Source organism: Xanthomonas sp. WHRI 1810A, from assembly GCF_040202885.1.
Taxonomy (GTDB): domain Bacteria; phylum Pseudomonadota; class Gammaproteobacteria; order Pseudomonadales; family Pseudomonadaceae; genus Aquipseudomonas.
This window is the reverse complement of the sequence record NZ_JBEGED010000021.1, coordinates 1-43,239: the sequence shown is the minus strand read 5'-3', so window position 1 is coordinate 43,239 and position 43,239 is coordinate 1. Positions and strand designations below refer to the sequence as shown.

The 43,239-nt window shown below is 62.9% G+C and carries 37 protein-coding genes; 14 read left to right on the top strand and 23 right to left on the bottom strand.

Features of this window, described 5'->3' with window-relative positions:
- Positions 1 to 338: 338 nt before the first annotated feature.
- The 4 genes from ABQX22_RS23575 to ABQX22_RS23560 form a co-directional block, all read right to left on the bottom strand.
- Positions 339 to 1,796, bottom strand: a complete 1,458-nt coding sequence (locus tag ABQX22_RS23575) for an N-acyl-D-amino-acid deacylase family protein (protein ID WP_349802290.1) — start codon at positions 1,794 to 1,796, stop codon at positions 339 to 341.
- A gap of 3 nt (positions 1,797 to 1,799) precedes the next feature.
- Positions 1,800 to 2,660, bottom strand: coding sequence for a MurR/RpiR family transcriptional regulator (locus tag ABQX22_RS23570; RefSeq protein WP_349802289.1), 861 nt, complete (start codon positions 2,658 to 2,660; stop codon positions 1,800 to 1,802).
- A complete protein-coding gene (locus tag ABQX22_RS23565; protein ID WP_349802288.1) occupies positions 2,661 to 4,010 on the bottom strand; it encodes a GntP family permease in 1,350 nt (449 codons plus the stop codon).
- Between the two features lie 339 nt (positions 4,011 to 4,349).
- Positions 4,350 to 5,330, bottom strand: coding sequence for a GlxA family transcriptional regulator (locus tag ABQX22_RS23560; protein ID WP_349802287.1), 981 nt, complete (start codon positions 5,328 to 5,330; stop codon positions 4,350 to 4,352).
- A 225-nt stretch (positions 5,331 to 5,555) separates the two neighbouring features.
- On the opposite strand from ABQX22_RS23560, the gene ABQX22_RS23555 reads away from it, so the two are divergent.
- Complete coding sequence (locus tag ABQX22_RS23555) at positions 5,556 to 6,254, top strand: DJ-1/PfpI family protein (RefSeq protein ID WP_349802286.1); 699 nt, start codon at positions 5,556 to 5,558, stop codon at positions 6,252 to 6,254.
- Between the two features lie 213 nt (positions 6,255 to 6,467).
- On the opposite strand, the gene ABQX22_RS23550 is transcribed toward ABQX22_RS23555, so the two are convergent.
- Positions 6,468 to 7,091, bottom strand: a complete 624-nt coding sequence (locus tag ABQX22_RS23550) for a TetR/AcrR family transcriptional regulator (RefSeq protein WP_349802285.1) — start codon at positions 7,089 to 7,091, stop codon at positions 6,468 to 6,470.
- A gap of 187 nt (positions 7,092 to 7,278) precedes the next feature.
- Between ABQX22_RS23550 and ABQX22_RS23545 the strand changes: the two genes are divergently transcribed.
- Complete coding sequence (locus ABQX22_RS23545) at positions 7,279 to 8,409, top strand: MBL fold metallo-hydrolase (protein ID WP_349802284.1); 1,131 nt, start codon at positions 7,279 to 7,281, stop codon at positions 8,407 to 8,409.
- A 117-nt stretch (positions 8,410 to 8,526) separates the two neighbouring features.
- On the opposite strand, the gene ABQX22_RS23540 is transcribed toward ABQX22_RS23545, so the two are convergent.
- Positions 8,527 to 10,068, bottom strand: coding sequence for an FAD-dependent oxidoreductase (locus ABQX22_RS23540; protein ID WP_349802283.1), 1,542 nt, complete (start codon positions 10,066 to 10,068; stop codon positions 8,527 to 8,529).
- Positions 10,069 to 10,339: 271 nt separating this feature from the next.
- Positions 10,340 to 10,825, bottom strand: coding sequence for a GFA family protein (locus tag ABQX22_RS23535; RefSeq protein WP_349802282.1), 486 nt, complete (start codon positions 10,823 to 10,825; stop codon positions 10,340 to 10,342).
- A gap of 212 nt (positions 10,826 to 11,037) precedes the next feature.
- Here ABQX22_RS23535 and ABQX22_RS23530 point away from each other — a divergent pair, with 212 nt between their 5' ends.
- Positions 11,038 to 12,663, top strand: coding sequence for a methyl-accepting chemotaxis protein (locus ABQX22_RS23530; protein ID WP_349802281.1), 1,626 nt, complete (start codon positions 11,038 to 11,040; stop codon positions 12,661 to 12,663).
- A gap of 372 nt (positions 12,664 to 13,035) precedes the next feature.
- Positions 13,036 to 14,280 carry a D-mannose isomerase gene (locus ABQX22_RS23525; protein WP_349802280.1) on the top strand — a complete coding sequence of 415 codons (1,245 nt, stop codon included), beginning with the start codon at positions 13,036 to 13,038 and terminating at the stop codon, positions 14,278 to 14,280.
- A 44-nt stretch (positions 14,281 to 14,324) separates the two neighbouring features.
- Here the strand turns inward: ABQX22_RS23525 and ABQX22_RS23520 are convergent, their stop codons facing one another.
- The 3 genes from ABQX22_RS23520 to ABQX22_RS23510 all read right to left on the bottom strand — a co-directional run bounded on the left by ABQX22_RS23520 (position 14,325) and on the right by ABQX22_RS23510 (position 17,490).
- On the bottom strand, positions 14,325 to 15,731 hold the full coding sequence (locus ABQX22_RS23520) for a sensor histidine kinase (RefSeq protein ID WP_441005321.1): 1,407 nt from the start codon (positions 15,729 to 15,731) through the stop codon (positions 14,325 to 14,327).
- On the bottom strand, positions 15,709 to 16,392 hold the full coding sequence (locus tag ABQX22_RS23515; protein ID WP_349802278.1) for a response regulator transcription factor: 684 nt from the start codon (positions 16,390 to 16,392) through the stop codon (positions 15,709 to 15,711). The genes ABQX22_RS23520 and ABQX22_RS23515 overlap by 23 nt, the downstream gene beginning before the upstream one ends.
- Positions 16,393 to 16,587: 195 nt before the next feature.
- Positions 16,588 to 17,490, bottom strand: a complete 903-nt coding sequence (locus ABQX22_RS23510; protein ID WP_349802277.1) for a formate/nitrite transporter family protein — start codon at positions 17,488 to 17,490, stop codon at positions 16,588 to 16,590.
- A 139-nt stretch (positions 17,491 to 17,629) separates the two neighbouring features.
- Here ABQX22_RS23510 and ABQX22_RS23505 point away from each other — a divergent pair, with 139 nt between their 5' ends.
- A complete protein-coding gene (locus tag ABQX22_RS23505; RefSeq protein ID WP_349802276.1) occupies positions 17,630 to 18,118 on the top strand; it encodes a GNAT family N-acetyltransferase in 489 nt (162 codons plus the stop codon).
- Positions 18,119 to 18,233: 115 nt separating this feature from the next.
- Here ABQX22_RS23505 and pncA read toward each other — a convergent pair whose 3' ends face one another.
- From pncA to ABQX22_RS23480, 5 genes are all read right to left on the bottom strand, one after another.
- Complete coding sequence (gene pncA, locus ABQX22_RS23500; RefSeq protein ID WP_349802275.1) at positions 18,234 to 18,887, bottom strand: bifunctional nicotinamidase/pyrazinamidase; 654 nt, start codon at positions 18,885 to 18,887, stop codon at positions 18,234 to 18,236.
- 157 nt (positions 18,888 to 19,044) lie between these two features.
- A complete protein-coding gene (locus ABQX22_RS23495) occupies positions 19,045 to 19,992 on the bottom strand; it encodes a D-2-hydroxyacid dehydrogenase family protein (protein ID WP_349802274.1) in 948 nt (315 codons plus the stop codon).
- A 141-nt stretch (positions 19,993 to 20,133) separates the two neighbouring features.
- The gene (locus ABQX22_RS23490; RefSeq protein WP_349802273.1) at positions 20,134 to 20,787 is read right to left on the bottom strand and encodes a DUF1345 domain-containing protein; all 654 of its coding nucleotides are present in this window, start codon (positions 20,785 to 20,787) and stop codon (positions 20,134 to 20,136) included.
- Positions 20,788 to 21,019: 232 nt separating this feature from the next.
- Entirely contained in the window at positions 21,020 to 22,372 is a 1,353-nt protein-coding gene (gene gudD / locus ABQX22_RS23485) for a glucarate dehydratase (RefSeq protein ID WP_349802272.1), read from the bottom strand.
- Positions 22,373 to 22,433: 61 nt separating this feature from the next.
- Positions 22,434 to 23,783 (bottom strand): MFS transporter, encoded by a 1,350-nt coding sequence (locus tag ABQX22_RS23480; RefSeq protein ID WP_349802271.1) that lies wholly within the window; start codon positions 23,781 to 23,783, stop codon positions 22,434 to 22,436.
- A gap of 370 nt (positions 23,784 to 24,153) precedes the next feature.
- Between ABQX22_RS23480 and ABQX22_RS23475 the strand changes: the two genes are divergently transcribed.
- Positions 24,154 to 24,870: a FadR/GntR family transcriptional regulator gene (locus tag ABQX22_RS23475; protein WP_349802270.1), complete on the top strand. Its 717-nt coding sequence runs from the start codon at positions 24,154 to 24,156 to the stop codon at positions 24,868 to 24,870.
- Between the two features lie 140 nt (positions 24,871 to 25,010).
- Here the strand turns inward: ABQX22_RS23475 and ABQX22_RS23470 are convergent, their stop codons facing one another.
- Complete coding sequence (locus ABQX22_RS23470; RefSeq protein WP_349802269.1) at positions 25,011 to 26,192, bottom strand: alpha/beta hydrolase; 1,182 nt, start codon at positions 26,190 to 26,192, stop codon at positions 25,011 to 25,013.
- A gap of 460 nt (positions 26,193 to 26,652) precedes the next feature.
- Between ABQX22_RS23470 and ABQX22_RS23465 the strand changes: the two genes are divergently transcribed.
- Together ABQX22_RS23465 and ABQX22_RS23460 are read left to right on the top strand one after the other, a co-directional pair.
- Positions 26,653 to 27,741 (top strand): sugar diacid recognition domain-containing protein, encoded by a 1,089-nt coding sequence (locus tag ABQX22_RS23465; protein ID WP_349802268.1) that lies wholly within the window; start codon positions 26,653 to 26,655, stop codon positions 27,739 to 27,741.
- A gap of 441 nt (positions 27,742 to 28,182) precedes the next feature.
- Complete coding sequence (locus ABQX22_RS23460) at positions 28,183 to 29,328, top strand: glycerate kinase (protein WP_349802267.1); 1,146 nt, start codon at positions 28,183 to 28,185, stop codon at positions 29,326 to 29,328.
- 43 nt (positions 29,329 to 29,371) lie between these two features.
- On the opposite strand, the gene ABQX22_RS23455 is transcribed toward ABQX22_RS23460, so the two are convergent.
- Both ABQX22_RS23455 and ABQX22_RS23450 read right to left on the bottom strand, forming a co-directional pair.
- Positions 29,372 to 29,641 carry a DUF2790 domain-containing protein gene (locus tag ABQX22_RS23455; protein WP_349802266.1) on the bottom strand — a complete coding sequence of 90 codons (270 nt, stop codon included), beginning with the start codon at positions 29,639 to 29,641 and terminating at the stop codon, positions 29,372 to 29,374.
- Positions 29,642 to 29,876: 235 nt separating this feature from the next.
- Positions 29,877 to 31,424, bottom strand: coding sequence for an MFS transporter (locus ABQX22_RS23450; RefSeq protein WP_349802265.1), 1,548 nt, complete (start codon positions 31,422 to 31,424; stop codon positions 29,877 to 29,879).
- A 208-nt stretch (positions 31,425 to 31,632) separates the two neighbouring features.
- Between ABQX22_RS23450 and ABQX22_RS23445 the strand changes: the two genes are divergently transcribed.
- The 3 genes from ABQX22_RS23445 to ABQX22_RS23435 are packed head-to-tail and all read left to right on the top strand — an operon-like array spanning position 31,633 to position 33,971.
- Positions 31,633 to 32,517: a LysR family transcriptional regulator gene (locus tag ABQX22_RS23445; protein WP_349802264.1), complete on the top strand. Its 885-nt coding sequence runs from the start codon at positions 31,633 to 31,635 to the stop codon at positions 32,515 to 32,517.
- Positions 32,514 to 33,551 (top strand): Fic family protein, encoded by a 1,038-nt coding sequence (locus ABQX22_RS23440; protein WP_349802263.1) that lies wholly within the window; start codon positions 32,514 to 32,516, stop codon positions 33,549 to 33,551. The genes ABQX22_RS23445 and ABQX22_RS23440 overlap by 4 nt, the downstream gene beginning before the upstream one ends.
- A 42-nt stretch (positions 33,552 to 33,593) precedes the next feature.
- Positions 33,594 to 33,971, top strand: a complete 378-nt coding sequence (locus tag ABQX22_RS23435; RefSeq protein ID WP_349802262.1) for a VOC family protein — start codon at positions 33,594 to 33,596, stop codon at positions 33,969 to 33,971.
- Positions 33,972 to 34,035: 64 nt separating this feature from the next.
- Here ABQX22_RS23435 and ABQX22_RS23430 read toward each other — a convergent pair whose 3' ends face one another.
- Together ABQX22_RS23430 and ABQX22_RS23425 are read right to left on the bottom strand one after the other, a co-directional pair.
- Positions 34,036 to 35,352, bottom strand: coding sequence for a cellulase family glycosylhydrolase (locus tag ABQX22_RS23430; protein WP_349802261.1), 1,317 nt, complete (start codon positions 35,350 to 35,352; stop codon positions 34,036 to 34,038).
- A 103-nt stretch (positions 35,353 to 35,455) separates the two neighbouring features.
- Entirely contained in the window at positions 35,456 to 36,910 is a 1,455-nt protein-coding gene (locus ABQX22_RS23425) for a mannose-1-phosphate guanylyltransferase/mannose-6-phosphate isomerase (protein ID WP_349802260.1), read from the bottom strand.
- 640 nt (positions 36,911 to 37,550) lie between these two features.
- On the opposite strand from ABQX22_RS23425, the gene yegS reads away from it, so the two are divergent.
- Entirely contained in the window at positions 37,551 to 38,468 is a 918-nt protein-coding gene (yegS, locus tag ABQX22_RS23420) for a lipid kinase YegS (protein ID WP_349802259.1), read from the top strand.
- Here the strand turns inward: yegS and ABQX22_RS23415 are convergent.
- The 3 genes from ABQX22_RS23415 to ABQX22_RS23405 all read right to left on the bottom strand — a co-directional run bounded on the left by ABQX22_RS23415 (position 38,452) and on the right by ABQX22_RS23405 (position 40,757).
- A complete protein-coding gene (locus ABQX22_RS23415) occupies positions 38,452 to 39,111 on the bottom strand; it encodes a response regulator transcription factor (protein ID WP_349802258.1) in 660 nt (219 codons plus the stop codon). The genes yegS and ABQX22_RS23415 overlap by 17 nt on opposite strands.
- The gene (locus ABQX22_RS23410; RefSeq protein ID WP_349802257.1) at positions 39,108 to 40,013 is read right to left on the bottom strand and encodes a sensor histidine kinase; all 906 of its coding nucleotides are present in this window, start codon (positions 40,011 to 40,013) and stop codon (positions 39,108 to 39,110) included. Before ABQX22_RS23410 ends, ABQX22_RS23415 begins: the two co-directional genes overlap by 4 nt.
- Positions 40,014 to 40,241: 228 nt before the next feature.
- Positions 40,242 to 40,757, bottom strand: coding sequence for a hypothetical protein (locus ABQX22_RS23405; RefSeq protein ID WP_349802256.1), 516 nt, complete (start codon positions 40,755 to 40,757; stop codon positions 40,242 to 40,244).
- A gap of 515 nt (positions 40,758 to 41,272) precedes the next feature.
- Between ABQX22_RS23405 and ABQX22_RS23400 the strand changes: the two genes are divergently transcribed.
- Both ABQX22_RS23400 and ABQX22_RS23395 read left to right on the top strand, forming a co-directional pair.
- On the top strand, positions 41,273 to 42,202 hold the full coding sequence (locus tag ABQX22_RS23400; RefSeq protein WP_349802255.1) for a chemotaxis protein CheV: 930 nt from the start codon (positions 41,273 to 41,275) through the stop codon (positions 42,200 to 42,202).
- A gap of 130 nt (positions 42,203 to 42,332) precedes the next feature.
- The gene (locus tag ABQX22_RS23395) at positions 42,333 to 43,142 is read left to right on the top strand and encodes an MOSC domain-containing protein (RefSeq protein WP_349802254.1); all 810 of its coding nucleotides are present in this window, start codon (positions 42,333 to 42,335) and stop codon (positions 43,140 to 43,142) included.
- Positions 43,143 to 43,239: the final 97 nt, after the last annotated feature.

The window sequence follows — 43,239 nt, the reverse complement described above, 5'->3', positions numbered from 1 at the left end:
GGTTTCAGGGACCACATAACTCCCGTTACCCCCGCCCCCAGGGGGGGCACGCGCGCCCCACCCGGCCCGGGGCGGGCCGCTGTGTAATGGGGGTGGCGCATACCCCCTTTCGGCGCGCGCTTGCCCGCGAAGGCTATGTGTCAGGCGATAGAGATATACCGGCAATCCCGGCCACATCGCGGGCAAGCGCGCTCCTAAACTTTCGGATTTGACGCGATTCTTTGCGTTGCACTCGGATAGGTTGGAGCGAGGCTTGCCCGCGAAGCCAAGACCCCGCGGTGTCAGCTACAACGCAGACTCAGCTTCGCGGGCAAGCCTCGCTCCAACGGCGTCCTGCCTCAGTCAAACCCGGCCACCAACGATCCCGTTCTCGGCAAAAACCGGCCCTGCCGCTCGCCTTGCGGCTGGCCGTCGGCGTAGCTCAGATGGCCGTTGACCCACACGCCATCAATCCCTTCGGCGGCGCGTTGCGGGTCCTTGAAATCGGCGACGTCGCGCACGGTCTCGGGGTTGAACAACACCAGGTCCGCCCAGTAGCCCTCGCGAATGAGCCCGCGCTCGTGCAGGCCGAAACGGCTGGCAGTCAGCCCGGTCATCTTGTGCACGGCGGTGTGCAGCGCGAACAGACCCAGGTCTCGGCTGAAATGCCCCAGCACCCGGGGGAACGCGCCCCACAAGCGCGGGTGGGGGAACGGGTCTTCGGGCAAGCCGTCGGAACCGATCATCGACAGCGGATGCTTCAGAATATTCTGTACGTCGTTTTCATCCATGCCGTAGTACACCGCCCCGGCCGGTTGCAGGGCGCGTGCGGCGTCGGTCAGGGAAACGCCCCAGTCGGCGGCAATGTCTTTCAGGTCGCGGCCGCCCTGGTCAGGGTGCGGCGTCGACCAGGTGATGGTGATGCGGAACGCGTCGGTCACCTGTTTCAAATCCAGGGTCGAGGAGCTGGCCGCGTAGGGGTAGCAGTCACAGCCAACGGGGTGGTCCAGCGCGGCCTTTTCCAGGGACGCCAACAGCTGCGGGCTGCGGCCCCAATTGCCGGCGCCGGCGCATTTGAGGTGGGAAATCACCACCGGCGATTTGGCGTGTCGTCCGATGGCGAACGCCTCGTCCATGGCCTCCAGCACCGGTTCGAATTCGCTGCGCAAATGCGTGGTGTACACCGCGCCGAACGCGGTCAGTTCTTCGGCCAGTTGCTTGACCTCATCGGTCTCGGCACTGAACGCCGACGCGTACGCCAGCCCGGTGGACAGCCCCAATGCGCCGGCTTCCAGGCTGTCGCGCAGCTGTTGGCGCATGGCGCTGATTTCTTCGGGCCGGGCGGTGCGAAAAAGATCGTCCAGGTGATTGCTGCGCAGCGCCGTGTGGCCGATCAAGGCCGCGACGTTCACCGCGGGCCGCGCCGTGTCCACCGCAGCGGCGTAATCGCTGAAACGCGGGTAGGCAAACGCCGTGGCCGGGCCCAGCAGGTTCATCGGGTCCGGCGGCTCGCCGGTCAGCGTCACCGGTGAGGCGCTGATCCCGCAATTGCCGACGATCACCGTGGTCACGCCCTGGGTGATCTTGGGCAGCATTTCGGGCTTGCGAATCACCACCGTGTCGTCGTGGGTGTGGACGTCGATGAAACCGGGGGCCAACACGCGGCCGGCGGCGTTGATTTCTTCTGTCGCGGTCACGCCGTCGAGGTTGCCGATGCGCTGGATGCGCCCGTCGCGAATCGCCACGTCGGCGCGAAAGGCCGGAATGTCGCTGCCGTCGATCACCTGCGCGTCGCGAATGATCAGGTCATAAAGCATGGTTCAGTCTCCGAGGGGCAGGCCGTCGTCGCCGCCGCGATAGTCATCCAGGGCCAGCTTGATCCGGCGCAGGCGTTCCTGATTCTCTTCAGGGGCGGCCAGCGCCAGTTCGGTGGCGAGCACGTCGAGGGTCAGCAGCATGCCGTAGCGCGCCGCCGTGGGTTTGTAGATGAAATTGGTTTCGGCAATCTGCAGCGGCAAGACCACATCGGCCAGTCGGGCCAGGGGTGAGTCGGGCAGGGTGATGGCGAGGAGTTTCGCGCCGTAACTGCGGGCCAGTCTGACGGCCTCCAGCAGTTCCGGCGTGCGGCCGCTGAGGGAGCAGGCGAGGATGGCGTGCTCCGGGCCCAGCGTGGCGGCGATCAGGCGCATCATCACCGGGTCGCGGCAGGCCGCAATCGGGTAGCCCAGGCGCACCAGCCGGGTCTGCAGTTCCTCGCTGCACAGGCTGGAGCAACCGCCCATGCCGAAGGCGTGAAGCATCTTCGCCGGGGTCAGCAGGCCCACGGCGGCGGCGAAGCGAGATTCTTCAAAACCGGCCAGCTGCTGGCGCAGGGTCGATTCGATGTCGCCGACGATCTGCGCAAAAAATGCTGACTGCTCGGGCGCCTGCTCCGGGGTGAGAAACCGGCTGCCGACGCCGCTGGCCTGGGCCAGTTGCAGGCGCAGGTCGCGCAGGTCGCGGCAGCCGATGCTGCGGGCGAAACGCGACAGGGTGGCGCTGCTCACCTCGGCCTGTTCCGCCAGATCATCCAGGCTGGCGCTGGCGGCAAAGGCCACGTCACTGAGGATCAGCCTGGCAATCCGCCCTTCGCCGGCGCTGAACGACCCTTGTCGCGCACGGATCTGGTAAAGAATGTCCACTCAGAGCACCTGCGCCAGGCCGAGGGTCAGGGCGAAAGCGATGACAGAGATCAGGGTTTCCAGCACCGTCCAGGTCTTGAAGGTCTGGGCCACGGTCATGTTGAAGTACTCCTTGATCAGCCAGAAGCCGCCGTCGTTGACGTGGGAAAAGATCACCGAACCTGCGCCGGTGGCCAGCACCAGCAACTCCGGGTGCGGATAACCCAGGCCGAGCGCCACCGGTGCCACGATCCCCGACGAGGTGGTCATCGCCACCGTGGCCGACCCGGTGGCGACCCTCATCAATGCGGCGAACAACCAGCCCATGAGCAGCGGCGACAGGTGAAAATCCTGGGCCAGGCTGACGATCTCGTTGGTGACGCCGCTGTCCACCAGAATCTTGTTCAGACCGCCGCCGGCTCCCACCAACAGCGTGATGCTGGCCGTGGGCGCCAGGCATTCCTGGGTGAACCTGAGGATTGAGTCCCGGTTGAAGCCCTGGGCGATACCCAGTGTCCAGAAGCTTAGCAACGTGGCCAGCAGCAGGGCGATCACCGAATTACCGATGAACAGCAGGAAGCTGTTGAACCCGCTGCCCGGCGTGCTGATGAGGTTGGCCCAGCCGCCCAGCAGCATCAACGCCACCGGCAGCAGAATCGTGGCCATGGTCAGGCCGAAGCTGGGCAGCTTTTCGCGGGGCTCGCGGTCGAGAAATTGCTTGGCCAGCGGGTTGTCTTCGGCCAGATGGATGCGCGGGACGATGAATTTAGCGTAGATCGGCCCGGCGATGATCGCGGTTGGGATGCCAATGAGGATGGCGTAAAACAGGGTTTGCCCCACCGAGGCGCCGTAGGCCTGTACCGCCAGCATCGCGGCAGGGTGCGGCGGCACCAGGGCGTGGACCACTGACAGACCGGCAACCATGGGCAGGCCCACCATCAGGATCGACACCCCGACCCGGCGCGCGACGGTGAAGGCGATCGGCACCAGCAGCACAAAGCCCACTTCGAAGAACAGCGGCAGGCCCACCACAAACGCGATGCAGACCATGGCCCAGTGCGCGTTGCGCTCGCCGAAGCGGTTGATCATGGTGCGCGCTACCTGCTCGGCGCCGCCGGATTCGGCCATCATCTTGCCGAGCATGGTGCCCAGCGCCACCACCAGGGCAATGTGCCCCAGGGTCTTGCCGACCCCCGCCTCGTAAGACGCGACGATGCCGGTGGCGGGCATGCCGGCCACCAGCGCCAGGCCGATGGACACCAGGGTGATGACGACAAACGGATTGAGGCGGTAGCGGGCGATCAACACGATCAAGGCGATGATCGCGACAGCAGCGTAGACCAGCAGTGACAGACCAGAGGAGGGCGGCATTGTTGTTGTCCCTGTTTTCGTGGAAGGAAATTAACTTACACGAAACAGAGTAAATATGACTAATTATGAAAATTAATTTCGTCTGTTGGAGCGAGACTTGCCCGCGAAGCTAAGACCTCGGTGGGTCAGGCACACCGCGTGTTCAACTTCGCGGGCAAGCCTCGCTCCAACAGGTTCTGCCCGCGACTGGAAATGTCGCGGGACTCTGTAGGAGCTGACGACCAGCTGGAGGCTCCGGGGTCGCGCTCGACCGATGCGGTGGGTCAGGCACACCGCGTGTTCAGCTTCGCGGGCAAGCCTCGCTCCAACAGGTTCTGCTGCGCCGACGAGTTTCGTCGACTACCGCCCGCTGAACCGCTCGCGATACGCCTGGGGGGTGACGGACACGGCGCGCAGGAAGCTGCGGCGCAGGGTTTCTTCGGTGCCGAAACCACACCGGTCGGCGATCCGTTTGATCGGCAGGGCGCTGTCACCCAGCAATCGCCGCGCCGCTTCCACCCGCAGTTGCTCGATGGCCCGCGCCGGGGTGTTGCCGGTCTGGGCGCGGTAGTGGCGCACGAAGCTGCGTTCGCTCATGCCCACCTGAGCGGCGAGGGTGGACACCGACAAATCACTGGCCAGGTTGTCCAGCATCCAGGCGTGCAGGTCGGCGAAGCGACTGTCTTCGGTGCGCGTGGCCTGCTGCATCGACAGCGCGGTGCTGAATTGCGACTGCCCGCCGGGCCGCTTGAGGAACACCACCAAATCTTGCGCCACCGCCAGCGCAATGCTACGGCCCAGATCCGCTTCCACCAGCGCCAGCGCCAGATCGATGCCGGCGGTGACACCGGCCGACGTCCACAGGGCGCCTTCGTTGATGAAGATCGGCTCCGCATCCACTTGCACCCGAGGGAATCGCTGGGCCAATAGCGCGCAGCTGTCCCAGTGCGTGGCGACGCGGTGTCCATCGAGCACGCCCGCCTGCGCCAGCATGAACGCACCGGTGCACACCGACGCCACGCGCCGGGCCGACGCCGCGTGTTCACGCACCCAGTGCACCAAGTGCTCATCCTGCAACGCTGTGTGTACGCCCCAGCCGCCGGCGATGATCAGCGTGTCGGACGGGGTCGTCGGCAGGGGAAAAGTCTGCAGCCCCAGCCCGGCCGATGACAGCACGCTGCCCGGCTGGCTGGCGATCACGCTCGGTGCATAAGGCGCGGGCTGGCCCCGCTCAATGGCTTGCACGTTGGCCGAAGCGAACACCTGCAATGGGCCGGCGACATCCAGCAGCTGCACATCAGGGAAGGCAAGGACATGAACGGCTTTTGGCGCATCGGGCATGGGCGGACCTGACAATCAGTGATTGGCGTGAAAGGTGGGGAATCTGGCGTATCCGCCAAAGCGTATCTGGCTAATCTTGGTTCGTCCACCCAACGCTCACGTTGTAGGAGCGCGCTTGCCCGCGATGACGATGGGTCAGGCGCTAGAGATGCGCTGGATGTACCGGCCTCATCGCGGGCAAGCGCGCTCCTACACATCACCTCGACCTGACCAAGGAATACTCCCATGACCCTGCACATCGGCATTCTGCTGTTTCCCAAGGTTCAGCAACTGGACCTGACCGGTCCTTACGACGTCTTCGCCACGCTGCCCGGCGTCACCGTGCATCTGCTGTGGAAAGAGCTGGAACCTGTGACCTCCAGCACCGGGCTGTTGATGATGCCTACCCGTACATTTCGCGGTTGTCCGCCGCTGGACGTGATCTGCGTCCCCGGCGGCGTCGGCGTCGATGCGCTGATGGAAGACCCGGAAACCCTGGCCTTCATCCAGCAGCAAGCCGCGACCGCCAGCTACGTGACCTCGGTCTGCACCGGCGCGCTGGTGTTGGGCGCCGCCGGTTTATTGAAAGGCCGCCGCGCGACCACCCACTGGGCGTCCCATGAATTGCTGGCGCAATTTGGCGCGATCCCGGTGCATGAGCGTGTGGTGCGTGACGGCAAACTGATGACCGGTGGCGGCGTGACGGCGGGCATCGACTTCGCCCTGACCCTGATCAGTGAGCTGTTGGGTGAGGAAAAAGCCCAGCTGGTGCAGTTGCAGCTGGAATATGCACCGGCGCCGCCCTTCGATTCCGGCCGTCCGGACACCGCGTCGCCCCAGGTGCTGGCGCTCGCCGAAGAACGGGCGGCGCCGGGTTTGATGGTGCGTCGGGAGATTGTTCAGCGGGTGATTGCGGGCAAGGTGGTACAGAACGCCGCGGGTTGACATGTGATTCCTGTGGGAGCGGACCTGTCCGCGAATGCGGTGATCCTGACGATGAAGATTTGTCGGATGTAAGGGCCTCTTCGCGGACAGGTCCGCTCCCACGGGAGATGCGCGAGGCCTCAGGTTTCAGTTACAGCACGGCTTTAGCGTGAAGATGCGCCCGCTTGGCCACCGCATACCCGTTGGAGCGAGGCTTGCCCGCGACTGGCGCGCCTAAACCGCTTCCTTCTTGATCTCATACCAGCACAAGAACACGTCCAGCGCCGATTCCAATACGGACGTCTGTTTCTCGGGCGTCAGCAGCGGCTCGTTCAGTGTGACCTGGGGCCAGAAGGCGAACGTCTTGAGCAGGGCGTGCAGCTGATGGGCGGCAAAGGCCGGTTCCACACCCTTCACGCGACCGTCGTGCTGGGCGGCGCGAATCCATATCGTGAACGATTCTTCCCGCTGATTGAGCCGGTTGACCCAGGTCTGCGCGCGATCCGGCGAGTGAATGGTCGCGCCAATGGCCACCCGCGCCAGGTCGATAAAATTGCTGTCACTCAACGTTTTCATCTTGGCCTTGAGCATGTCCCGCAGTTGATCGCGCAAGGCAACGTCGGGGCGGTAAGAGGCGTCCGGCTGATTGCTCGCGTTAGTCCAAAGGCGCTGGAGGATTTCGGCGAACAGCTCTTCCTTGCTGGGGAAATGGTTGTAGACCGTGCGCTTGGACACCTCGGCCCGCGCGGCGATACGGTCCATGCTGGTGACTTCGAAACCGTGATCGCGGAACTCGGCAATGGCTGCCAGTACTATGGATTCACGTTTTCGGTCGGTCAGGCGCAAGGGAGCGGTCATCGGATTCACTTCAGGAAAATTACACTCGGCAGTTTACTTGTCCTTGCGCTTGATGCAAGCTAGAAACTACACTGTGTAGTGTAAAAGCCGGTTACAACTTCTGGCTTACGTCTCGCCGTCGTATGCAACATCCTGCAAAGCGTTCGCCCCTTGCACACCCTCCACCGTTCCATTGGAGTCAGCACCCATGGCCATGCCCGAAAACCGAAACGACGCCACTTCGTTGCCTGTCCTGTCCCGGCACGAGGGTCGTTACAGCAATCACAAACCAATGAACCGCCTGGGCTTTCTCAAAACCCTGCGCATTTTCTGGAACTCGGTGGTCAACAAGCCGGCGCACACCCGACCGGCCGGCGACATCCCGGTGGTGCCACTGTCACGTCAGCAACTGCTGGCAGCGCCCAACAACACGGTTTACCGCCTGGGGCACTCCACGGTTCTGCTGAAAATGCGCAACCAGTATTTCCTCACCGATCCGGTCTTCGCCGAGCGCGCGTCCCCGGTGCAATGGGCCGGACCCCAGCGCTTCCACCAGCCGCCCATCAGCCTCAACGACTTGCCGCCGCTCAAGGCGGTGATTCTGTCCCACAACCACTACGACCACCTGGACCACATGACCATCCAGGTGCTCAAGGACAAGACCGAGCACTTCATCACGCCGATGGGGGTGGGCGACACCCTGATCGAGTGGGGCGTGCCGGCCGCGAAAGTGCAGCAGCTGGATTGGTGGCAATCCACTGAAGTCCACGGCATCCGCTTTGTGGCCACACCGGCCCAGCACTTTTCCGGCCGCACTCTGCGCGATGGCAACCAGACGCTGTGGGCCTCGTGGGTGATCCTCAACGATCAGCAGCGGATTTTCTTCAGCGGCGACACCGGCTATCACAGTGGTTTCAAACTGATTGGCGAGCAGTACGGCCCGTTCGACCTGACGCTGATGGAAACCGGTGCCTACAACGTCGACTGGCCGGACGTGCACATGCAGCCCGAGGAAACCCTTCAGGCGCACCTGGACCTGCGGGGCAAATGGCTGCTGCCGATTCATAACGGCACTTTCGACTTGGCGATGCACGCCTGGCACGAACCCTTCGACCGGATTCTGGCCCTCGCCTGGGAGCGCAGTGTGTCGATCACCACGCCACAAATGGGCCAGCCGTTCTACGTGGATTACCCCAACCGTGGCGAGGCGTGGTGGACGACGGTGGAAAGCGTCCCGAATGACGGGCCCGGGGAACCGGCTACTCGTGGTTTGCAGGGTTGCTCTCGTCGTCGGGATCCTTCGGCGAACGCGGTCTCGGGTGCTCGCCCTGTTCGTTGAGCTGCTTGTGTTTCTCGCCCACATTGCCGGCGTTTTCCGGTTTGTGATCAAGGTCTTCGCGTTTCGATTCCTGGGTCATGCACATGTCCTCGGGTTGAAAGGGTACGGCGCAGCGCTTCAGCGTTTCATCGCTTCGATCAACCTCAGCGCTTCGTCCCTGTACAGCGGTTGTTTCATGCGTTCGGCCAGCATGGCCATTTCCCGCCCACGCTCGCAGGCCACCACGGCCACGACGCTGCCCTGGTGGCAGAGCAGGGCGAGAAAGTCGAAGGTCTCGGGCTCGCCCAAATACACGATTTGATCCCACTGGTCGGCGTGGCCCAGGTAGTCCAGGCGCTTGCCGAAGTGGAAGGTCCAGAAAAACGGCACGTCCAGATAACGCTCGTCGCCGCCCAGCATGTTGCTGGCGGCGATGCGCGCCTGTTGCTGGGCCAGGCGCCAGTGCTCGATGCGCAGCGGCTGGTCACCCAGCGGGAAGGTGGCGATGTCGCCGGCTGCCCACAGGTCGTGGGAGACCCGCATGCCGCCGTCGACCTTGATCGAGCCGTCCTTTTCCAGCGCCACGCCGTCGATAAACTGGGTTGCCGGATCAACGCCGATGCCGACCAGCGCCAGGTCAACCGCCATCCGTTCGCCGTTGCTCAATACTGCGGTTTCAAGCGCCGTACCCGACTCGTCACTTTCAAAATGACTGACCTCGACGTGAGTGCGGAACAGCACGCCATTGGCCTCGTGCAACGCCCGGATCGCCCGACCGATGCGCTCACCGAATTGCGCGGCGAAGGGCACTTCGTGGCGCGCCAGTACGGTCACTGCGATGTTGTTCTTGCGCAGGGCCGAGGCCGCTTCCAGCCCGATGAAGCTGTCACCGACGATCAAGGCGTGGGCGCCTGGCGGGGTCGCGGCCAGGATGGCAGCGGCATCATCACGCTGGCGCAGGGTCATGACCTGAGGGAGTTCCGCGCCAATCAACGGCAGGTCCCGGGGCTCGCCGCCGGTGGTCACCAGTGCGGCGTCGTAATCGAAACGACGGCCGTCGGCGATGATCACGCGCTTGTTCACCGCATCCAGTTTCATCACCTCGCCCCACACCCGTTCGATGCGCTGCCGGGCATAGAAACTGTCGTCGCGCAGGGGTGGAATCTCGTCGGGGGACATGTCGGTGGCGAGCACAAATTTGCTCAGGGCGGTGCGGTCGTAGCCGGGCTCGCGCTCGCGGTCGATGAGCAGCAACCGCCCGTTGAAACCCTTTTCCCGCAGCGCGCTGGCCGCCGCAGTGCCGGCCGCGCCCGCGCCGATAATCACAAAGCAGCGCTCATCGGGTTCGAGGGTGAGGGTGGGCGGCGGCAGCGGTTGATCGTCGACGTGCACCTGCCCGTCGATCAACTGCGTGGGGTAACGGATCAGGGCGTCCATCGCGGGCGGCTCGCACAAGCTGCCGTCATTCACCGCGAATTCGGCCTTGTGCCAAGGGCAGATCAAATGGCCGTTGCACACCGCGCCGTCGGCCAGTGGCGCACCAGCATGGGGGCACTCAGCCTGGTAGGCATAAACGTCAGCGCCCGCCCGCAGGAGCAGGATTTTCTTCTCGCCGATTTCGATCTGGACGCCTCGATCCTCACGAAGATCAGTCAGTTCAGCGACTCGGTGCAAAGGCATGGATTTTATCCTTATTGGCTTTCTGTTGTGAGTCAGGGGCCGATGAGGAGGTTCAGTGAGATTGATGAACCGTGGAAGGGAGCTTGCTCGCGATGAGGCCGGTAAATCCGAACCTCTCTTCCGGACCTGAATAGGCCAGTCGAGTGCAGCACCTGTGGGAGCGGACCTGTCCGCGAAGGCCAGTCATCAGGCGCAAAAGATGCTTCGTATGTACCGCCCTCTTCGCGGACAGGTCCGCTCCCACAGGTGCTGCGCTCGGGTCTGTTTGGAATCAGCGCACCAACCCCAACCGCTCATGCCAGTCGGCAATCGATTCTTCCGGGTAGTGCTCGAACTGCTGGTCATTCGGCCCGGCCTGGACTTCGACCCACGAGGCCTTGGAATCCAGCAGCAAATGCGTGTGTTCCGGCGGGGTGGGCAGGGGCGTGTCGATGGCCGAGGCGAAGGGATGGATCAGGTCCGGCCACTCGGGGCTGAACAGCCACAGCGCACTGCCGCAGTGTTTGCAGAAATGCCGTTCGGCGCTGCTGATATGCACCGGCTGATCGCCGTCACGCATTTTCGCGTGGTAGATGGAAATGCTGGCTTTGCCCTTGACCTTCAGGCTCTTGGCGTCGCCGCCCAGATTGATCGCGTAACCGCCACCGCCCTGGGTCTTGCGACAGATCGAGCAGTAGCACCGTTGATAAGGGTAGGGGTGAGCGCTGTTGAGGCTGAATTCCACCTCGCCGCAATGGCATGAACCTTCCAGATGCATGGGCGTGTCTCCTCTGTGGTCGCAAAAATCGTTTTCACAGCGTCTAGACCGCAGACAGGGACGATGTGCGCAGTTTTTGTGACGTCGATCTCAAACGCCCGTTCGCAATTATCATTTTCCGCCGGCTCAAGAAGCGCTCGGGCGCGTCGATAGCCACTACGTCGTCAGACGACTTTTCGACCCTACCGCCTCCAACAATATCGAGCTTCGCCATGAACCTACGCAACTTGACCATCGCCCGCCGCGCCGGACTGGGCTTCACCTTGATTGCCCTGCTGGTGGCACTGCTTGGCTGGTTTGCCCTGGCGCAAATGTCGACGATCCGCCAGAGCGAGATTGCCGTGGAAGGCAACTGGCTGCCAAGCATGCGGGTCGTGAACGACATCCGTGAAGCCATGCTGCGCATCCGCACCATTTCCCTGCGCGTGGCGCTGGACACCGACCCCAAGAACGTCAGCGTGTACAAGGGCCAGATGGACGCGCGGTCCAAGGTGCTGGGCGAAAAACTCGCGACCCTCGACACCTTTGTGGACACCCCTGAAGAGCGCGGCATGTACGACAAGTTTCGCGCGACCCTGGCTGACTATCAGGCGGGCCTGACGCAATCCTTCGTTTTGGCGGAGAAGGGCGACCTGCCGGCGCTCAACAAGCTGTTGCTGGTGGACATGAAAACCGCGGTGGACAACTCCGGCGCGCAACTGGGCGAGCTGGCCGATTACTACGCTCGTCAGGTTGAAAGCGAAGGCCAGGCGGCCGAGGCGCAGTACGGCAAGTCGCGCAACGTGGTACTGATCTTCGTCGTGATCGCCGCGCTGGCCACCGTGGTCCTGGCGTTGTGGCTGACCCGCAGCATCGTTCGCCCGCTGGGAGACGCCGTGACCGCCGCCGAGCACGTGGCCAAAGGCGACCTGACTCAGGTCATCCGCATCGAAGGCCGGGACGAAGTGACCCGTTTGCTGCGGGCACTGGAACTGATGCAAAGCAACTTGCGCAGCACATTGGGCCTGATCGGCAATTCGGCCACGCAACTGGCGTCGGCCGCCACCGAGCTGAACGCGGTGACTGAAGACAGCCATCGCGGTCTGCATCAGCAGAACACCGAAATCGAGCAGGCCGCGACCGCGGTCAACCAAATGACATCGGCGGTGGAAGAGGTGGCACGCAACGCGGTGTCCACGTCCGAAGCCTCCAGCCAGTCCAATACTGCTGCCCAGGAAGGCCAGGCGCGGGTGATCGACACCGTTCGCTCGATCCAGACCCTGTCGGGCAACGTCCAGGACACCTCGGTGCTGGTGCAGAAACTGGCCGACCAGTCCCAGGACATCGGCAAAGTGCTGGACGTGATCCGCTCCATCGCCGAACAGACCAACCTGCTGGCCCTCAACGCCGCCATCGAGGCCGCGCGTGCGGGCGAGTCGGGCCGTGGTTTTGCGGTAGTGGCGGACGAAGTGCGGGCCCTGGCCCATCGCACCCAGCAATCGACGCTGGAAATCGACAAGATGGTCACCTCCATGCGCAGCGGTTCCAGCGACGCGCTGACCTCGATGCTGACCAGCCGCTCCCGGGCCACCGAGACCCTGGAACTGGCGCAAGGCGCGGGCGAGTCGCTGACGCAAATCACGGCGTCGATCAATCAGATTTCCGAACGCAACCTGGTCATCGCCAGCGCTGCTGAAGAACAGGCCCACGTGGCGCGCGAAGTGGACCGCAACATCGTCAACATCCGCGACCTGTCGCTGCAATCCTCGTCCGGCGCCAACCAGATCAGCGCCTCCAGCCACGAACTGTCACGCCTGGCCGCCGAGCTCAACCAAGTGGTCGCCCGCTTCCGCGTTTGATTGATCAGGTCGGAGGGAGCTTGCTCGCGATTCGGTCTTCGGCACCCCTGGATGTTAAGGATGTACCGGCCCATCGCGAGCAAGCTCCCTCCCACGGATCTGTGTCTGGACGGGATTTGACGGGCGCCTCGGTTGTTGTAGGAGCGCGCTTGCCCGCGATGGCTTTCGTGCATTCACTGCATCTCTGTCACCTGGCTTCAGTCTTCGCGGGCAAGCGCGCTCCTACAGTCCGGGGGTGTACTCAGCTTTTGCGGGCTACCCAGCACCTGCCGTTCAGCCTTCACTTGCCTGCACCCATCCTCCGCTTGCATGATTCCCCCCGACTAATAATTCCGGGCGGGACGAACCTGCCGATCAGATAGGTGAGCGTGAATGGATCATGTCAATCGAGGGTTCAGCAGCTGGCTGGGTGCGCCAGGTCATCGGGACTGGCTGTCACGGGAAGGGAGTCGGCTGCTGGCGTTTGCCAAAGCCGCGCAAATGCCTCAGGGCTTCGGCAATCTTGATGACCACGGACGGCTGCCTGCCGATGCCGTCGCCGAAACCATGAACACCGCCCGCATGACCCACAGTTTTGCCATGGCCCACATCAACGGGCTGCCCGGATTCGGCGCTCTGGTCGATCACGGCATCGCCGCCCTGGCCGGACCGTTGCGCGATGCCGAGCACGGCGGCTGGTTCGCCAGACCCCTGGAACACAGCACCGACACCGGCAAGGCCGCGTACCTGCACGCGTTCGTCGCCCTGGCCGCCAGTTCTGCCGTGGTTGCCCGGCGCCCTGGCGCTCAAGCGTTGCTGGAGCAGGCCATTCATACCATCACCCAGCACTTCTGGAGCGAAGACGAAGGCGCCATGCGCGAATCCTTCGCCCGCGACTGGAGTGACGAAGAAGCCTATCGCGGTGCCAACAGCAACATGCACAGCACCGAAGCGTTTCTGGCCCTGGCCGACGTGACCGGCAACGCGCAATGGCTGGACCGTGCCCTGCACATCGTCGAACGGGTGATTCATCAGCACGCGGCCGGCAACCAGCATCAGGTCATCGAACACTTCGACACCCAGTGGCAACCGCTGCGCGAGTACAACCACGACAAGCCCGACGACGCCTTCCGCCCCTACGGCACCACCCCGGGCCATGCGTTTGAGTGGTCGCGCCTGATGCTGCACCTTGAAGCCGCCCGGCAGAAAGCGCAATTGCCGAACCCGTCCTGGCTGCTGGCGGACGCGCGGGGGCTGTTCGAAAACGCTTGCCGTTATGGCTGGGACGTCGATGGTGCGCCGGGCATCGTCTACACCCTGGACTGGGAAAACCGCCCGGTGGTGCGCCATCGCCTGCACTGGACCCACGCCGAAGCGGCCGCAGCGGCCGGCGCCTTGCTCCAGCGCACCGGCGAGGAACAGTACGAAACCTGGTACCGCCTGTTCTGGGATTTCAGCGACACCCATTTCATCGACCGCGAACACGGCAGCTGGCGCCATGAACTGAACCCGGCCAACCAGCCCAGCGCCGACATCTGGCCCGGCAAACCCGATCTTTACCACGCCTACCAAGCGACGCTGTTGCCGATGTTGCCCTTGGCGCAAAGCCTGGCGACGGCGCTGGCAAGGTTAGTCTGATGACATCGCGGCGCTCGAAACGTCGCCGCGTCCCCCGTGCAAGGTCAAACGACGGGGTTTAGCCCCAGCGCCAACACTTGCCGACACTCCAGCACCAGGCTGGCCCCGCCGGAGGGGCTGACGCCGATGTGCAGTTTGAAGCCGTGCAGGTTGACGATGGCGGCGACGATGGACAGGCCCAGGCCGAAACCGCTTTGCTGGTTGCCGCTGTCGCTGCGGTAGAAGCGCTTGAACACCGCCTCGCGTTCCGCTGCAGGAATGCCGGGGCCGGTGTCCTGGACTTCGATGAAGGTGGCGTCGCCGTCGGCGCGGGCGATCAGGCTGACCTTGCCCCCGGCCGGGGTGAACTTGATCGAGTTGCTCAGCAGGTTCGACAGCGCTTCGAACAGCAACGCCCGGTCCCCCACCAGCGGCGGCAGGTCCTGGGCAATCGTCAGTTCCAGCGACACACGGCCTTCCTCGGCCAGGGGCAGGTAAAAATCGTGCAGCTCCTGCAACAGCGGGCGTGGGTCCAGCCGATCAAACGCCGAACGGCGTTGATGGTCTTCCAGCTCGGAAATCCGCAGCAACCCACGAAAGCGCGCCATCAGGGTGTCGGCGTCGGCGATGACCTGAACCATTTGCTCGCCCAGTGGTGAGTCTTCCGGGGACTGCTGCTGAATCCGGTACAACTGCGCCCGCAGGCGGGTCAACGGGGTGCGCAGGTCGTGGGCAATGTTGTCGCACACGCCTTTGACCTCGTTCATCAACCGCTCAATGCGGTCGAGCATGGCGTTGACGATGTCCGCCAGCATGTCCAGTTCGTCGCGTCGGTCAGACACCGGCAGGCGACGGGCCAGATCGCCGGTGACGATGGCTTCGGCGCTGGCCTGGATCCCGCGGATACGCTGCAACGGGCGCCGACGCAGCAAGTGCCAGCCGGCGATCCCCGGCAGGATGGTCAGCGAAATACCCCACAGCAGCGCCCGCAGAATCAGCGTGGTGACGGCGAACAGCGAACCGTTGTCACGCACCAGCACCAGCCAGCGGTCGTCGAGGGTGTGGATGGCCACGGCGTCGCAGCTGGCGCGCGGCAGGTCCGGGTCGTCGGAATCGATGCAGGTGTCCAGCTCCGAGATCTGCCCGTTGAGCGGCAGGCCGGTGGGGATCGCGTGGATGGGGCCGCTGATGGGCGTAAGGTCTTTGTCGAACAGGCCGTAGGCGTCCACCGAGCGCATGTCGAACTTGTCGCTGTTGGCCAGCGCGTCGTCCAGTTGCTCGCCTTCAAAACGCGAGAACAACTGCTGGCGCTGCATCAGCGAGTGGCGGGCGAGGGTGTTGAGGTAACTGGTGACTTCCCAGTACAGCACCCCCATCAGGATGCTGCTCCAGGCCACGAACAAGAAACTGTAGAGCGCCAGCAACCGGCTGCTGGAAGAACGCCAGCCCTTAGACGGGTTCGGCAATGACATATCCTGAGCCTCGAACGGTTCGAATCAGGGGCGTCAGGGTAGGGGGATCGATTTTCTTGCGCAAGCGACCAATGTGCACGTCGATGAGGTTGGTGCCGGGGTCGAAGTGATAGCCCCAGACTTCCTCGAAAATCATCATGCGGGTGATGATCTGGCCATTGTTGCGCATCATGAATTCCAGCAGCTTGTATTCGGTGGGCAGCAGGTTCAGCGGCTGACCGGCGCGACTGGCTTCACGGGAGATCAGGTTCAGCTCAAGGTCCGCGACCCGGAGCATGGTTTCAGCCTGGGTGCCGGGGTTGCTGCGGCGCAGCAGCACCTCCACCCGCGCGGCCATTTCGTCGGAAGCAAAGGGCTTGGACAGGTAATCATCGCCGCCGGCACGCAGTCCGCGGACGCGCTCATCGACGTCCGACAGGGCGCTGATCATCAGGATAGGCGTCGAAATCCCCAATGCGCGCATGGTGGTGACGATGGCCAGACCGTCGACTTCCGGCAGCATGCGGTCCAGGGTAATCAGGTCGTAATCGCCGCTGACGGCGCGCACCAGACCTTCACGGCCGTTATCGACCCAGTCTACCTGCAAGCCGTGGCTGCTTAATTCGGCCACGATTTCCTTCGCCGTTACGGCATCGTCTTCGATCGTCAGAATTCGGGTCATGGGTTTGCCTGAAGCAATAGCGACTGGAAGCGGTAGTTTGCCTACAAATGCGAAGGATATTTCTGAAAAAAAATTTAGGAAGGAATTGGCGGGTGGTTGATGCCCTGTAGGAGCCAACTTGTTGGCGAAGGGTATTGGCGTGGAAACAGTGCCGACGCTTCGCGAATAAATTCGCTCCTACAGGGACATTCGGCGTTATGGCTGCCGTACCTGTTGCTCTTCTTCTGCACGTTTTTTATCGGGCCCTCGTTTTTCTTCCTTGGGCTTATCCGCCTCGCTTCTGATCTGCGCATGGCTGATCAGCGCAAAGATAAAGCTGCCGCCGATGATGTTGCCCGCCAGGGTCGGACCGGCAAACACCAGCCAGAAATCCTTCCACGGCAATTCGCCGGCAAACACCAGATACGACACTTCCGCCGAGCCGACGACAATGTGGGTGAAGTCCCCCAGTGCCATCAGGTAGGTAATCATCACGATGATCGCCACTTTGGCCGCTTCCATCGAGGCGATCATCCACACCATGGTGGCGATCATCCAGCCTGAAATAATGCCCTTGGCGAACATGGTGCCGACTTCGTTCTCCATGACCTTGCGACCGATTTCCAGAAACGCGTGGTCGGTCTTGGTATCGAAGATCGGCAAATGCAGCATCACGTACGCCACCAGCAAGGTGCCGCACAGGTTGCCCACCAGCACCACGCCCCACAGCCGGAACAGGCGGGCGATGTTGCTCAGGGTGAATTTGCTCATGACCGGCAACACCGCCGTGATGGTGTTTTCGGTGAACAGTTGCTGACGCGCCAGGATCACCGCCAGGAAGCCTGCGCAGTAACCGAAGCTGGAAATGACCTTGAAGCCTTCGGCATCGGGCAGCCTGGAATTGAGCAGCCCCATGGCCATCAGCGACAGGCCCATGGTCAGGCCGGCCGCCAGCGCCGACCACCAGAGCGCCGACACGCTGCGCTCAAGCTCGTGGTCACCCTGGGCACGAATGGTTTCGTGCAGGACCGCCGCCCGGGGCGGCTGGTTTTCGTCGATTTCCTGTTCTTCCTTGGCGGTGAGGCCCGGGGTTTTGCCGTCTTCTTCCTGGTTTTCCATGGGTGTTCCTGGGTGCGTTGATCATATGGAGACGGCATGGCGTATTGAATGCTGCGCCGGACTGTTGCTTGAGACACAATCTGTCATCCGTCGTTCGCCGTTGAACGATGTCGTTTTGCCGCACCCCGGGAGAGTATGTGTGACCCTTCAGATTCGAAATGCGAGCCGAGCCGATGCCGAGGTGATTCTGGGCTTCATCACTGAGCTGGCGATTTATGAAAAAGCCGAGCACGAGGTGCTGGCGGGCGTTGCGGACATAGAGCGCAGCCTGTTCGACGACCCCGACTCACCGGCCAGGGCGTTGATCTGCCTGCTGGACGACGAACCGATCGGCTTTGCCGTGTACTTCTTCAGTTATTCCACCTGGCTGGGGCGCAAAGGGCTTTATCTGGAGGATTTGTACGTGGCGCAGCAACATCGCGGTGTCGGCGGCGGCAAGGCGCTGCTTCGGCATCTGGCGAACATCGCGGTGGATACCGGCTGCGGGCGTTTCGAGTGGAGCGTGCTGGACTGGAACCAGCCGGCCATTGATTTCTACCAATCCATCGGCGCCGAACCCCAGGCGGAGTGGGTGCGGTATCGGTTGGCGGATCAGAGCCTGACTGATTTTGCGGCGGGTAAACGCTGAGGCTGCCCTGCACCTGTAGGAGCGCGCTTGCCCGCGATAGCGTTGTGTCAGGCGATGAAGATGTTGGGTCTACCTCCGCCATCGCGGGCAAGCGCGCTCCTACAAAAGATCGCGTTCAACCCGTGATTTGAGTGCTTTGCATCCGCCCAACCCCCGCTTCCAGCATCTGCTGCCAGGCCTTGTCCAGCGAGCCACCCAGATCAATCGCCCGGCATGCGTCTTCGATCACCCAGGTGTTGAAACCCGCCGTGCGCGCATCCAGCGCCGACCAGGCCACGCAGAAGTCCAGCGCCAGGCCGACCACGAACACGCTGTCGATGCCGCGCTCTTTCAAGTAACCGGCCAGCCCGGTGTGGGTGGTGCGGTCGCCCTCGACGAACGCCGAGTAACTGTCGATCCCGAGGTTGCAGCCCTTGCGCAGCACCAGTTGCGCGTGGGGCAGGTGCAGGTCGGCGTGCAGGCCGGCGCCGCGAGTGGCCTGCACGCAATGGTCTGGCCACAGGGTCTGCGCGCCATAGGGCAGGGTGATGCTGTCAAACGGCGCGCGCCCGGCGTGGGTCGAGGCAAAGGAAATGTGCCCGGCCGGGTGCCAGTCCTGGGTAATCACCACGTTGTGGAACTGCGCGCCGAGGCGATTGATCAACGGCACTATTGCATCGCCATCGGCCACTGCCAGCGCGCCGCCGGGCAGGAAGTCGTACTGCATGTCGATGACCAGCAAGGCGCAGCGCGGGTCGGAGGGGGATGGGGGTGGGGAGGCGGTCATCATCGTTGGGTCCTTGATGAGGGCTGGATTACTGATCGTTCCCACGCTCCGCGTGGGAATGGACGCTCCGGACGCTCCGCGTCCATCGCAGGTGACGCGGAGCGTCATGGCGGGGTTACCACGCGGAGCGTGGGAACCATCAACACGTTAATCGTGGTTATTAGGCGAGCAACCGAACCGGCGCACCGCTGTGCCAGGCCTGGATGTCTTCGATCATTTGAGTAAAGAACATCCGGTAGTTGTTCGCGGTCACGTACCCGATATGCGGCGTGGCCAGCAGGTTGGGCAGGGTGCGGAACGGATGGTCGGCCGGCAGTGGCTCCTGGCCATACACGTCCAGCGCGGCACCGGCAATTTTCCGGTGCGTGAGCAGTTCGACCAGCGCGTCTTCGTCGACAATCGGCCCGCGTGCCGTGTTGACCAGGTACGCCGTGGGCTTCATCCGGTTCAGCGACTCGGCGTCTACCAACCCCCGGCTGCGTTCACTGAGCACCAGGTTCACCGAAATCACGTCCGATCGCTCGAACAGCTCGGCCTTGCTGACCCAGGTCACGCCATGCTCGGCGGCACGCTCGGGCGTCAGGTTTTCGCTCCAGGCGATGACCTTCATGTCGAAGGCCTGGCCGTATCTGGCGATCTTCTGGCCGATGCTGCCCAGGCCGACGATGCCCAGCGTCTTGCCGTACAGGTCGCTGCCGATGCCCACCTGCCAGTTGCCGGCGCGCAACGCATTGGCCTCGTCGACGAGGTTGCGGGTCACGCCCATGATCAGCGCCCAGGTCAACTCGGGGGCGGCGAACTTGTAGCTCTCGGTGCCGACGACCTGAATCCCCAGGCGCTTGGCGGCGTCCAGGTCCAGCGCCGCATTGCGCATGCCGCCGGTGACCAGCAACTTCAGCTGGGGCAACTGACTGAGCAGCGGTTCATCGAAAATCGTGCGTTCGCGCATCACGCAGATCACCTGAAAGTCCTTCAACCGTTGCACCATGGTGCCGGTGTCGGCGGGGAACTCGTGGAGGAAACTCACTTCGCCCAGCGCAGCCAGCGGGCTCCAGTCCACCACGTCGCTGGCCACCGATTGCCAGTCATCCAGTACAGCGATTTTCAAAGAAGCACCCTGAGTCATTCGCGCAAGCCTCATTCGGACAAGACATTGGAGTTGTGGCGCCCACACTACGCCCAGGCTTGTTTCAGTGGAACAGGGGCCAAGGCGATTTCATGGGGTAGGTGCCCGCAGCAGACGTCACGGTCAGCCGAACAGCCCGGCGGCGATATTGATGGAGAAGCCCAGAATCGCGGTATTGAACAGGAACCCGATCAGCGACTGCGCCAGCACGACCTTGCGCAGTGCTCGGGTGGCAACGCCGACGTCGGAGGTCTGCACGGCGACGCTCAGGGTGAACGAGAAATACAGGAAGTCCCAGTAATCGGGGTTCAGCTCGCCGTCGGCGAAGCGCAGCGCCGGCTCCTTGCCGCGCCAGGTATAAAACAGGCGCGCGTAGTGCAGGCTGAAAATCACCCCGGTGATCAGCCAGGAACCGACGATGGTCAGCCCGGTGAAGGCGTAGTGCAGGGCCTTGTCGCCAGGCGGCATGGCCTTGGCGCCGGACAACTCCAGGACGATGGCCGCCAGACTGGCAATCGCCGCCACGCAGACCATCACCAGCACCAGCCCCGCGTTTTCGTCTTCGATTTCGGCGATGCGCTTCACGTCTTCGGCTTTGGAGCGCGAGGTGCGCAGCATGATCAGTACCAGATAGATCCACACGCCGACGTTCCAGGCGATCAGGCATTTGGTGATCAGTGAAATCTGGGGGGTGACAACGGCAGCAGCGATACCCGCCACGACACCCAGCGCAACGGCAAGGGACAGGCGAGGGTGGGTCTGGGAAAGAAGGGGCATGGCAGGCTTCGCGGCAGGGACAGGCGGGCACATTAGCACGCAGCGACAGCGCAAAGAAAAACGGCGCGCAAGGGGTTACGCGCCGGGGGCCAGATGGCAATTAACTCACATCGTTACAGTGGCTCAGAACCTGTTGGAGCGAGGCTTGCCCGCGAAGGCAATCTATCAGCCGTTAGAGACAGGGCGGATGTACCCAACTCTTCGCGGGCAAGCCTCGCTCCAACAAGGGGTATTAACGCACCAGGCAAGGCGCCTTGTTGTTGAATTTCCAGTCCGGAATCAAGAACTGCATGGCCGCCGCATCGTCCCGCGCACCCAGGCCCATGCCCTTGTACAGTTCGTGGGCCTTGGCCAGTTGGTCCATGTCCAGTTCCACGCCCAGGCCCGGGGTTGTCGGCACCTGCACGTTGCCGCCGACAATCTGCAGCGGGGCCTTGGTCAGGCGCTGGCCGTCCTGCCAGATCCAGTGGGTGTCGATGGCGGTGATGTCGCCCGGCGCAGCCGCGGCCACGTGGGTAAACATCGCCAGCGAGATATCGAAGTGGTTATTGGAATGCGAGCCCCAGGTCAGGCCCCACTCGTTGCACATCTGCGCCACGCGCACCGAACCCTGCATGGTCCAGAAGTGCGGGTCGGCCAGCGGGATGTCCACCGATTGCAGCTGGATCGCGTGGCCCATTTCCCGCCAGTCGGTGGCGATCATATTGGTGGCGGTGCGCAGGCCGGTGGCGCGACGGAATTCGGCCATGACTTCACGCCCCGAGTAGCCGTTTTCCGCGCCGCACGGGTCTTCGGCGTAGGCCAGCACTTTATGCTGGTCGCGGCACAGGCGGATGGCTTCTTTCAGGGACCAGGCGCCGTTGGGATCGAGGGTGATGCGCGCATTGGGGAAGCGCTCGGCCAGGGCCGTCACCGCTTCGATTTCGGCGTCGCCGCTGAGCACGCCGCCCTTGAGCTTGAAGTCCTCGAAGCCATACTTCTGATGCGCCGCTTCTGCCAGGCGCACCACCGCTTCCGGGGTCAGGGCCTCTTCGTGACGCACGCGAAACCAGTCGTTGTCGGCATCAGGTTCGGTGCGGTAGGCCAGGTTGGTTTTCTTCTGGTCGCCGACGTAGAACAGGTAGCCGAGCATTTTCACTTCGTCGCGCTGCTGGCCTTCGCCGAGCAGGGCCGCCACCGGGACTTCAAGGTGCTGACCCAGCAAGTCCAGCAGCGCCGCTTCCAGGCCCGTCACTGCGTGAATGGTGATGCGCAGGTCGAAGGTCTGCAGGCCACGGCCGCCGGAATCACGTTCGGCAAACGCGCGGCGCACGTCGTTGAGGATCTTCTGATACGTGCCGATGGTCTTGCCGACCACCAGCGAGCGGGCGTCTTCCAGGGTCTGGCGAATGCGCTCGCCGCCCGGGATTTCGCCGACGCCGGTGTGCCCGGCGTTGTCCTTGATGATCACGATGTTGCGGGTGAAATACGGGCCATGGGCGCCGCTCAGGTTGAGCAGCATGTCGTCATGACCGGCCACCGGCACGATCTGCAGATCCGTGATGACCGGGGCGTTGCCGGTGGTTTGAGTGTTCTGGTTGCTCATAGCTAAATCCTTGCGCAAATGCCGTCAGGGCATGGGGTGCTTGATCAGGTGAAGACAACAGTCACGGATGCGCCGTGTGGGGGGTGTTCGGGGCCACCGGTGCAGCGCCGGGTTTTTTCGTGGTGCGCACGAAGAACACCAGCACCGCAGCGATGATCGAGGTGGCCGTCAGGCCGTACAGCCCGCCCTGGATCGAGCCGGTGTGTTCCTCCAGCAGACCGAAGGTGGTCGGCGCGACGAAACCGCCCAGGTTGCCCACCGAGTTGATCAGCGCGATCACGCCGGCGGCGATCCGTGCATCCAGGTAGCCCTGGGGAATCGGCCAGAACAGCGACGACGCCGACTTGAAGCCCATGGCCGCGAGGCAGATGGCGATGAAGGCGAAGACCGGACCGCCCACGGTGGACATGAACATCCCGGCGGCGGCGATCAACAAGGCGCCGGCCACCCAGGCCTGCTGGTGTTTCCATTTGGCCGACAGCGAGGCGAAGGCGTACATCGCGACGATGGCGATGAACCACGGGATCGAGTTGAACAGGCCCACCTGGATATCGCTCAGGTCGCCCATCTTCTTGATGATGCTCGGCAGCCAGAAGGTCGCGGCGTAGATGGTCAGCTGAATGAAGAAGTACATCACGCAGAACATCAGGATCTGCGGGTCCTTGATCAGCTTGCCCACCGACAGCTTGACCGGGTGCGCCGCTTCACGGGCCGCCTGCTCGGCGTCAATGACCTGGGTCAGGGCGTCTTTCTCGGCCTGGGTCATCCATTTGGCGTCCTGGGGCTTGGAATCCAGCCAGAACCAGACGAACACGCACAGGCCGACGGAAAACATGCCCTCGATGAAGTACATCCACTGCCAGCCGTGCCAGCCGAAACCTTCGATCTGCAGCAGCAGGCCGGACAACGGGCCCGAGATGACCGAGGCGAACGCCGAACCACTGAGGAAGATGGCGATGGCCTTGCCGCGCTCGACGCTCGGCAACCAGCGGGTGAAGTAATAGATCACGCCGGGGAAGAAACCGGCCTCGGCCACACCCAGCAGAAAGCGCAGGATGTAGAAGTGGGTTTCGGTCTGGATGAAGGCCATGCACGCGGCGACGATGCCCCAGGTGAACATGATCCGCGTCAGCCAGATACGGGCGCCGACTTTCTGCATGAGGATGTTGGAGGGCACTTCGAACAGCGCGTAAGCGATGAAGAACAGGCCGGCACCGAAGCCGTAGGCGGCAGCGCCAATGCCCAGATCGTGTTCCATGTGACTACGCACGAAGCCGATGTTGACCCGGTCGATGTAGTTGACGATGAACATGATCACGAAGAGCGGAAGGATGTGGCGTTTGACTTTGTAGACCGCCGATTGCAGGACGGAATCCGGGCTGTCATGCGCCCCGGTAGAGGATGCGTTCACGTGTGTTGACTCCCACTGATTATTTTTATGCGGGTTGTAACAGGGTTTGTGTGTGTAACTAGGGTCGACGCCCCGTTGCCGGTCATCATACAAGTTAAGTGGCCGCGCGCAACCGAAATGACGTGCCTTCGCCGGGTTTATTTGCGCTGCTCAGCGTGCTTGTCATACAAGTTGAACAAGCGGGCGTGGATCGTTTCAGGTCCCATAGTTGCGGCGTTATTTCTGTCTTCTTCGGGATGAAGTGGTGGGGTTTGCCGTTGTCGGCTCCGTCTCCGGTTTGGCAAAAAGACAAGTCAGCAGGCAACGCGAACCGTCCCGTTGCGCGGTGATATGCTCGGCGCCTCCTGTCTCGGCTTTCGGACCCGCCCCCATGCACGACGCCACCCCGACCCTTGCGCCCAAACGCCGCGCCCACAGTCTGGCGACCGATCTGGTCACCGACCTGAGCCAGCGCATTCTCATGGGCAAGATCGCGCCGGGTGAAAAGCTGCCTTCGGAGAGCGAGATCGTTCGCGATTACGGGGTCAGCCGCACCGTGGTGCGGGAGGCGATTTCCAAACTGCAGGCCTCGGGGCTGGTGGAAACCCATCAGGGCAAGGGCACGTTCGTGCTGCAGCGCTCGGAGCAGAGCGGGCTGCACCTGAAGGTGGAAACCGCGTCCAGCGTGCGCCATATCATTGAGCTGCGCATGGGCCTGGAAACCCAGGCGGTGGCGCTGGCCGCCGTGCGCCGCACCCCGGAACACCTGAGCCTGATGCGACAGGCGCTGGACGATTACCAGGACCTGCTCGCCAAGGAAGACAGCTGCGTGGAGCCGGACAAGCGTTTCCACCGACTGATCGCCGAGGCCACCGGCAACCCCTATTTCGTCGAAATCATGCAGCACCTGGGCGGGGCGATCATCCCCCGCAGCCGCATCGCCAGCAGCGAACGGGCCGGCGCCAACCTGACCCGCCACGCGTACCTTGCCAACCTGGAGCACGAAGCCATCCTCAGCGCCATCCGCCGCCAGGACCCCGACGCGGCCAGGGCGGCGATGTGGACGCATTTGAGCAACAGCCGGGAGCGGTTGGCGCCGGTTGAGTGATTGGCGCCAACCTGTTGGAGCGAGGCTTGCCCGCGAAGGAATATTGGGTGTGGGAGGGAGCTTGCTCGCGAGAGGCCAGTCCAGTCACCACCGTCTTCAGTGTGGCAACCGACGCATCGCGAGCAAGCTCCCTCCCACCATCAATGCACAGCTGATCCGGCTTTCTTCATCCCCGCCCCCGCATCATTCAATACCTGCATCATCACCTGCGATTGCCAGTCGAAATACGGGTTGAAGGTCAGCCGCGCGAACACTTTGCCGGGCTCTCGATGGCCCCAGTCCGAATACCAGACCTGCTCACCCTTCAGGCATTGGCCCATGGCCGCGCTGTCCTGTCCATTCCAGCAAATGCGCTGAGTCCCGGCCTGGCCATACAGGCGGTTGTCCGGCGAAAACATCAGGCCCATGTGGGAAAACTGTGCGATCCGGTATTCCGGCAGGTAGTCGTTGCGCACCAGCACTCGGGGTGTCTTCGCGGCGGGCGCCGGGCTGTCCCCGTACCAGATCAGGCGACTGGCCGGGTGACTGAACCGCTGATTGAAGTTGTCCAGCACGTAGCCGGTGTCAAGCACCGAATCATGCTGCGTGATGGCGACGAACACCGGCTTGTCGTAGGTGCGCTGTTTCAGGCGCTTCTGCGCCAGCAATGCGCTGCGGTAGAACTGCGCGAATCCGTTGGTGGGGACGTTGAGGTAGCGAACCGGGGTCTGCATCGGTCGGACACCGTCGTTGGGCTTGGCCAGCCACGGCCGGAACCAGCCGATGTACTGGGTGACCCAGGCGTAGGTATTGTCCGGGCGAAACGCCGGAGAAAACAGCACCAGCCCGGCGATCTCGTCGTGCTCGTACGCGTAGTCCAGCACCAAATTGGCGCCGGTGGAGAAGCCACCGAGGTACACCTTCGGCACATCCCGGGCGAGAATCTGCGTCTGCTCGCGCACCACCTGTTGCCACTGTTTGAGGGTGACGTCCAGCATGTCCGACGGCTGCGTGCCATGCCCCGGCAACAGCACCGTTCGCACCAGAAACCCCTGCGCGGCGAGGCGCGTGCCCACGTCATTGAACGACCACGGCGAATCGCCCAGCCCGTGCACCAACAATATGCCGCTTTTCGGCGTGCCCGTAGGGCGCCACTCATGGGGCGCGTTCCACTCAAGTTCGGCCACGTGATCGTCAGTCTGGAAGGTGCGGTGTGCCTGCATCCACGCCACGGTCTGTTGGCGGTACTCGACAAAGCTGGACTGGCCGAGGGGCACGCTGGACGAAGCACACGCCTGCAGGGCGAACAGGGGCAATAGCAGGGCGAAACGGTTTTTTGCCAAGGCTCGGGGCGCTCCAGTCAGCAAAAGAGGGGGAGTGAAGCGCCGCACAGCCCGGCGCACCGCAGTCGATTACAGGGTTCAGAGTGACGCCGGGCGAAATGATTCGCGCTGTTTTATTTGCTTTTTAACGCTCGTGTAGCTATCGCGGCGATTTGATCATGGCGCAGGCCGCCGCCGAGGCGAACGTGCCGTGCATCATGAGCGGGTCTTCGCTGATTCGCCTGGAGGAGGTCATCGACAGTGTGGGAGGGAGCTTGCTCGCGAAGCTGGTTTTTTCCCGCTGTAAGTGTTTTGGGCTGCGAAACGTTTCGCGAGCAAGTTCCTCCCACAGGGATAGACGTTGGCGATGCTTCCACCCCAATCGCACTCCCCATGAGATTCAGGCAGACTCCCCCCATCCCGATAAAAACCAGAACCTGACCCATGAAAACCCCCGTTCCTCGCTCACCGGATCTCCCTCATGTTTGCCCTTGACCACGCGTTGGCGCAGGACATTGTCGATCGGGCGATGGCGATTTTGCCGTGCAATGTGAATGTCATGGACTACCTGGGGATCATCATCGGCAGCGGCGAGGCGCAGCGGCTGTATACGCGGCACGAGGGCGCGCAACTGGTGTTGGCCAACCGGCGGGTGGTGGAGATCGATGACCACACGGCGCGGCAACTGGACGGTGTCCGGCCCGGGGTCAATCTGCCGTTGATGCTGGATGACCAGTTGGTGGGCGTGCTGGGCATCACCGGGGCGCCCGAGCAGGTGCGGGTCTATGCCGAGCTGGTGAAGATGACCGCCGAGATGCTCATGGAGCACCGTCGTCAGCAGGCCGATCAGCACTGGCGGCAACAGCGCAGCGAGGACCTGCTGTCGCGCCTGTTGCTCGGTGACAGCCCGGACAGCCTGATCGACGAAGCCGAGCAGTTGGGCCTGCAACCGCAGTTGCCACGTCAGGCGGTGCTGATCGAGGTGGCAGGTGATGCGGCGGTCACCGACCACCTCGCCACCTGGCTGATGGGTCGCTGCGTCAATAGCTGGTGTGTCCGGGGTGAGCCGTCGCTGTTGTACTGGTGCCGGGCGACGGGGAAGGAGCGGGAGGACGCGCTGCTGCTGGAGCAGTGCCAGGCGCAGGGCTGGCCAATCATGCGCATGGGCACGGTGGCGCAAACGCCGGACCTGGCAGCACTGCGCCACGCCTGTGTCGCGGCCCGGGATTTGCTGGATTACGCGCGTCACGTCAAACCGGATCAGTCGCTGCTGCGGCTGGAAAGCCATCGGCTGCCGGTGCTGTTCTGGCGTTATCGCCACGACTGGCTGGCGCAACGGGTGGCCGAACCTGTCGAGCGTCTGGCCGGGCACGCCCAGTTGCTCGAAACGTTGCGAGGCTGGCTCGACTACAGCGGCGAAAGCCAGGCCTGCGCCGATGCCTTGGGCATCCACCGCAACAGCCTGCGCTACCGGCTGGAGAAAATCGCCGAAATCAGCGGCAGCGATCCGTACCGCACCGATGACCTGTTGCGCCTCTACTTGGGCCTGGAAATGATGCCGCGGACCTGACCACGATGTCGCACAGGCAACGCACTATCGTCTGACACGCCGCATCGCAGCCTTCGTCCCTCGACAGCTCCTACACGATTTGCGCTGGACACGGAATCTACGTTGTAGGAGCGCGCTTGCCCGCGATGCGGCGGATCAGGCAACGCGGTGGCGTCTGACACACCGCCATCGCAGCCTTCGTCCCTCGGCAGCTCCTACACGATTTGCGCTGGACGCGGAATCTACGTTGTAGGAGCGCGCTTGCCCGCGATGCGTCGGATCAGGCAACGCGATATCGTCTGACACGCCGCCATCGCAGCCTTCGTCCCTCGGCAGCTCCTACAGGTTTTGCGTCAGGGTCTTGTTCGAATGACCAATTGCCATGGCCCGTGATTGTGCGAAGGTCAGGGGGCAAACACGCGGAACAATGCGAATATCGGCCATCGAATAAGGAGAATTCCCATGAAGATTGTCATCGCCCCGGATTCCTTCAAGGACAGCCTCAGCGCCCAGGCCGTCGCGCAGGCCATCGCCCGCGGTCTCACGGATGTCTGGCCGGACGCCGAACTGGTCGAATGCCCCATGGCCGATGGCGGCGAGGGCACCATCGAAGCAGTGCTGGCCGCGTGCGGCGGGCAATGGATGACCACCCACGTCAATGGCCCGTTGGGTCAGCCCCTCGACGCGCAATGGGGTTGGCTGCCCGAGACCCGGACCGCGATCATCGAAATGGCTATGGCCAGCGGTTTGCAACTCCTGACCCTGGAGCAACGGGACGCCACCGTCACCAGCACACAAGGCACCGGCCAGTTGATTCGCGCGGCGCTGGAGGCCGGCGCGCAACGGATCATCCTCGCCATTGGCGGCAGTGCCACCAATGACGCTGGCACCGGCATGCTCTCAGCCTTGGGCGCGCGCTTTCTCGGCGACGACGGCCAGCCGTTGCCTCCCGGCGGCCTGGCGCTGGCCAAGGTGGCGCGCATCGAACTCGGTGGCCTGGACGAGCGCCTGCGGGACGTCCAGTTCGAGGTGGCCGCCGACGTCGACAACCCGCTGTGCGGCCGCAACGGCGCGTCGCATATTTTCGGACCGCAAAAGGGCGCCTCGCCCGAGCAAGTACTGGCACTGGATGCGGCGCTGGGGCATTTTGCCGATCAATCCGCCAAGGCGCTGGGCAAGGACGAGCGCGATCACCCAGGCTGCGGTGCGGCGGGCGGCATGGGCTTTGCGGCCAAGGCGTATTTGAACGCCTCGTTTCGACCGGGGGTGGAAGTGGTGGCCGACCTGACCGGCTTGGCCGACGCACTGGACGGCGCCGATCTGGTGATCACGGGCGAGGGCCGTTTCGACGCGCAAACCCTGCGCGGCAAGACGCCGTTTGGCGTCGCCCGCATCGCCCGGCGCAAAGGCGTGCCGGTGATTGTTCTGGCCGGGACGCTGGGGGAGGGCTATGCGGATCTGTACGCACACGGCATCAGCGCGGCGTTCGCCCTGACCAGCGGGCCAATGACGCTGGAACAGGCCTGTCGCGACGCCGCCACGCTGCTGCACGACCGCGCGCGAGACCTGGCGCGCGTGTGGCAACTGGCGGCCAAGTCAGCGCAGTGAATACGAGGACCACCGGCGGCCGCAGTGGCTGGCGCCAAGGCCATTAATTGTCGCCCAGGCACGCATTGCCGTTGACTTCATAGCGCAGGGTGTGAGCCTTGCCCATGTGGTCGACGTAGCTCATTTCCACCGGGCGCACGCCGCAGAAATTCAGCATCGGGGTGTGGGTGACCTTGGCGATGTCGAGCTTGCTGCTGTAGGTGTAATCCTGCACCGCCGGCATGTTTTTCATGTCGGCGCTGGCGCTGAGGGCGAAGGTGCTCAAGGCGGTCAGGGTGAGGGCGGTGAGGGGGTTTTTCAGGGTCAGTTTCATGATGGCTTCTCTTCATTGGGGGTGAGTTACTTTCTTGAGCCCGTATGACGAAGCCGGGGGAGGGTTATTCCCTGCACCGTGAAAATAAATGTTGAGGCCCCTGCGGAGCTTGATAAGTGGGAGGGAGCTTGCTCGCGCGATAGCGGTTTCAAAGCCAGCATCACCGCGCCTGAGCTGACGCATCGCGAGCAAGCTCTCTCCCACCCGCTTCGTCCTCAGCGAAAAGAGGAATGATTCACCGGGCAGCGGCGGCAGGTTGCATCGTCGGAATCGGATTGCGCATCAAAAGGCCCACCGCCACGGCCGCCAACAGCGCCAACACTCCGGCCAGCCACAGCACCGACCCGAACCCGCTGATGAAGGCCTGCTGCGCCAATGGCTCGACGATCACGCGCGCCTCGGCGTTCAACGGTTGCAGCGCGGCGTTCATGTCACCGGCCACCACCCGCGAGGCCAGGTGTTCGGCGATGTCCAGCCAGGCCGGCGCGGCGCGGTTCAGGCTCGCAGTCAGGGCCCCCAGCGTGTGGCTGGCTAGCAACGCGCCGTACACGCCGATTGCCAGCATGATCGAGCTGAAGCGCATGGTGGTGCTCAGGCCCGACGCCATGCCGGTCCGTTCACGGGGCACGCAGGCCATGATGTGTTTCTGCGTGTCGCCGTTGAGCAGTCCCGCGCCAGCGCCGGTCACCGCGATGGCCATGGCGAATGCCGGATAGCCACCCAGCGAGGTCGCCCAGGCGCACAACAGATTCCCGGCCCCCACCAGGCTCAGACCCAGCGCCATCATCGCTGCGGGCGACAGATGCCGGGCCAGTCGGGGTCCCAGGCGCGGACACAGCAGCATGGTGATCGCAAACGGCAGCATGCCCAGCCCGGACACAATGGCGCTGAAGCCCAGGCCGTTCTGCAGGTAAAACGGCAGCAGCGTCATCATCACCTGGGCGCAGCCGGCGTAGGCAAACATCCCCAGCAGGGCGCCGATGAAGCGCGGATACCGAAACAGCTGCAAATCCACCATCGGCCGGCGCTGCACCCGTTCAGCGAGGACAAACAGGGCCAGCAGCGCCGCGCCGCCCACCAGGCGCGTGAAGGTCAACGGGTTATCCCAGCCGATGCGGTTGGCCTCGATCAAGCCCCACATCAGGCATAACAGGCTCGCGCTGAAAAACAGGCTGCCCCACGGGTCGAGCCGCGCGGAGTGTTCGTTGCGTGATTCGCCCACCGTACGCAGTACGCTCCACAACAGCACCGCGCCCACCGGCACGTTGAGGTAGAAAATCCAGCGCCATCCCGCCAGTTCGGCGATCAGCCCGCCGACGGTGGGGGCGGCGGTCATGGCCACGCCCATGCACGCGCCCCAGAACGCCCACGCCTTGGCGCGTTCGGCTTCGTCATGGAACACATGGCCGATGGTGGCCAGCGCCGAGGTCAGCAACAGCGCCGCCCCTACACCCTTCACCGCCCGGGCGATGTCGAGCCAGAGGATGTCGGGCGCCGCGCCACAACCGACCGAGGCCAGCATGAACAGCACCAGCCCGCAGAGCAGCATTTTCTTGCGGCCGAAACGGTCGGCCAGGCTGCCCGCGGGCAGGAGCAACGCGGCGAACGCCAGCATGTACGCGCTGACCACCCATTCGATGTCGGCAAAACCGGCAACCAGGTCACGGGCGATGCTAGGCAGCGTCACGGCGACGATATTGGTGTCCAGAACGATCAACGCGCAGACGCCCGAAGCGGTGAGCAGCGTCAGGCGGGGGTTGGTTTTTTTTGTGTGCACGGGCATGTTAGGTTCCAGCTAATCATTGATCAGTGTAGGAGCTGACGAGCCGTCGAAGGCTGCGATTGCGGTGTGTCAGGCAAATTGAATCGCAGCCTTCGGCAGCTCGTCAGCTCCTACAGGCAGGGTGTCACGGCAAAGACACCCTACCTCCAGATGGCCTATGCTGCGTTACTCGCCCATCGTCACTTCATTACCTTTGAGCTAATGCCTCATGGAAATCCGTCACTTCCGCTATTTCCTGGCCGTCGCCAAGCACCGGCATTTCACCCGGGCCGCCGAGCAGCTGGGCATCGCCCCGCCGACCCTGACCCGGCAGATCCAGGACCTGGAAAGCGCGCTGGGCACCCGCTTGTTCGTGCGTGAACAGCGCGAGGTCAGGCTTACTGATGCCGGCCGTGCGCTGCAGATCGAAGCCGAGCTGGCGGTGCGTCAGTTCGAATCCGCCACCCTGAACGTGCAGCGGGCCGGGCGTGGCGAAGCGGGGCGCATCGAACTGGGCTACGTGGCGTCGGCGGTGTTTTCCGGGGTGCTGCAACGTCAGGTCCGGCAGTTCCGCGAGCGCTACGCCGACGTGGACTTCACCCTCACCGAATACCTGATGCCGGCACTGCCGCGCATGATCGAAGAAGGCCGGCTGGACGTCGGCTACATCCGCTCGCCGATGGCCTTGCCCGACAGCCTCGACGCGGTGAAGCTGCTCACCGAAGGCTTCGCCCTGGCGCTGCCGGACAGCTCCTGGCTGTGCAAACTCAAGACCCTCAACGCCGTGCATTTGCAACGCGAAACCTTCATCCTCCCCGAGCAGATTTCAGGCACGCTGGCGGTGGCGGCCCACGGTGGCTTCGCACCGACGTTGGGCCCGCAGCCCGGCGGGCTGGTGTCCGTGGTGGCGCTGGTCAGCCTGGGGCAGGGGATCGCCGTGGTGCCGGAGTCGGTGGTCGATCACATCCGCCTGCCCAATGTCGTCTACCGCCGCATCGACGACTGCCAGCCCACGTCCTTCCTGTCGCTGATCCACCGGCGCCACGAAAAAGCCCCGGCCGTGGCACGGTTTATCGAGCACGTCAAAGCACACAGCATGGATGTTCCTGTATGAAAAAGTACCAGCCGCCACTGACATTGACCCCTCGCATGCTTGAGGCAGTGGCCACTATCAGCGAGCACGTGGGGCGTTTGTCTGCACTGCACGACACGAGCCTGACGCCGACGCTGCGGCGCGGCAACCGTATCCGTACCATCCAGGCATCGCTGGCGATCGAGAACAACACATTGAGTCTGGATCAGGTCACGGCCGTGCTGGACGGGCGACGCGTATTGGGGCTGCCCCGTGAAATTCAGGAGGTGCGCAACGCGTTCACCGCCTACGAGGCCATGCCCGGCTGGAAGCCTGAACGGCAGGCCGACTTGCTCAAGGCCCACGGGCTGTTGATGCAGGGTCTGATCGACGATGCCGGTTGCTTTCGCTCCGGCGGCGCGGGGATTTACCGAGGAGAGCAATTGCTGCACATGGCTCCGCCTGCCAGTCGGCTGCACACGCTCATGAACGATTTGCTCGGGTGGCTGAAGGATCATGCGCTTCATCCACTGATCGCCAGTTGCGTGTTTCATTACGAGTTTGAATTCATCCATCCTTTTGCCGACGGCAACGGCCGTATGGGCCGCTTGTGGCAAACGTTGATCCTCAGCCACTGGCGCCCCGTCCTTGCCTACTTGCCCGTGGAAACGGTGATTCGTGACCAGCAGGACGCTTATTACGGCGCCCTCAGTGCGTCGGATCAGCGCTCGGAAGCCACGCCTTTCGTTGAATTCATGCTAGGTGCGTTGCAGCAGGCGCTGGTGGAAGTCGAGTCTCCAAAGACACCGACCGCACAAGTAACCGCACAAGTAACCGCACAAGTAACTGAACAGGTGATGCGCTTGTTGCAGTGGCTGGCCGGGAAGCCGGCAGTTCGATCCAGCGAGGCCATGGAAGGGCTGGGGCTGACGCATCGCCAATCATTTCGCCGAAGTTACCTGGCCCCCGCACTGGACGCCGGTCTGATTGAAATGAGCGCACCGGATTCACCACGAAGCCCGTCGCAAACCTATCGGTTGTCCGAGCGTGGCTTGTCGGTTCTGGGCGTACGCTGAGCCACTCCAGCACAACCCAACCCCCCATGAGGAAACCGCGCCATGATTGACCACCTCGACCATCTGGTGCTCACCGCTGTCGATCCCGACGCGACGGTGGATTTCTATACCCGTGTGCTGGGCATGCAGCTGGAGACGTTCGGCGACGGGCGTCGGGCGTTTCGCTTTGGCAGCCAGAAGATCAACCTGCACGTGCGCGGTCATGAGTTCGAGCCCAAGGCGCATCTGCCGGTGCCAGGGGCGCTGGACCTGTGTTTCGTGGCCACGGTGCCGTTGCAGGAGGTGATCGAGCGCCTGCATCAGGCGCCGTGGCCGATCCTGGAAGGCCCGGTGATGCGCACCGGTGCCACGGGACCGATCCGCTCGGTGTATGTGCGCGACCCGGACCTGAACCTGATCGAGATTTCCGAGTACGTCTGAGTCCCAGCAGTCGTCACCCGTTAGCTGCCATGGCGAGGACCGTGCGTGCATCGGGCGGAGGGCGTCAGGGCTTCCAGACGAGGATCTGCAGCGAGGGGGTGAGCGGCACGTCGACGCCCATGGGATCGGCGAGCTCGGCATGACGGCCGCTCGCCGGGTCGTACAGCGTGGCGACCTTGACCCCGGGGATGGTCAGGTGCGCGCGGCTTTCGCTCCAGGCCATCAACACGTGTGAGCCGTCCGGGCGGGTCCACGGCATGGCCCACAGGTCTTCCGGCACCGAGAGGACTGGCGGCAGCGTGTCGGGCTCCAGGGTCGGGCCAGTGATGCGCAGGAAATTGCGCAGGGCGTTGAACACCGGTTTCGGTTCGCCCTTGAGGTCCAGCAGGCCGTAGTTGCGCTCGCGCGGGGTGATGGGGCGATCCAGGTCACTGAGGCTGAACAGGAAGATCCGCTGGTAATCCAGCGTGCTCATCATCGCCAGTCGTCGCAGGGTGTAGTTGGCCTGGGTCTCCAGCCCGGCGGCTTGTTGCACCGGCAACGGCCCGCCGTAGCTGGACCAGCCCCATTCAGTGGCCCAGACCTCCGGGATGCCGGCCTTATGCAAGGCGCTGTTCATCTCATTGGCGCGCAGCAGGAAGTCCCGGTCCTGCACCGAATCGCCTTCGGGGTAGTCGGAATAGGGGTGGTAGGCGGCGACGACGTTCTGGCTCGCCAGCCCCAGGTCGACCATGTCCAGGAGCATGTTGCTGGTGCTGCCCAGCAACTGGCCGTAGAACCCCAGCCCGCCGGTGACGATGGTCTTGTCGGGCAGCGCCGTGCGGAGGGCGTCGGCGGTCAGCGTGAAGAGTTTGTAGTACTCCTTGGTGTCGGCCAGCGGACGCCAGGTGATGTTCGGTTCGTTCCACACCTGCCAGCTGTCCACCTGCGGGTAGTACTGGCTGAGGGCGGTCATGCGCTCGGCGAACAGGTTGAAGTCTTCCGGCGGGTATTGATCGCTGTTGCTGGCGGCAGCCGGCGCACTGCTGGCGAAGGGTGCAGAGCCGGTCAGGTAGGCCACGATGTTGTAGTGATGCGGATTGGCAGCGGCCATGGCCGCGTCGAGCCTGGCCAGGTTGTACTGGCCCTGGACCGGTTCCAGAGTGGCCCATTCCATGGCCCAGCGCACACGGTTGAGCCCCAGCTGATCGAGCCGGTTCATCTGCTTCTGGTAGACATCGGGGGGATAGGCATCGAACTGGACGTTGATGCCCAGGTAGTCCTGCCACGTGACGGTGCGTGGCGCGCGCAATATGTTTTCGGCCATGGCCTGCGCCGAGCAGAACGACAACACGCCGATCAGCAGCGCGTACTTGAGAGGGCCCCGCCTTCGGTCACGCATGAACCAAGCTCCCTTGCGGGCAAGCGCGTCATGCCGGCACGTGCTGCCAGCTTATTGTTATTAGACAGACGGCCCTTTCGGGCCGTCTGGTGATGCAGATGAATCAGACTTTTTCAGCATCCGGCACGCGGCCGTAGACATCGGTAAAGCGCACGATATCGTCTTCGCCCAGGTACTCGCCGCTTTGCACTTCAATCATCACCAGGTCGATCACGCCCGGGTTGACCAGACGGTGGGTGTGGCCTGGCTTGATGAAGGTCGATTCGTTGGTGTCGAGCATGAACTCACGATCGTTGTTGCTCACCAGTGCCATGCCGCTGACGACAATCCAGTGCTCGCTGCGGTGGTGGTGCATTTGCAGCGACAGGGATGCCTTCGGCTTGACCATGATGCGCTTGATCTTGAAGCGCTTGCCTTCTTCCAGCACGGTGTACGTGCCCCACGGGCGGGTCACGGTGTTGTGCAGCAGGTACGCAGGGTGGTTCTGACGCTTGAGCTCCTGAGCGATGACTTTGACTTCCTGGCTGCGGGCAGCATCGGCAATCAAGATGGCATCAGGGGTGTCGATGATGATCAGGTTGTCCAGGCCCAGACCGCCCACCAGACGCTTGGGCGAATCGATGTAGCAATTGGTCACGTCGTGCAGCACGGTCTGGCCGTTGCACTGGTTGCCGTTTACATCACCCGGCGTCAGCTCGCGAATCGCTTCCCACGAACCGATGTCGCTCCAGCCCAGTTCACACGGCACGACGGCCACTTTCTGCGAGCGTTCCATCACGGCGTAGTCGATGGAGATGTCCGGCGTGAGGGCGAAGCTGGCGCTGTCCAGCTCCATCTGCAGTTCGTTGTTGCCTTCTTTGCTGGTGCACTGCGCCAGGCAATGCTTGACCGCGGCCAACACGTCCGGTGCATGGGCTTCCATCTCGCTGAGCAAGACATCAACGCGCATGCAGAACATGCCGCCGTTCCACAGGTGCAAACCGCCGCTGACGTATTCCTGGGCGATTTCGGCGTTCGGTTTTTCCACGAAGCGGGCGACCTGGAAAGCTTCGCCGTTAAGCGCCTGGCCTTTTTCGATGTAGCCGAAGCCGGTTTCTGCCTTGGTCGGCTTGAGGCCGAAGGTGACCAGCCAGCCTTCGTCGGCCAGCTTGCGCGCGCTGGCCACAGCGGCGCCGAAGGCTTCCAGGTCACTGATCAGGTGATCGGCCGGCAGGATCAGCAATTGCGCGTCCGAACCGTAGCGCGACTGCACGTGCAACGCGGCGGCCGCCACGGCGGCGGCGGTGTTGCGACCGAAGGGTTCCAGCAGGAAATCCAGCTGGACCTTGTCTTTGTTCAGCAGGCGGTAATCGTCCACGGTGCGGAAATATACGTCGCGATTGGTCACGGTCAGCAGGCATTCAACGTCCGCCAGGCCCGTGGCCCGCTTGAACGTCTTTTGCAGCAGGCTTTCGCCATCCGGCAGCCGCATGAAAGGCTTGGGCATCGCAACACGGGAAACAGGCCAGAGCCGAGTGCCGGCACCGCCGGCGATGATGCAGGGAATAAGAGCGCCCATCAGAAAGCCTCGCGAAAAATACGCACTGAATCGTCAGTGCTACAGAAAGTGTGTGAGATCGAAGCAGATGGACCTGTGTTCACTACGCTAAAGATCGGCGCCGACCGGTTCAACGATATGTCTCGGCATGGCCTGCTGATCTTGCGCAACCGCATACAAACATCCTCATTCTTCAATCCATGAATGCATGATTGGCTGCTGAATCCGGCAAATTCTTGTTGTTAAAGAGTCAATTAAATGGCTCTTTAGGCCTGAAAATTCGATTTAAGCCAATAATCTGTCGATTAAGCACATTCTAGACAAATATTTCAATGGCCTTTTGCCTTCAGCGATATTATTTCCTGTGCTCGTTTAGGTCAAATGAGCAAAAAACAGCCTAAAAAGTATTCAAATGGATAGATTTTCTCCGGTTTGGGGCCGTTAAACCGGACTGTTGGGACCAAGAGCTGATCGGCGCCAAGCCGTCTAACACGGCACTTGTAGCGGTTTTCAGGGCCTTTTGCACGGGGCTTGCGCGCGGCGCATGCTCCGTTTGTCGCTTTGATGCGACCGAGAAAATTTTGTGAGGCCAGTGTGGCTTTTTCTGACGCACGTGAGGTCACATTCCTCGCAACCCACCGGAGACTCAAGAGGGACAGAGATGACAGAGCGCAGGGCGATTTTGATACTTCACGGCAAGCAGGCGCTGAACGAGGACGTCCGCACTGCGGTGGAACAAAAACGCCAGCGTGGCTGGCAGCTGGATGTGCGGGTGACCTGGGAGGCAGGCGACGCTCAACGGCTGGTCAACGAAGCGCTGGCAGCAGGGCATGTGCACATCATTGCCGGCGGCGGTGATGGCACCTTGCGCGACATCGCCGAGGCTCTGGCCCTGGCCGACACCGATGCCACCCTGACGATCATGCCCCTGGGCACGGCCAACGACTTTGCCCGCTCGGCGGGTGTGCCGATGGAGCCCGACAAGGCGCTGGACCTGCTGGATGTCCCGGCCCATCCGGTGGACATGGGCGAGGTCGACGGTCACCTGTTCCTGAACATGGCCACCGGCGGTTTCGGCAGCCAGGTCACCGCCAACACTTCCGAAGACCTGAAGAAGATCCTCGGCGGCGCGGCGTATCTGTTCACCGGGCTGTCGCGTTTCAGCGAGTTGCGCGCGGCCTACGGCGAACTCAGCGGGCCGGACTTTCACTGGCGCGGCGACCTGCTGGCGCTGGGCATCGGCAACGGGCGTCAGGCTGGCGGTGGTCATCCGCTGTGCCCAACGGCTCTGGCCGATGACGGTTTGCTGGACATCAGCATCCTGCCCGCGCCGCAGGAAGTGGTCGGGACCCTGAGAAGTCTGCTGGAAGGCGGACTCGGCCTGGACAATCTGTTTATCCGGGCGAGGCTGCCGTGGGTTGAACTCAAATCCGCCGAGGGCCTTGACATCAATCTGGACGGCGAACCGCTGCGCGGTGAAGCCTTGCGCTTCTCGATCAGGCCGGCGGCACTGCAGGTGCACCTGCCTTCGCATTCGTCGTTGTTGACTCAGTCCGCGCGGCTCAATCGTCCAGACTGATGATCTGCTCGCGCACGCAGAACAGCACTAGGCCCGCCACGTCGTAGATCTGCAGGCGCTTCATGATTTGCGCGCGGTGGGTTTCCACGGTCTTGATGCTCAGGCCCAGGCCACCGGCGATTTCCCGGGTGGACTTGCCCCGTACGATCAGCCGCAGGATTTCCAGCTGCCGCGCGGTGAGTTTCGGGTGATGACCCGTTTCGGCCCTGCCGGCCTGTGTGCTGGTCAGCGCCTGATTGATCACCGTGTGGGCAATGGCGGGGCTCAGGTAGCGCTCGTCATTGCGCAGTGCGTTTAACGCGTGTTCGATCTCAGTGGCAGTTGCATCCTTGAGCAGATAGCCACGGGCTCCCCCTTCCAGCGCACGCATGACCAGCTGCGGTTCGGTGTGCATCGACAGAATCAGGACTTTGCTGTCCGGCAGAAGCTTCTGCAGTGTTTCCAGCGCATCGAGGCCGTTGCCGTCTTTCATCGAAATGTCGAGCAGGATGATGTCCGGCTTGAGACTTGCGGTGAGTTCCAGCAGCTGTTCGCCGTTGGCCCCTTCGCCGATGACGGTGTAGTCGGGAAGGTCCGATACCAGCGCCCGCACCCCGGCCCGGATCAGTGCATGGTCATCGATCAACAGCAGGGTGCAAGTCATGAGGGCTTACTGAGGTCGGCGCGTCCCAGGGCGCGAGGTGCCCAGGGGAACAGCGCCTGAAGGTGAGTGCCGTGGCCGGGCGCGCTTTGGACGCTAAACGTGCCGCCGAGCAGGGTTGCCCGCTCGGACATGCCCGCCATGCCGCGCTGGCCGTGTTTGGCCGGGTTGTCCGCAGGCGTAAAGCCCGAACCGTCGTCGACGATGCTCAGGGTCAGGCCTTCGAGGCGACGCTGAAGCCGGACGATCAGATTGCTGGCGTTGGCGTGGCGCAACATATTGGTGACGGCCTCCTGAGTGATGCGAAACGCCGCGACCGCCATCTGGTCGGGAATCCCCGAAAGACGCTGTTGGCATTCCAGGCTCCACAGGACCGGGGTGTCGGCCAGCGTGCGCAACAGGTGCGCGCGAAGGCTTGCTTCAAGGCCCAGGCTGGCCAGTTGTCTCGGGTTGAGGATCGCCGAGACATCGCGGACCTTGGCCAGCGTCTCGTCCAGGGTGTGGTTGAGCATCGCCCATTGCGGCTGCAGGTCCTCCGGCAAGCGGCGTTGCAACCAGTCGCTCTGCAGCTTGGCGGCGGTGAGCATCTGACCGATGTCATCGTGCAGTTCACGGCTCAGGCGGTGACGTTCGGTTTGCTGGACGTGGAGCATGTGGTCGGCCAGTTCCTGAGGCTGGAATTGAATGGACTGGCCGCGCCGTGCCTGCACGTACCAGACACTCATGAAAGCGACCAGGTTGAGCGCCAGCATGCTCAACGGCAATGCAATGCCCGTCAGGTACACACCCAGATTGCAGGCGGCTGCCCCCACACACAGCACAGCTGTCAGCCGGCAGGCGTTTTTGATGCTCGGCGGCCATAACCTGTAGGTCTTGTTGTTGGCAGGCATAGAAAATGTAGCCATCGAAGGGTTCCAGCGGATAACCCGAGCCAATGACGTCAGGTCACTTTGAAGTGCTCAATCCAATCTATCCGTTCGGATTGTCTTTCTGCGTAAAAAAGTCTTTTTGGCATTCAAACAAGCGGCGACCGAGTCATGCTGGGGCATTTAATTTGAAGGGCGCCGATATTACCTTAAATACGCGACCCGTATTAACGCCCTCGTCCAGCGATGCAGGCGCGACCGGCTTTATTAGAGTGAGTTGATGTGGCGCATCCGATCGCTGGCCAGCGGGTCGCCGCCAAGGGGTTGCACCGCTGCGAGCGGGGTCCAGCGCACGGGGTGGATCGAGCTGGTTTCGAGGCTTCCGATCCCCGAGCAGCGGCCCAATTGCTCCAGCAACGCCTGCTGTTCGTGCTCATCGAGCAACAACTGGCCGGTGGCGGGGTCGATCAATTCCACCTGCCAGGCGAGTAGTGAAAAGCACGCTTTGATGGACTGCAAGGTAGTGGGCTGAATACGCGCAGCGGCATGGGCGAAGTACAGCAGGTAACGCAGTTGTCGGGCAAAACCGGCGATGAGGACGACCTGGGCTTTGTCCGCTTCGCCGGCCATTTTTTGCAGCACGTCCAGCAGGCATTCAATGGCGTCCTTGTCGTCATTGATCAACTCCAGATGAACCAGGCATTCGTCCGAGCGGGCCAGCAACGTTTGGGCATCGCTGAGAAATTCGCTGTGTCGCTGATGCCAGTCATTGCCGTTCAGCATGCGTAATCTCCACTGTTCATGGATGGCGATCGTAGGTCGCGCGTGGCGAGTGGGATCACGTTAGTGTCCAAGGCAAGGAAAAGTATGTAGGCCGTTTCCGATTGTTTCAGAACATTTGCGATGAGTGCGACACCGTTCACTGCAAGGCCGCTGCGCTGTGTCACTCCACGCCGGCAACGCCCCGTCATCAATGACTTGAGGAGCGGTTCGGGGATTTTCACGCGCACAACCAAGTGCCTGACTCCATTCATGCAATGAGAATGGCGTCACATTAATGGCAATTGGAAACCACGAATATCAGGTTCGCCCTGATGGCGGTTAAGGGTTGCCCTTAGCCGATGGCGTCGAGATCGTCTCATGGCGCTACAGGAAGGGCGGTTGGGCAACAGGGCGTCGAGTGATATTGATGTGATACCAACCACCCGGTTCCACAGCAGATTGCGATTAAGGTCTGGCCAGCACCAGCCGATAGTGTGTTAGCAGAATTAATTTGACCCTTGCTCCAGGAGCAACAGATGGCTGGCATTCTCGACACGGTAGACCAACGCACGCAGCTGGTGGGTGAGAACCGCCTGGAAATTCTCATGTTCCGCCTGGCCGGCCGACAACTGTTCGCGATCAACGTGTTCAAGGTCCAGGAAGTGCTCCAGCTGCCCAAACTGACGTTGATGCCGCAGCGCCATCCGTTTGTCTGTGGGGTGGTCAATTTGCGTGGCCAGACCCTGCCGGTCATTGATCTGTCCCAGGCCATCGGCATGCGACCCCTGGTCCCGAGCCCGTCCAGCACCATCATCGTCACCGAATACAATCGGTCGGTGCAGGCCTTTCTGGTGGGCGGCGTCGACCGCATCGTCAACATGAACTGGGAAGCCATCCTCCCGCCGCCCGCCAGCGCCGGTCGCCAGCATTATCTGACGGCCATCAGCAAGGTCGACGATCAGCTGGTTGAAATCATCGACGTTGAAAAAGTCCTCGCCGAGATCGTCCCCTACAGCGCCAAGGTGTCCCGCGAAAAACTCGAAGACCCGGTGCTGGAGCGTGCGCGCGGTCGCGAAGTGTTGCTGGTGGACGATTCCAACGTCGCCCTGGCGCAGTTGCGCGAAACACTGGGGCAACTGGGCGTGAAAATGCACGTGGCCCGGGACGGGCTCAAGGCGCTGAACATGCTCAAGGGCTGGGCCGACAGTGGCGAAGTGATGACCGACAAGCTTTTGATGATCTTCACCGACGCCGAAATGCCGGAAATGGACGGCTATCGCCTGACCACCGAAATCCGCAACGACCCGCGCCTGCGTGGGCTTTACGTGGTGCTGCACACTTCGCTGTCCGGCAGCTTCAACGAGTCAATGGTGAAGAAAGTCGGCTGCGACAATTTCCTGTCGAAATTCCAGCCCGACAAATTGGTCGACGTGGTGCGCGAGCGCCTGATGCTCGATAACCGGTAACACCGTTTTTTTAAGCCCTCGTGACCGGTCTTGTGCCGGTGGCGGGGGCTTTTTTTTTGCATCTGTATGGCTGCCGCCTGTAATCGCCTCGTATAAAGTGGCGCTTTCCCGCTCGTAAAAAGGAAGCGTCATGCTCCAGCTCAGCGCGTTGTACCGGTACCCCCTCAAATCCTGCAAAGCCGAACCGCTGCAACGCGCGCAGTTCGACAACCTGGGATTGGCCGGTGACCGACGCTGGATGCTGGTGGACGAGGGCAGTGGCCGGTTTCTTACCCAGCGGGTGATGCCGCAGATGTCGCAGCTGTCCGTGCTCTGGAACGAGGCGGGCGGGGTGACCTTGTCAGCCCCGGGGCAGGGCACGCTGGCGGTGCCCGTCCCGGAAGACATCGACGAGATCCTGCGCGGCATCACGGTATGGCGTGACACGTTCCGCGTCCCGGATGCCGGCGATGACGCGGCGCGCTGGGTCAGCGACCTCATCGGCAAGCCGACCCGCATGGTGTACATGCCGACAGAGCGGGCACGCTGGTTGCCCAGTGGCTTTGGCGAGGTCAACGACCGGGTGAATTTTGCCGATGGCTTTCCGCTGCTGCTGATTGGTCAGGGATCGCTTGACGATGTGTCCCACAAGATCGGACGCCCGCAGGAGATGCTGCGCTTCCGGCCCAATCTGGTCATTGACGGCGCCGAGGCCTTCGCCGAAGACGGCTGGAAACGCATCCGGATCGGCACCCTGGAGTTTCGCCTGCTCATCGGCTGTTCGCGCTGCATCCTCACCACCCTTGACCCCGCCACGGGCCAACGCACCGAAGACCGCGAGCCGCTGACCACGCTCAAGACCTACCGCGAACGGGACGGGCATATCTGGTTCGGGCAGAACATGGTCAGTGTTGGGCCGGGGGAACTTGAGGTGGGGATGGCGGTTGAGGTGTTGGAGTAAGCACGTCTTTGTATGCGGAAACTGGCCCCTGTAGGAGCTGACGAGCCCGTGCGAGGCTGCGATGCGGTCTGTCTGACACACCGCAATCGCAGCCTCG

Coding starts and splice junctions, on each gene's coding strand:
- ABQX22_RS23515 (WP_349802278.1), bottom strand. CDS start 16,392: ATGACCCGAATTCTGACGATCGAAGACGATGCCGTAACGGCGAAGGAA.
- ABQX22_RS23575 (WP_349802290.1), bottom strand. CDS start 1,796: ATGCTTTATGACCTGATCATTCGCGACGCGCAGGTGATCGACGGCAGC.
- ABQX22_RS23440 (WP_349802263.1), top strand. CDS start 32,514: ATGAAAAAGTACCAGCCGCCACTGACATTGACCCCTCGCATGCTTGAG.
- ABQX22_RS23535 (WP_349802282.1), bottom strand. CDS start 10,825: ATGCATCTGGAAGGTTCATGCCATTGCGGCGAGGTGGAATTCAGCCTC.
- ABQX22_RS23475 (WP_349802270.1), top strand. CDS start 24,154: ATGCACGACGCCACCCCGACCCTTGCGCCCAAACGCCGCGCCCACAGT.
- ABQX22_RS23445 (WP_349802264.1), top strand. CDS start 31,633: ATGGAAATCCGTCACTTCCGCTATTTCCTGGCCGTCGCCAAGCACCGG.
- ABQX22_RS23415 (WP_349802258.1), bottom strand. CDS start 39,111: ATGACTTGCACCCTGCTGTTGATCGATGACCATGCACTGATCCGGGCC.
- ABQX22_RS23520 (WP_441005321.1), bottom strand. CDS start 15,731: ATGTCATTGCCGAACCCGTCTAAGGGCTGGCGTTCTTCCAGCAGCCGG.
- ABQX22_RS23455 (WP_349802266.1), bottom strand. CDS start 29,641: ATGAAACTGACCCTGAAAAACCCCCTCACCGCCCTCACCCTGACCGCC.
- ABQX22_RS23465 (WP_349802268.1), top strand. CDS start 26,653: ATGTTTGCCCTTGACCACGCGTTGGCGCAGGACATTGTCGATCGGGCG.
- ABQX22_RS23400 (WP_349802255.1), top strand. CDS start 41,273: ATGGCTGGCATTCTCGACACGGTAGACCAACGCACGCAGCTGGTGGGT.
- ABQX22_RS23450 (WP_349802265.1), bottom strand. CDS start 31,424: ATGCCCGTGCACACAAAAAAAACCAACCCCCGCCTGACGCTGCTCACC.
- ABQX22_RS23530 (WP_349802281.1), top strand. CDS start 11,038: ATGAACCTACGCAACTTGACCATCGCCCGCCGCGCCGGACTGGGCTTC.
- ABQX22_RS23410 (WP_349802257.1), bottom strand. CDS start 40,013: ATGGCTACATTTTCTATGCCTGCCAACAACAAGACCTACAGGTTATGG.
- ABQX22_RS23560 (WP_349802287.1), bottom strand. CDS start 5,330: ATGCCCGATGCGCCAAAAGCCGTTCATGTCCTTGCCTTCCCTGATGTG.
- ABQX22_RS23395 (WP_349802254.1), top strand. CDS start 42,333: ATGCTCCAGCTCAGCGCGTTGTACCGGTACCCCCTCAAATCCTGCAAA.
- ABQX22_RS23545 (WP_349802284.1), top strand. CDS start 7,279: ATGGCCATGCCCGAAAACCGAAACGACGCCACTTCGTTGCCTGTCCTG.
- ABQX22_RS23430 (WP_349802261.1), bottom strand. CDS start 35,352: ATGCGTGACCGAAGGCGGGGCCCTCTCAAGTACGCGCTGCTGATCGGC.
- ABQX22_RS23435 (WP_349802262.1), top strand. CDS start 33,594: ATGATTGACCACCTCGACCATCTGGTGCTCACCGCTGTCGATCCCGAC.
- yegS (WP_349802259.1), top strand. CDS start 37,551: ATGACAGAGCGCAGGGCGATTTTGATACTTCACGGCAAGCAGGCGCTG.
- ABQX22_RS23510 (WP_349802277.1), bottom strand. CDS start 17,490: ATGGAAAACCAGGAAGAAGACGGCAAAACCCCGGGCCTCACCGCCAAG.
- ABQX22_RS23405 (WP_349802256.1), bottom strand. CDS start 40,757: ATGCTGAACGGCAATGACTGGCATCAGCGACACAGCGAATTTCTCAGC.
- gudD (WP_349802272.1), bottom strand. CDS start 22,372: ATGAGCAACCAGAACACTCAAACCACCGGCAACGCCCCGGTCATCACG.
- ABQX22_RS23425 (WP_349802260.1), bottom strand. CDS start 36,910: ATGGGCGCTCTTATTCCCTGCATCATCGCCGGCGGTGCCGGCACTCGG.
- ABQX22_RS23565 (WP_349802288.1), bottom strand. CDS start 4,010: ATGCCGCCCTCCTCTGGTCTGTCACTGCTGGTCTACGCTGCTGTCGCG.
- ABQX22_RS23555 (WP_349802286.1), top strand. CDS start 5,556: ATGACCCTGCACATCGGCATTCTGCTGTTTCCCAAGGTTCAGCAACTG.
- ABQX22_RS23460 (WP_349802267.1), top strand. CDS start 28,183: ATGAAGATTGTCATCGCCCCGGATTCCTTCAAGGACAGCCTCAGCGCC.
- pncA (WP_349802275.1), bottom strand. CDS start 18,887: ATGATGACCGCCTCCCCACCCCCATCCCCCTCCGACCCGCGCTGCGCC.
- ABQX22_RS23525 (WP_349802280.1), top strand. CDS start 13,036: ATGGATCATGTCAATCGAGGGTTCAGCAGCTGGCTGGGTGCGCCAGGT.
- ABQX22_RS23490 (WP_349802273.1), bottom strand. CDS start 20,787: ATGCCCCTTCTTTCCCAGACCCACCCTCGCCTGTCCCTTGCCGTTGCG.
- ABQX22_RS23550 (WP_349802285.1), bottom strand. CDS start 7,091: ATGACCGCTCCCTTGCGCCTGACCGACCGAAAACGTGAATCCATAGTA.
- ABQX22_RS23540 (WP_349802283.1), bottom strand. CDS start 10,068: ATGCCTTTGCACCGAGTCGCTGAACTGACTGATCTTCGTGAGGATCGA.